48 protein-coding genes and 3 tRNA genes are annotated in these 54,880 nt (G+C 63.9%); 22 read left to right on the top strand and 29 right to left on the bottom strand.

Features of this window, described 5'->3' with window-relative positions; all coding sequences use genetic code 11:
• Positions 1-33: 33 nt before the first annotated feature.
• From SOX55_RS07430 to SOX55_RS07410, 5 genes are all read left to right on the top strand, one after another.
• The gene (locus tag SOX55_RS07430) at positions 34-1,614 is read left to right on the top strand and encodes a peptide chain release factor 3 (RefSeq protein WP_325286808.1); all 1,581 of its coding nucleotides are present in this window, start codon (positions 34-36) and stop codon (positions 1,612-1,614) included.
• A gap of 59 nt (positions 1,615-1,673) precedes the next feature.
• Positions 1,674-2,810: a DUF4317 domain-containing protein gene (locus tag SOX55_RS07425; RefSeq protein WP_325286807.1), complete on the top strand. Its 1,137-nt coding sequence runs from the start codon at positions 1,674-1,676 to the stop codon at positions 2,808-2,810.
• Between the two features lie 265 nt (positions 2,811-3,075).
• Positions 3,076-4,560, top strand: a complete 1,485-nt coding sequence (gene abc-f, locus SOX55_RS07420) for a ribosomal protection-like ABC-F family protein (RefSeq protein ID WP_325286806.1) — start codon at positions 3,076-3,078, stop codon at positions 4,558-4,560.
• 125 nt (positions 4,561-4,685) lie between these two features.
• Positions 4,686-4,773, top strand: a tRNA-Ser gene (locus tag SOX55_RS07415).
• A 16-nt stretch (positions 4,774-4,789) separates the two neighbouring features.
• Positions 4,790-4,882: transfer RNA gene (locus SOX55_RS07410), tRNA-Ser, on the top strand.
• A gap of 323 nt (positions 4,883-5,205) precedes the next feature.
• On the opposite strand, the gene SOX55_RS07405 is transcribed toward SOX55_RS07410, so the two are convergent.
• The 6 genes from SOX55_RS07405 to SOX55_RS07380 all read right to left on the bottom strand — a co-directional run bounded on the left by SOX55_RS07405 (position 5,206) and on the right by SOX55_RS07380 (position 11,739).
• Entirely contained in the window at positions 5,206-5,859 is a 654-nt protein-coding gene (locus tag SOX55_RS07405; protein ID WP_325286805.1) for a chloramphenicol acetyltransferase, read from the bottom strand.
• Between the two features lie 160 nt (positions 5,860-6,019).
• Positions 6,020-7,420 carry a dihydrolipoyl dehydrogenase gene (gene lpdA / locus SOX55_RS07400; protein WP_325286804.1) on the bottom strand — a complete coding sequence of 467 codons (1,401 nt, stop codon included), beginning with the start codon at positions 7,418-7,420 and terminating at the stop codon, positions 6,020-6,022.
• Positions 7,421-7,436: 16 nt separating this feature from the next.
• The gene (locus SOX55_RS07395; RefSeq protein ID WP_325286803.1) at positions 7,437-8,651 is read right to left on the bottom strand and encodes a dihydrolipoamide acetyltransferase family protein; all 1,215 of its coding nucleotides are present in this window, start codon (positions 8,649-8,651) and stop codon (positions 7,437-7,439) included.
• A 53-nt stretch (positions 8,652-8,704) separates the two neighbouring features.
• Positions 8,705-9,685, bottom strand: coding sequence for an alpha-ketoacid dehydrogenase subunit beta (locus tag SOX55_RS07390; RefSeq protein WP_325286802.1), 981 nt, complete (start codon positions 9,683-9,685; stop codon positions 8,705-8,707).
• A 17-nt stretch (positions 9,686-9,702) separates the two neighbouring features.
• On the bottom strand, positions 9,703-10,668 hold the full coding sequence (locus SOX55_RS07385; RefSeq protein ID WP_325286801.1) for a thiamine pyrophosphate-dependent dehydrogenase E1 component subunit alpha: 966 nt from the start codon (positions 10,666-10,668) through the stop codon (positions 9,703-9,705).
• A 24-nt stretch (positions 10,669-10,692) separates the two neighbouring features.
• Entirely contained in the window at positions 10,693-11,739 is a 1,047-nt protein-coding gene (locus tag SOX55_RS07380; protein ID WP_325286800.1) for a zinc-binding dehydrogenase, read from the bottom strand.
• A gap of 230 nt (positions 11,740-11,969) precedes the next feature.
• On the opposite strand from SOX55_RS07380, the gene SOX55_RS07375 reads away from it, so the two are divergent.
• Positions 11,970-12,620, top strand: coding sequence for a Crp/Fnr family transcriptional regulator (locus tag SOX55_RS07375; RefSeq protein WP_325286799.1), 651 nt, complete (start codon positions 11,970-11,972; stop codon positions 12,618-12,620).
• Positions 12,621-12,710: 90 nt separating this feature from the next.
• Here SOX55_RS07375 and SOX55_RS07370 read toward each other — a convergent pair whose 3' ends face one another.
• From SOX55_RS07370 to SOX55_RS07350, 5 genes are all read right to left on the bottom strand, one after another.
• Positions 12,711-13,742, bottom strand: a complete 1,032-nt coding sequence (locus tag SOX55_RS07370; RefSeq protein ID WP_325286798.1) for a Gfo/Idh/MocA family protein — start codon at positions 13,740-13,742, stop codon at positions 12,711-12,713.
• A 56-nt stretch (positions 13,743-13,798) separates the two neighbouring features.
• Entirely contained in the window at positions 13,799-14,626 is an 828-nt protein-coding gene (locus SOX55_RS07365; RefSeq protein ID WP_325286797.1) for a carbohydrate ABC transporter permease, read from the bottom strand.
• A 2-nt stretch (positions 14,627-14,628) separates the two neighbouring features.
• Positions 14,629-15,543, bottom strand: coding sequence for a carbohydrate ABC transporter permease (locus SOX55_RS07360; RefSeq protein WP_325286796.1), 915 nt, complete (start codon positions 15,541-15,543; stop codon positions 14,629-14,631).
• Between the two features lie 160 nt (positions 15,544-15,703).
• The gene (locus SOX55_RS07355) at positions 15,704-17,113 is read right to left on the bottom strand and encodes an ABC transporter substrate-binding protein (RefSeq protein WP_325286795.1); all 1,410 of its coding nucleotides are present in this window, start codon (positions 17,111-17,113) and stop codon (positions 15,704-15,706) included.
• 367 nt (positions 17,114-17,480) lie between these two features.
• Positions 17,481-18,440 (bottom strand): helix-turn-helix transcriptional regulator, encoded by a 960-nt coding sequence (locus SOX55_RS07350; RefSeq protein WP_325286794.1) that lies wholly within the window; start codon positions 18,438-18,440, stop codon positions 17,481-17,483.
• Between the two features lie 117 nt (positions 18,441-18,557).
• Between SOX55_RS07350 and SOX55_RS07345 the strand changes: the two genes are divergently transcribed.
• The gene (locus SOX55_RS07345; protein WP_325286793.1) at positions 18,558-20,681 is read left to right on the top strand and encodes a molybdopterin-containing oxidoreductase family protein; all 2,124 of its coding nucleotides are present in this window, start codon (positions 18,558-18,560) and stop codon (positions 20,679-20,681) included.
• A gap of 4 nt (positions 20,682-20,685) precedes the next feature.
• A complete protein-coding gene (locus tag SOX55_RS07340) occupies positions 20,686-21,174 on the top strand; it encodes a 4Fe-4S dicluster domain-containing protein (protein ID WP_325286792.1) in 489 nt (162 codons plus the stop codon).
• Positions 21,175-21,225: 51 nt separating this feature from the next.
• Here SOX55_RS07340 and SOX55_RS07335 read toward each other — a convergent pair whose 3' ends face one another.
• Positions 21,226-21,768, bottom strand: coding sequence for a flavodoxin domain-containing protein (locus SOX55_RS07335; RefSeq protein ID WP_325286791.1), 543 nt, complete (start codon positions 21,766-21,768; stop codon positions 21,226-21,228).
• Between the two features lie 12 nt (positions 21,769-21,780).
• Complete coding sequence (locus SOX55_RS07330) at positions 21,781-22,575, bottom strand: HAD-IIA family hydrolase (protein WP_325286790.1); 795 nt, start codon at positions 22,573-22,575, stop codon at positions 21,781-21,783.
• A 238-nt stretch (positions 22,576-22,813) separates the two neighbouring features.
• Here SOX55_RS07330 and SOX55_RS07325 point away from each other — a divergent pair, with 238 nt between their 5' ends.
• Entirely contained in the window at positions 22,814-24,043 is a 1,230-nt protein-coding gene (locus tag SOX55_RS07325; protein ID WP_325286789.1) for a M20 metallopeptidase family protein, read from the top strand.
• Positions 24,044-24,091: 48 nt separating this feature from the next.
• Here SOX55_RS07325 and SOX55_RS07320 read toward each other — a convergent pair whose 3' ends face one another.
• Entirely contained in the window at positions 24,092-24,826 is a 735-nt protein-coding gene (locus SOX55_RS07320) for a phosphatase PAP2 family protein (protein WP_325286788.1), read from the bottom strand.
• Positions 24,827-25,033: 207 nt separating this feature from the next.
• Between SOX55_RS07320 and SOX55_RS07315 the strand changes: the two genes are divergently transcribed.
• Positions 25,034-25,570, top strand: coding sequence for a TetR/AcrR family transcriptional regulator C-terminal domain-containing protein (locus SOX55_RS07315; protein ID WP_325286787.1), 537 nt, complete (start codon positions 25,034-25,036; stop codon positions 25,568-25,570).
• A gap of 278 nt (positions 25,571-25,848) precedes the next feature.
• Here the strand turns inward: SOX55_RS07315 and SOX55_RS07310 are convergent, their stop codons facing one another.
• Complete coding sequence (locus SOX55_RS07310; protein ID WP_325286786.1) at positions 25,849-26,877, bottom strand: putative ABC transporter permease; 1,029 nt, start codon at positions 26,875-26,877, stop codon at positions 25,849-25,851.
• A gap of 240 nt (positions 26,878-27,117) precedes the next feature.
• Here SOX55_RS07310 and SOX55_RS07305 point away from each other — a divergent pair, with 240 nt between their 5' ends.
• The 6 genes from SOX55_RS07305 to mobB all read left to right on the top strand — a co-directional run bounded on the left by SOX55_RS07305 (position 27,118) and on the right by mobB (position 33,920).
• Positions 27,118-27,564 carry a hypothetical protein gene (locus SOX55_RS07305; protein WP_325286785.1) on the top strand — a complete coding sequence of 149 codons (447 nt, stop codon included), beginning with the start codon at positions 27,118-27,120 and terminating at the stop codon, positions 27,562-27,564.
• Between the two features lie 103 nt (positions 27,565-27,667).
• Positions 27,668-29,485: an ATP-dependent zinc metalloprotease FtsH gene (gene ftsH / locus SOX55_RS07300; RefSeq protein WP_325286784.1), complete on the top strand. Its 1,818-nt coding sequence runs from the start codon at positions 27,668-27,670 to the stop codon at positions 29,483-29,485.
• Positions 29,486-29,560: 75 nt separating this feature from the next.
• Positions 29,561-30,364: a glycosyltransferase family 8 protein gene (locus SOX55_RS07295; RefSeq protein WP_325286783.1), complete on the top strand. Its 804-nt coding sequence runs from the start codon at positions 29,561-29,563 to the stop codon at positions 30,362-30,364.
• 49 nt (positions 30,365-30,413) lie between these two features.
• On the top strand, positions 30,414-31,532 hold the full coding sequence (locus SOX55_RS07290; RefSeq protein WP_325286782.1) for a M20/M25/M40 family metallo-hydrolase: 1,119 nt from the start codon (positions 30,414-30,416) through the stop codon (positions 31,530-31,532).
• 109 nt (positions 31,533-31,641) lie between these two features.
• Complete coding sequence (locus SOX55_RS07285) at positions 31,642-32,850, top strand: molybdopterin molybdotransferase MoeA (RefSeq protein WP_325286781.1); 1,209 nt, start codon at positions 31,642-31,644, stop codon at positions 32,848-32,850.
• A complete protein-coding gene (gene mobB / locus SOX55_RS07280) occupies positions 32,847-33,920 on the top strand; it encodes a molybdopterin-guanine dinucleotide biosynthesis protein B (RefSeq protein ID WP_325286780.1) in 1,074 nt (357 codons plus the stop codon). The genes SOX55_RS07285 and mobB overlap by 4 nt, the downstream gene beginning before the upstream one ends.
• A 49-nt stretch (positions 33,921-33,969) precedes the next feature.
• Here mobB and hutH read toward each other — a convergent pair whose 3' ends face one another.
• The 3 genes from hutH to nhaC form a co-directional block, all read right to left on the bottom strand.
• Positions 33,970-35,538 carry a histidine ammonia-lyase gene (hutH, locus tag SOX55_RS07275; RefSeq protein ID WP_325286779.1) on the bottom strand — a complete coding sequence of 523 codons (1,569 nt, stop codon included), beginning with the start codon at positions 35,536-35,538 and terminating at the stop codon, positions 33,970-33,972.
• Between the two features lie 183 nt (positions 35,539-35,721).
• Positions 35,722-36,222: a hypothetical protein gene (locus SOX55_RS07270; protein ID WP_325286778.1), complete on the bottom strand. Its 501-nt coding sequence runs from the start codon at positions 36,220-36,222 to the stop codon at positions 35,722-35,724.
• A 23-nt stretch (positions 36,223-36,245) separates the two neighbouring features.
• Positions 36,246-37,781 carry a Na+/H+ antiporter NhaC gene (gene nhaC / locus SOX55_RS07265; RefSeq protein ID WP_325286777.1) on the bottom strand — a complete coding sequence of 512 codons (1,536 nt, stop codon included), beginning with the start codon at positions 37,779-37,781 and terminating at the stop codon, positions 36,246-36,248.
• 1,042 nt (positions 37,782-38,823) lie between these two features.
• Here nhaC and SOX55_RS07260 point away from each other — a divergent pair.
• On the top strand, positions 38,824-39,126 hold the full coding sequence (locus tag SOX55_RS07260; protein WP_325286776.1) for a YerC/YecD family TrpR-related protein: 303 nt from the start codon (positions 38,824-38,826) through the stop codon (positions 39,124-39,126).
• A 123-nt stretch (positions 39,127-39,249) separates the two neighbouring features.
• Here SOX55_RS07260 and SOX55_RS07255 read toward each other — a convergent pair.
• Positions 39,250-39,325, bottom strand: a tRNA-His gene (locus SOX55_RS07255).
• A gap of 153 nt (positions 39,326-39,478) precedes the next feature.
• Between SOX55_RS07255 and hisS the strand changes: the two genes are divergently transcribed.
• Complete coding sequence (gene hisS / locus SOX55_RS07250) at positions 39,479-40,843, top strand: histidine--tRNA ligase (RefSeq protein ID WP_325286775.1); 1,365 nt, start codon at positions 39,479-39,481, stop codon at positions 40,841-40,843.
• Positions 40,844-40,888: 45 nt separating this feature from the next.
• Here hisS and SOX55_RS07245 read toward each other — a convergent pair whose 3' ends face one another.
• The 10 genes from SOX55_RS07245 to SOX55_RS07200 are packed head-to-tail and all read right to left on the bottom strand — an operon-like array spanning position 40,889 to position 50,020.
• Complete coding sequence (locus SOX55_RS07245; protein ID WP_325286774.1) at positions 40,889-42,835, bottom strand: complex I subunit 5 family protein; 1,947 nt, start codon at positions 42,833-42,835, stop codon at positions 40,889-40,891.
• Positions 42,836-42,846: 11 nt separating this feature from the next.
• Positions 42,847-44,334: a complex I subunit 5 family protein gene (locus tag SOX55_RS07240; protein ID WP_325286773.1), complete on the bottom strand. Its 1,488-nt coding sequence runs from the start codon at positions 44,332-44,334 to the stop codon at positions 42,847-42,849.
• An 18-nt stretch (positions 44,335-44,352) separates the two neighbouring features.
• Positions 44,353-45,807 carry a complex I subunit 5 family protein gene (locus SOX55_RS07235; RefSeq protein ID WP_325286772.1) on the bottom strand — a complete coding sequence of 485 codons (1,455 nt, stop codon included), beginning with the start codon at positions 45,805-45,807 and terminating at the stop codon, positions 44,353-44,355.
• A gap of 17 nt (positions 45,808-45,824) precedes the next feature.
• Entirely contained in the window at positions 45,825-47,342 is a 1,518-nt protein-coding gene (locus tag SOX55_RS07230; protein WP_325286771.1) for a complex I subunit 5 family protein, read from the bottom strand.
• Entirely contained in the window at positions 47,342-47,713 is a 372-nt protein-coding gene (locus SOX55_RS07225; protein ID WP_325286770.1) for a sodium:proton antiporter, read from the bottom strand. Before SOX55_RS07225 ends, SOX55_RS07230 begins: the two co-directional genes overlap by 1 nt.
• Before the next feature lie 46 nt (positions 47,714-47,759).
• Positions 47,760-48,653 (bottom strand): hydrogen gas-evolving membrane-bound hydrogenase subunit E, encoded by an 894-nt coding sequence (mbhE, locus tag SOX55_RS07220; RefSeq protein WP_325286769.1) that lies wholly within the window; start codon positions 48,651-48,653, stop codon positions 47,760-47,762.
• On the bottom strand, positions 48,646-48,897 hold the full coding sequence (locus tag SOX55_RS07215; RefSeq protein WP_325286768.1) for a hydrogenase subunit MbhD domain-containing protein: 252 nt from the start codon (positions 48,895-48,897) through the stop codon (positions 48,646-48,648). The genes mbhE and SOX55_RS07215 overlap by 8 nt, the downstream gene beginning before the upstream one ends.
• Positions 48,894-49,217 carry a cation:proton antiporter gene (locus tag SOX55_RS07210; RefSeq protein ID WP_325286767.1) on the bottom strand — a complete coding sequence of 108 codons (324 nt, stop codon included), beginning with the start codon at positions 49,215-49,217 and terminating at the stop codon, positions 48,894-48,896. The genes SOX55_RS07215 and SOX55_RS07210 overlap by 4 nt, the downstream gene beginning before the upstream one ends.
• On the bottom strand, positions 49,207-49,527 hold the full coding sequence (locus SOX55_RS07205) for a monovalent cation/H+ antiporter complex subunit F (RefSeq protein WP_325286766.1): 321 nt from the start codon (positions 49,525-49,527) through the stop codon (positions 49,207-49,209). Before SOX55_RS07205 ends, SOX55_RS07210 begins: the two co-directional genes overlap by 11 nt.
• A 25-nt stretch (positions 49,528-49,552) precedes the next feature.
• Positions 49,553-50,020, bottom strand: a complete 468-nt coding sequence (locus tag SOX55_RS07200; protein WP_325286765.1) for a Na+/H+ antiporter subunit E — start codon at positions 50,018-50,020, stop codon at positions 49,553-49,555.
• A 368-nt stretch (positions 50,021-50,388) separates the two neighbouring features.
• Between SOX55_RS07200 and SOX55_RS07195 the strand changes: the two genes are divergently transcribed.
• The 4 genes from SOX55_RS07195 to cdd all read left to right on the top strand — a co-directional run bounded on the left by SOX55_RS07195 (position 50,389) and on the right by cdd (position 54,668).
• Entirely contained in the window at positions 50,389-51,663 is a 1,275-nt protein-coding gene (locus SOX55_RS07195) for a LysM peptidoglycan-binding domain-containing protein (protein ID WP_325286764.1), read from the top strand.
• Between the two features lie 70 nt (positions 51,664-51,733).
• The gene (locus SOX55_RS07190; RefSeq protein ID WP_325286763.1) at positions 51,734-52,468 is read left to right on the top strand and encodes a hypothetical protein; all 735 of its coding nucleotides are present in this window, start codon (positions 51,734-51,736) and stop codon (positions 52,466-52,468) included.
• A 496-nt stretch (positions 52,469-52,964) separates the two neighbouring features.
• Positions 52,965-54,254, top strand: a complete 1,290-nt coding sequence (locus SOX55_RS07185; RefSeq protein ID WP_325286762.1) for a polysaccharide deacetylase family protein — start codon at positions 52,965-52,967, stop codon at positions 54,252-54,254.
• Between the two features lie 18 nt (positions 54,255-54,272).
• On the top strand, positions 54,273-54,668 hold the full coding sequence (gene cdd / locus SOX55_RS07180) for a cytidine deaminase (protein ID WP_325286761.1): 396 nt from the start codon (positions 54,273-54,275) through the stop codon (positions 54,666-54,668).
• Positions 54,669-54,880 lie beyond the last annotated feature (212 nt).

Raw genomic sequence — 54,880 nt, 5'->3', positions numbered from 1 at the left:
AGAACCAAACATGAAATACTGGAGGAAGCAAGCATGGCAGCTCTGAATGAAGAAATCCGCCGCCGCCGGACCTTTGCGATCATCTCGCACCCCGACGCCGGCAAAACCACCTTAACCGAAAAATTCCTGCTCTACGGCGGCGCCATCGCCCAGGCCGGTGAGGTCAAGGGCAAGCGGGCCAAGGCCGCCACCAGCGACTGGATGGAAATTGAAAAGCAGCGCGGCATTTCCGTCACGTCCTCCGTCATGCAGTTCCAGCACAGCGGCTTCTGCATCAACATTCTGGACACCCCGGGCCACCAGGACTTCTCCGAGGACACCTACCGCACGCTGATGGCGGCGGACTCCGCCGTCATGGTCATTGACGGCGCCAAGGGCGTGGAGCCCCAGACCCGGAAGCTGTTCAAGGTCTGCGCCCTGCGGCACATCCCCATTTTCACCTTCATCAACAAGATGGACCGGGAGACCCGGGACCCGCTGGAGCTGTGCGAGGAAGTGGAGCGGGAGCTGGGCATCGACACCTACGCCATGAACTGGCCCATCGGCTGCGGCAAGGAATTCCAGGGCGTTTATGACCGGGAAAAGAGCCGCATCCTGTTCTTCTCCGGCGAGGGCCACGGCCGGAAGGCCACCTCCACCGAGGTGGAGCTGGACGATCCCGCCCTGAACGACATTCTGGGCGAAATCAAGGCCGCCGCCCTGCGGGACGAGGTGGAGCTGCTGGGGGCCGGCCGGGAGTTCGATCTGGAGGCCGTCCGGGCCGGAACGCTGTCCCCCGTGTTCTTCGGCTCCGCCCTCATCAACTTCGGCGTGGAGCCGTTCCTGGAGGAATTCCTGCGGATGACCACGCCGCCCCTGCCCCGGGTGTCCGACGCCGGGGAGGTGGATGTGTTCTCCCCCGACTTCTCCGCCTTCGTGTTCAAGATTCAGGCCAACATGAACAAGGCCCACCGGGACCGGCTGGCCTTCATGCGCATCTGCTCCGGCAAGTTTGACCGGGACACCGAGTACTACCACATGCAGTCCGGCAAGAAAATGCGCCTGAGCCAGCCTCAGCAGATGATGGCCGCCGAGCGGGAGATCATCGACGAGGCCTTCGCCGGCGACATCATCGGCGTGTTCGACCCCGGCATCTTCTCCATCGGCGACACCATCACAGTGCCGGGCAAAAAGTTCCGCTACTCCGGCATCCCCACCTTTGAGCCGGAGCACTTCATGCGGGTCTCCCCCAAGGACACCATGAAGCGCAAGCAGTTCATGAAGGGCGCCGAGCAGATCGCCCAGGAGGGCGCCATCCAGATCTTCAAAATTCCCGACGCCGGCATGGAGGAGGTCATTGTGGGCGTGGTGGGCACGCTGCAGTTCGACGTGTTCGAGTACCGGATGAAAAACGAGTACGGCGTGGAGATGTTCATGTCCGGCCTGCCCTACGAGCACCTGCGGCGGATTCTCTCCTGCCCCGGTGACCCCCGGGACCTGACCCTCTGCACCGACGCCAAGCTGCTGGAGGACTTCCGGGGCAACTATCTGGTGGCCTTCGGCGGCGAGTGGTCCGTGGGCTTCCTGACGAAGCACAACCCCGGTCTGGAGCTGTCCGACACCCTGTCCGTCTGATGAATCCCGGGACACGCCGTCTGCCGACGGCGTGTCCCTTTTCCAGAAAGGAGAACCTTATGAACGAACGTGAAGTTTCCGAGCTGCGCCGCCGGCTGCGGCCGGAAAAAAACAACATCACCCACATCTGCGGCTGCTTTGTCAACGAGAAGCGGGAGGTGGTGTCCCTGTTCAGCCAGTCCCTGACCATGATGCCCCAGGAGGAGGCGGAGGCCTACCTGTCCCTGCTGAAGCGCACCCTCTCCGGCGGCCTGGGCAAGAACCTCATCGACATCTCCTTCACCACCCGGCAGGTGGCGGACAGCGACGAGCACCGGCTGCTGATGGCCCTGCGGGATTCGGAACTGCGGGACCGGGAGGTGGTGCAGACTTTCTGCCGCAAAATCATGGACTCTCTCACCACAGAGGGGGGCTACCTCATCCTCCTGGCCCGGGATGTGTATGACGTGCCCCACCGCTCCGACGACGGGGAGCGGCAGGACGACCAGTCCGACGAGGTATTCACCTACCTGGTGTGCGCCATCTGCCCCGTGAAGGCCGCAAAGCCCACCCTCAGCTACTCCATGGACGAGAACGTGTTCCACACCCGGGAGGGCGGCTGGGTGGCGGCGGCGCCGGAGGCGGGCTTCCTGTTCCCCGCCTTCGACCAGCGGGCCACCAACCTGTACAACGCCCTCTACTACTCCAGAGACACCGCCGACAGCCATCCGGAGCTGGTGGACGCCCTGTTCCGCACCCAGCCCCCCATGCCCGCCGCCGTGCAGAAGGAGACGTTCCAGACCATTCTGGGGGACACGCTGGCGGAGGAGTGCAGCTACGAGGCGGTGCAGTCCGTCCACGATAACCTCCGCGGCCGCATTGAGGCCCACAAGGAGAGCCGCTCCCCGGACCCCCTCACCGTCTCCCGGGAGGACCTGCGGGACGTGCTCCGGGACAGCGGCGTGTCGGAGGACCACGTGTCCTTCTTTGAGCAGCGCTACGAGGCGGCCTTCGGCGCCGACACGGACCTGAGCCCCAAAAACCTGGTGGATGACCGGCAGTTTGAGATCAAAACCCCGGACGTCACCATCAAGGTAAACCCGGACCGCAGCGACCTCATCGAGACCCGGGTCATCAACGGCACCCGGTACATCCTCATCTGCGCCGACGAGGGCGTGGAGGTCAACGGCGTCCCCATCCGGATCGACAGGGCTTGACGGCGGTTTGGAACCATGGTACAGTAAATACATCCATTCAGACGAAAGAGGCGAAACCATGTTTTTTTCCTGCAAGTAAAACCGGACAGCGGCGCTTATCCGCGCCGCCGGAGCTTTGCAGGGGAAATCTGTCTCATTTCATACGCGCGCAGGCGCCGCTTCGGGAAGCGGCGGACCTTTTGCGACAGTGAGCTGCAGGGAAGGAATCCTTGCAGCTCTTTTTTCTCCGGCAGGTGCTCCGTACTTTCATCAAGGAGGACGTACCATGTCACTGATTCAGGTGCAGAACCTGACCTTTTCCTACCCCGGCAGCTTTGTGAACGTGTTTGAAAATGTGAGCTTCCAGCTGGACACCGACTGGAAGCTGGGGCTGGTGGGCCGCAACGGCCGGGGAAAAACCACTCTGCTGCGGCTGCTGCTGGGTGAGTACGAGTACAGCGGCAGCATCCGCGCCGGCGTGCCCTTCCGGTATTTCCCCTATCCCGCGGCGGACCCCTCCCGGCTCACCATGGAGGTGCTGCAGGAGGTCTGCCCCGCCGCGGAGGTCTGGGAGCTGACCCGGGAATCGTCTTTGCTGGAGGTGGAGGAGGATGCCCTCTGGCGGCCCTTTGCCACCCTCTCCCCCGGCGAGCAGACCAAAGCGATGCTGGCGGCCCTGTTCTGCGGCGGGGACCGCTTTCTCCTCATCGACGAGCCCACCAACCATCTGGACAGCCGGGGCCGGGAGCTGCTGGCGGATTACCTCCGGCGGAAGAAGGGCTTTCTGCTGGTGTCCCATGACCGGCGGTTCCTGGACGGCTGCGTGGACCACATTCTGTCCCTGAACCGCAGCGGTATAGAGGTTCAGAGCGGCACTTTCTCCTCCTGGTGGGAGAACAAAGAGCGGCGGGACGCCTTTGAGCAGGCGGAAAATGAGAAGCTGCGGGGAGAGATCCGGCGGCTGGAGCAGTCGGCGGAGCAGCGCCGGCAGAAGGCCGACGCCGTGGAGCGGGCCAAAACCGGCATCTCCTCCCAGGGCATTGTGAAGCACGGCCTGCGGCCCTATCTGGGAGAAAAGTCCCGGAAGGGACAGCAGCAGCGGAAAAACATGGACCGCCGGGCGGAGCGGGCGGTGGCGGAGAAATCCGCCCTGCTGAAGGACCTGGAAAAGGCGGAGGCGCTGAAGCTCCGGCCCCTGTCGGCCCGTGGCCGGCTGCTGGACCTGCGGGAGGTGTGCCTCTTTTACGGGGAGAAGCAGGTCTGCGGCCCGCTGACCTTCTCCCTGGAGCCGGGAGAGCGGCTGGTCATCTGCGGCGGCAACGGCAGCGGCAAATCCACCCTGCTGAAGCTGCTCCGGGGGCAGGCGGAGATGACCCACACCGGCACGCTGACCCGGCTGCCGGGCCTGACCGTCTCCTGGCTGCCCCAGGACACCTCCCATCTGCGGGGCAGGCTGCGCGGCAGCGCCCGGGAGTGGGGCGTGGACGAAACACGGCTGCTGACCATCCTGCGGAAGCTGGATTTCCCCCGGGAGCAGTTTGAAACGGACATGGCGGACTGGTCCCAGGGGCAGAAGAAAAAGGTGCTCATCGCCCGGAGCCTGTGCGAAAGCGCCCAGCTGTACCTCTGGGACGAGCCGCTGAACTACATTGACGTGTGGTCCCGGATGCAGCTCAAGGAGCTGCTGGTGCAGTTCCGGCCCACGCTGGTTTTTGTGGAGCATGACCGGGCCTTTCAGGAGGCGGTGGCCACCAGGGCGGTGCGGCTTTGAAAACAGGGGGGCGGGGGAAGGCCCCCGCCCCGCAAAAAATTGTCTGTATTTCCGGGAAATACGGTTGACAAAGCAGCCATGCGTATGGTATGATTCCATAAGTGTTCGGACAAAGGACATATTCTGGAGAGATGTCCGAGCGGTTTAAGGAACCGGTCTTGAAAACCGGCGACGTGAAAGCGTCCGTGGGTTCGAATCCCACTCTCTCCGCCACATCTTAATATTGTCTGCAGAAGTACCCAAGAGGCCGAAGGGGCTCCCCTGCTAAGGGAGTAGGCTGGATAAAACCGGCGCGAGGGTTCAAATCCCTCCTTCTGCGCCACGTCGTCGCGGACTGCATATCGTTCGCGACGACGTTTTCTTTTTTCAAAGCAAACGTCATCTCTCACTCATTCCGTCGCTCCTCCTTTCCAAATCACAACCGCTTCGCTGGGTTGTGATTTGGGTCAGAAAACGAAAGCATCCGGATTGAAGCCGCCTGACACGTGGTTGCAAAGTTCGCTTTGCAGCCACGTTCTTTTTTCCCGCGAAATTAAAAGACATCATCCGCTCCCTTGCAGCGGGTTTTTATGCTTCGCATCAAAAGCGCCTGCCGCAAAACTGTGCGGCAGGCGCTTTTGATTATTATAGCAACCAAAAAGGATACTATTTTGTATTGAAATCCCGCAGGTTCTCCTCCAGCCGGCGGAAGAACTGGCTGGCGTGATAGCCGTCCGCCGACGCGTGGGAGATGGTCAGGGTCACCGGCAGGGTGTATTTCCCGTTCTCCTCCGTATATTTGCCGAAGGTGATGATGGGAAACAGGGACGGCGTTCCGGCGACATAGCTGGCGTAGCCGGTGTAGTCCATCCAGGGCACGCAGCTGACGCAGAAGAAGTTGGCCGGCTGTCCGGGACGGCCCTTGATGCCGTGGACCTCCCCGAACTGCTCCACCGTCCGCAGGTAGCCGTTGTAAAAGGCGTCAAAGTCCGGCCGGTACTCGGTCCAGATGTCGGTGAAGGTGTGATCGTCCTCATGGAACACGGTAAAGCTGGGGTGGACCTCCTCCCAGATGCCCGGCGCCCCCTCCGGCGTCACCATCATCCGCATTTCCTCCATGCCGTTGACGGTCCGGGCGGCGGCGTATAGAAAGCAGCCGAAAAAGCGGCGCCCCGTCTCCCGGGCAAAGCCCACCGCCTCCGTCACCTCCACCCGTGCGGTGAGGGAGTAGCCGCATTTCAGGAACTCCCGGTAATAGGGGAAGTGCTCCCGGCGGGGCCAGGTCTCCATGTCAATTTTCCGATAGCGGGGCTGTTCCATCCCGGTCGTCTCCTTTCCTCCGGCGCTGCTTCAAACCGCCGGTGCATTGTATTGTACCACAGGTTTCCCCGTCCGGACAATCCGTTGGGCAAAAAAGTCACGGTCCGTGGCCTTTGCCAACGGAAAACCGGCGCCCCCGGAGGGGACGCCGGTGAACGCGTTACCGGTTGGCGGTGTGGATGGCCCGCTTTTCCGCGTGGAGGGCCGCCTCCCGCATGGTCTCGGTGACGGTGGGATGGGAGTGGATGGTGGTAATCAGTTCGTCCAGGGTGGCCTCCAGCCGGATGGCCAGAGCGCCCTCGGCAATCAGGTCCGTGGCACGGGGCCCGATGATGTGCATGCCCAGTACCTCACCGTACTTGGCCCCGGCGATGATCTTCACCAGGCCCTCGCCGCCGTTGAGAATCAGAGCCTTGCCGTTGGCGGACATGGGGAATTTGCCCACCTTGTAGGCGATGCCCTTTTCCTTGCACTGCTCCTCCGTCAGGCCCACAGAGGCCGCTTCCGGCTCGATGTACACGCAGGTGGGGTTGGTGGACTCATCGTAGACGGAGTCCTGTCCCATGATGTTCTCCGCGGCCACCTCGCCCATGGCGGAGGCGGTGTGGGCCAGCTGGGCGTGGCCCGCCACGCAGTCGCCGATGGCGTAGACGCCGGAGACGTTGGTCTGCATCCGCTCGTTGACCAGGATGCGGCCACGGTCGTGCTTGATGCCGCCCCGGTCCAGGGCCAGGGCCTCCGTGTTGGCCTTCCGGCCGATGGCCACCAGCACCTTCTCCGCCTCAAAGCTGACGGTCTCGCCGGCCTTGTTCTTGCAGACTACCTTCGCGCCCACAGGGGACGGCTCCACGGACTGGACGGGGCACTCCAGATGGAACTCCATGCCCATCTTCTTCATGTGGTCCACGCCCACCTTGGTGAGATCGCCGTCCAGCATGGGCAGCATGTGGTCCATGGCCTCCACCACGGTGATTTTCGTGCCGAAGGCAGCGTAGGCGCAGGCCAGCTCCAGGCCGATGACGCCGCCGCCGATGACCACCATGCTCCTGGGCAGCCGCTCCAGGCTCAGGGCGCCGGTGGAATCGATGCAGTTGGGGTTCTCCCGCAGCCCCGGAATGGGGGGCCGGGCGTTGACGGAGCCGGTGGCCACGATGATGGCGTCGGCGGTCATGGGCTCTTTGGTGCCGTCGGCCTTCTTTACCTCCAGCTTCCGGGGGCCGGTGAAGGCGGCCTCGCCGTCCACAACCTTCACCTTGTTCATGCGCAGCAGGCCCGCCACGCCGCCGGTGAGCTTTTTGGAGATATCGTTCTTGTGGCGGATCACCTGGGGGAAGTCCACCTCCGCGCCGGTGACCTTCACGCCGATTTCGGCGCCCTGGCGGCGGATGTCCTCCAGCAGCTCCGCGCTGTGGAGCAGGCACTTGGTGGGGATGCAGCCCACGTTCAGGCAGGTGCCGCCCAAATGCTGCTTTTCCACAAGGGTAACGGCGGCGCCCAGCTGGGCGGCACGGATGGCGGCCACATAGCCGCCGGGGCCGCCGCCGATGACAATGATATTCATGCGCGTCTCCTCCCTGTCACGCCAGAATCACGTCCGGGTGTTCAATGCAGAACTGGATGTCCGTGAAGATGCGGCCCACCTCCAGGCCGTCAATGACCCGGTGGTCGAAGGTGAGGAACACATTCATCATGGACCGGGGGGCCAGGGTGCCGTCAGGCTGGTACACCGGCTTCACCACCGTCCGGCCGAAGCCGCAGATGGCCGTCTGGGGCGGGTTGATGACGGGGGTGCTGGTGTCGATGGGGAACATGCCCACGTTGGTGATGGTGAAGGTGCCGCCGGTCTGCTCGTCGGGCGTCAGGCTCTTGGTCTTGGCCCGGGCCGCCAGGTCCTTCACCCGGGCGTTGATCTCCGTCAGGGTCAGGGTGTCCACATTCCGCACCACCGGGACCATGAGACCGTCCTCGGTGGCCACCGCCACCGACAGGTGGACGTGCTTGTGGGAGAAGAGGGTGCTGCCGTCGAAGGTGGCGTTGGCCAGGGGGTGCTTCGCCAGCACCTTCCCCAACATCTTGCACAGCAGGTCGTTGACGGTGATCTTGCAGCCCAGGTACTCCTGGGAGGCCACCAGACGCTCCCGCAGGGCCAGCAGCTCCGTGGCGTCCACCTCGCAGGTGCAGGTGCACTGGGCCATGTCCCGCAGGCTGTTGTACATATTCCGGGCGATGGTCTTGCGGACGCCCACCCAGGGGGTCTCGGTGATCTCGTCCTCCAGCGCGGCGGCAGAGGCGGCAGGGGCCTTGGGCTGGTTCAGATAGGCCTCCACGTCTCTGGCCACAATCCGCAGGCCGTCAGGGCCGCCGGAGGGCCGGACGGCCGCCAGGTCAATGCCCGCCTCCCGGGCCAGCTTTTGGGCCAGGCCCGTGGCCCGGACGCGGCCGCCGGGGGCGGGAGCCGCAGCTGCCGGGGCAGCGGGGGCCGCCGGAGCGGCAGACGGGGCAGCGGCCGGAGCCGCCGTCGGGGCGGCGCCGCTGAGGAGGGCGTCATACTCCTCCTGAGACTCCGCCAGCAGGCCGATGGGGGCGCCCACGGCAATGGTCTCCCCCTCCTTGGCAAGGATGTGGAGGATGCCGGACTCCAGGGCCTCGCAGTCGATGACGTTTTTCTCGTTCTCGAACTCCATGATGGCGTCGCCCTTGGTGACCCGGGATCCCTCCGCCGCCTTCCAGCCGGTGATGGTGCCCTCCACCATGGTCAGTCCGGCTCTGGGCATTACGATCTCAAAGCTCATATCTGATGCTGTCCCCCTGCGGGGGACAGGCTCCTCCTTCTTTCAAAATACGCTCAGAACGCGGCCCGGACGGCCTTGCAGATAGACTCCACGTCGGGGATGGCGTAGTGCTCCATGGTGATGTTGTAGGGCAGGGGCACGTCCAGCGCCGCCACCCGGATCACGGGGCCGTCCAGCTCGTCATACAGCTCCTCCTGGAAGGAGGCGGCCAGCTCGGCGCCGATGCCGCCGGTCCGGTTGCCCTCCTCCACCACAACGGCTCGGTGGGTCTTGCGGATGGAGGTGTAGATGGTGTCCTTGTCCAGGGGCGCGATGGTGCGGGGGTCCACCACCTCTGCCTCGATGCCCTCGGCAGCCAGCTTTTCGGCGGCCTCCAGAGCCCGGGGCACCATCAGGCCCACGGCCACAATGGTCACGTCCCGGCCCTCCCGCTTCACGTCCGCCAGGCCCAGGGGGATGGTGTAATCGCTGTTGTACACCTCGTCGGGGATCTCCTGCTTGCTCTGGTACAGCAGCTTCGGCTCGCAGAACATCACCGGGTTGTCGGAGCGGATGGCGGATTTCAGCAGGCCCTTGGCATCATAGGCGCAGGAGGGGGTGACGATGGTGAGGCCGGGGGCGTGCATGAACAGGCTCTCCACCGTGTTGGAGTGCTCGCAGCCGGCGCCGTTGGAGGAGCCGGAGGCATTGCGGATCACCAGGGGCAGCTTGAACTCGGGGCCGTTCATGTAGCGCCACTTGGCCACGCAGTGGAAAATCTCGCTGAAGGCCACCATGGTAAAGTCGGAGTACATCAGCTCGATCACCGGCCGCAGGCCCGTCTCCGCCGCGCCGATGGCGCTGCCGACGATGGCCGTCTCCGTGATGGGGGTGTTGCGGACGCGCTTGGGACCGAACTCCTCCAGCATGCCCCGGGTCAGGCCGAAAATGTTGCCGAACTGGGCCACGTCCTCGCCGTAGATCACCATTTTGCTGTCCCGGCGCATTTCCTCCTTCAGCGCGTCGCTGATGGCTTTTCCGTATGTTACTTTCATCGTTTCATCCCTCCTGATCAGACGTACAGGTAGTCAAAGAGCGTCTCGGGGGTCATCTCGCCGGTGACCTCCGCCTCGGCGATGGCCTGGTCCATGGCGGCGTTATAGGCCGTCTTGCGCTCCGCCATCTCCGCCTCCGACAGCACGCCCCGCTCCAGCAGCTTTGCCTCGAAGTTTTTCAGGCAGTCCTTTTCAGCGATGCGCCGCGCCGCCACGGAGTTGTCCCGGTAGGCGCACTGGTCACCCTCGAAGTGACCCCGCCAGCGGTAGCTCTTGCACTCCAGCACCGCCGGGCCGTTGCCCGCCAGAATGTACTCCCGCAGCCGCATGGCGGCGGCGTACACCGCCTCCACGTCGGTGCCGTCCACCACCTCGGAGGGCATGCCGAAGCCGGCAGCCTTGTCCGCCAGCACGTTGGGCACAGCGGAGGAGTACTCCGTGGGCGTGGAGATGGCGAAGCCGTTGTTCTCACAGACAAACAGCACCGGCAGCTTCCAGTCGGAGGCCAGCACCATGGCCTCGTACACCGGGCCGCGGTTGGAGGTGCCGTCGCCGAAGAAGGTATAAACCATGTTGTTCCGGCCCTCCAGGTCGATGGTCATGGCCGCGCCCACCGGCACGGCGGCGTCGCAGCCCAGGGTGGCGGAAAAGCCCAGCATGCCGTCCTGCAGGCGTCCGGTGTGGTTGATGCCGCCCCGGCCGCCGGAGTTGCCGCAGTTTTTGGCCATGATCTCGCCGAAGAACTCCTTCAGCGGCATGCCCATCACCACGGAGGCGCTGACCGGCCGGTGAGCGATCTTCACATAGTCACCGGGCTGGCGGGTGGACAGCACGCCCACATAGGTGCCCTCCTGGCCCATACCGCTGTGGATATGGCCGGGGACCTTGCCGGCGGCGTAAATCTCAATGAGCTTTTCCTCCGTCATCCGCATTTCCACCAGACCCTGATGGAGCTTTTTCTGAACTTCCTTTTCCAGTTGCATAACCGTTCCTCCTTTATTCATTCCTTACGGATACAGAATCATTTTCCCGGGGACGCCGGAGCGGATCTGCCGGACGGCCTCGTCGATTTCCTCCAGCCGGAAGCGGCCGCCCAGGACGTGCTCCAGCTTGTACCAGGGGCTTTTCATCACCTTTGCGAAGCTCTCCCAGGTGCCCCAGATGCGCCGGCCGGACACGCCGGTCATGGACACCTCCCGGTAGATCAGGTCCTCCGTCAGGTCCATGGTGACCTTTTCGCTGGGCAGGCCCACGCACACCAGGCGGCCCGCCGCCCGGACGCTTTTCAGGCTGTTGTTGATGGCCTTCTCCGCGCCGGTGATGTCGATGGCCGCGTCGGCGCCCACGCCGCCGGTGAGCTTCCGCACCTCCTCCGGCAGGTCGCACTTTCCGCTGTTGAAGGTCACGTCGGCCCCCATCTCCCGGGCGATGGCCAGCTTTTCGTCAAACAGGTCGCAGGCGATGACCGTTTTCGCCCCGAACACCCTGCAGGCGCTGACCGCAGTCAGGCCGATGGGGCCGCAGCCGCTGACCAGCACCGTTTTGCCTGCCACGTCGGCGGCCTCCACCCCGTGGACGCCGGCGCCCATGGGCTCGAACATGCAGGCCGCCTCGTCGCTGATGTCATCGTCGATGGGGAAGGTGCAGTCCGCCCGGATTTTCGCGTACTCGGCGAAGGCGCCGTCCTGGGTGACGCCGAACAGCTTCACATTCTTACAGATATGGGGCATTCCGTTTTTGCAGAACCAGCACTCCCCGCAGGGAATGTGGGTCTCGCAGGACACCCGCTGGCCCACGCGCCGGTCCGTCACCTTCTCCCCCGCCGCCACAATGACGCCCACCGTCTCATGGCCGGGAATGAAGGGGGCCTTCACCCGCCGCCGGGACCACTCGTCCCACTCCCAGATGTGCAGATCGGTGCCGCAGAAGGCGGTGCAGCGGACCTGCAGCAGCACCTCGTCCTCCCCGATCTCCGGAATGGGCAGATCGGTGTGCAGCACAAAGCCGCCGGGGCCGGCGCTCTCCTTCACAAGTCCCCGCATGGTGGTTTTCATGAATCGTCTCCTCCTGTTTCTTTCGGGCACAACCCATTCTATATTACCAGTTTAAAGGGGATGAGAAAAGAGGATTGTAACATTTTATACGTTTTTTGTGCCACTGAGGAGAGAAATCCGGCGGGGATTTTTGTGGAAAACGGCCAATTTTTCCGGCAAAAACGCTTCCGTTTGTTTTGTTTCCGGGGCTGTGATACAATATTGCCAAGTGAGAGCTGGAGGTGGCGGCCATGGCCAGACCGGAGTTTTCCAACCAACACATCAAGGAGATTTTTCTGCGCCGCGGGCGGAAGCAGGAATACGCCGCCGGGCAGCTGCTGGTGGAGAAGGGCACCCCGGTGACCAAGGTGGGCTTTCTGGCCGGCGGCCACGCCCGCACCTTTGTCACCAACCAGGACGGGGATGACGTCACCCTCTTCTACATCGGGCCGGACAACCTGATCTGCAGCGAGGGCCTCACCTCCTACGCCACGGTGATGGTCAGTGTGGAGTCCATCACCCCCGTGACGCTGTACGCCATGGCGCCGGAGGAGTTTCTCCGGGCCTGGCAGGGGGAGGGGCTGCCCATTCAGGGCATCATCGACCAGCTGGTGTCCCGGATCATGCTGCTGTCGGACTACATCTGCTGCGCCCATTTCCGGGAGAATGACAAGAAGATCGCCTACTTCCTCTACTCGGAGTACAGCCGCTCCGGCGACTCCATCCCCTACACCCACCAGCAGATTGCCGCCGTCACCGGTATCAACCGGGTGTCCGTCAGCCGCATTCTCAGCCAGCTGGCCAGGGACGGCTCCATTGCCCTGGAATACCGCCGCATCCGGGTGCTGGACCCCCAGGGGCTGCTGCGCTGCTTCAACACCCTGGGCTATTTTCTGGACTGAATTCCCTACCTTTATAATAAGTAAGTCACAGGCCCCCTGCCGGAACCCGGCAGAGGGCCTGTGACTGTATGAGGAACGTAAAAATCAGGTTCAGTAGGGCAGCTCCACGTCCACGGGCATCCGCTTTTCCGCGGACTCCATAATGGCCAGAATGGCCAGGGACGTGTTGGCCGCGTCCTCCAGCGACACGTGGAACGGCTCGCCGGTCAGCAGGCAGTCCACAAAGGAGCGGATGCTCTCAAAGGCAAAGCCCTTGGGATTGCCGAAGATGTGGTTCTGCACCAGCACGTCGGGCACCGTCACCTTGTCATCGGTGTACATCTGGATCAGGTTGTGGTTGGACACATCCAGGGCGATCATGCCCTTGGTGCCCAGCACGTTGAACTTGATGTCATTGACGCAGGGGTTGGCGTTGGGGGTGATCCAGCCGTTTTCCATCTGGGCGATGCCGCCGTTGCGGAACTCGATGGTGGTGAGATACTCGTCCACCGTGTCCACGCCCTGGCTCTTCAGCAGGCCGGAGCGGCTGACGCTGTACACCCGCTTCACCTCGTCATTGAACATCCAGCGGAGGGTATCCAGGCTGTGGCTGCCCAGGAACCAGAGGATGGAGGACTTGGAGGCCCAGCGCAGCATGTCGGTGGCCACCCACTTGATGTCGTTCAGGCGGATGTAGGCGCTGTACACCTCGCCCAGGTCGCCCCGCTGGATGGCCTCATGGGCGGCGTTGAAGGGGGGAGACCAGCGGTTGTGCAGGTCCACCATGGCCCGGACGTTGTTCTCCCGGATGGCCTTCACCATGCGGTGCACGTCCTCGGCGGTGGTGGCCAGAGGCTTTTCGATGAGGATGTGCTTCTTGTGCTCCGCGGCGGCCACCGCCACGTCGGCGTGGAGGAAGTCGGGGGTTACCACGGCCACGGCGTCGCAGCCGCTCTTTTCAAACATCTCGTTATAGTCGCTGTAGACCTGGGGGATGTTCAGCCGGTCCGCCACTTCCCTGGCCCGTTCCAGGTTCATGTCGCACAGGGCGACCGTTTCCGCGAAGGGATGGGCGTTGTAGATCCTGGCATGGTTTTCGCCCCAGATACCGGCGCCCACGATGGCCATTTTTACTTTGTTCATGGAATCATCACTCCTTGTGAGATTTTGGATCTGTCTGATTGTTCATCAAAGGGCTGTCAGCCCTTCACTGAGCCGAAGGTCAGGCCCCGGACCATGTGCTTCTGCACGCTGATGGCGAAGATCATCACCGGCAGCACAGCCAGCACGCCGGTGGCGGCCATCTCTCCCCATTTGACGCCGGATACCGACAGGTACATCATCACGGAGGTGGGGACGGTCTTGGCGTTGATGGTGGTGAGGAAGTTGGCGAACACGAATTCGTTCCAGGAATTGATGATGCAGAAGATGGCGGTGGCCACCAGGCCCGGCGCCACCAGGGGCAGCACAATGCGCCGCAGGGACTCCAGCCGGGTGCAGCCGTCCACGAAGGCGGCCTCCTCTAGCTCCTTGGGCAGGTCCTCAATGAAGCCCCGCATCATCCAGATGGTAAAAGGAATGTTGAAGGTGGTGTAGCAGATCACCAGCAGGGAGCGGGTGTCCAGCAGCTTGAAGAAGGAAGCCATGGTGAAGTAGGGAATCACCACCGCCATGGCAGGCAGGAACTTCTGACTCAGCACCCAGAAGGCCCGGTCCTCCCGCTTCTTCCAGTTGTACCGGGCAAAGCCGTAGGCAGCAAAGGTGCCCAGCAGCAGGGAGATCAGCGTGGAGACCACCGCCACCACGAAGCTGTTGGCAAAGTACAGGCTGATGCCGCTGGCAATGATGCTGCGGTAGTTGTCCAGCGTCATGGCGGCGCCGAAGTTGCCCGGCTCGAAGATGTCCACCTTGTTCAGGAAGCTGACCCGCACCATCCACAGGAAGGGGAACAGGATCACGACGCACACCGCCAGAATCACCAGGCCCTTCAGGAAATTGACAATCTGCCGTTTTGTTCTGCGTGTCATGGTCAGTCATCCTCCTTCCGCTGCTGTTTGATGAGGATCCGGCTTACCACCGTGGTGATGGCCAGCAGTACCAGGGCGATGGCCGCCGCGCGGCCGATGAGGCCGTTCTGGGCGTTGGCCATCCGGTAGACGTGGAGGCTCAGGAACTCCGTGGCGTTGCCGGGGCCGCCCTGGGTCAGGACGAAGGCGGTGTCGAACAGCTTCAGGGAGTCCACCGCCCGCAGCAGAATCGCCAGGAACAGCAGCTTGCGCATCATGGGCAGCGTCACCTGGGTCAGCACCTGCCAGCGGTTGGCGCCGTCAATGGCGGCGGACTCAATGGGCTCCGAGGGCACGGAGCGCAGTCCGGCGTAGCAGATCAGGGTGACAAAGGGCGTAAACTGCCAGATGTCCACAATGAGGATGGACCAGAAGGCCATCTCCGCCGACAGCCAGACCACCTTGGCGCCGAACAGCGTTCCCAGGATGGCGTTGATGATGCCGTATTCGGCGTTGAACATCAGCTTCCACATCTGGGCCGCGATGGTGGGTGTCATGGCCATGGGAATGATCAGGATGCCGATGACCACGGCCTTCAGTTTGAATTCCGAGGAGTTCAGCAGCGAGGCCAGCGCGAAGCCCAGAACCATCTCAATGGCGGTGGCCAGCACCATAAAGGCAAGACTGATGAATACAGAATGCCAGAAATCCGGATCGGCGCCGGAGAACAGACGAATGAAGTTTTTCAGGCCCACGAATTTCGCCCGGCTGAATTTCCAGCCCAGCTGATAGTTGGTCAGGCTGATGACCACCAGAAAGAACGTGGGCACCACGGACAGCGCCATCATGGCCGTCATGGCCGGCGCGATGAATTTGATATGGGGATTGCGGTGCAGATAGGACCGGATGGCCCCGGGCTTGTCGTTTGCTTTTCTCATGGCGCGGTGTCTCCTCTGTTTTGGTTTCCGCCCAAAAAGACGCTGCCTCGCCGGCAGGGACGGACGGCGCGTGCCGCCGGAAGAAGAAAGGCCGCCCCCCAAGGTTTTACGCCGAGGGGGGCGGCTCCGTACAGTTCACTCAGGAATGGGACAGCAAGGCTCAGCCGATCAGGTCCACAATGTCCTTCTGGGCGGACTCGCAGGCCGCGTCCACAGTGATGTCACCGGCCAGAGCGGAGCTGCCGTAGGCGCCGGCGATCTCCAGGATCTGGTTGATCTGATCGTGCTGGGGGATCCAGGACAGGCCCTTCTCCACCAGGCCGTTGGCGGCCACCAGGGCCTCCTGCTGGGCAGGATAGCTGGGGTTGGCAGCCTGCAGCCTCTCGTTCTCGAAGGCGGAGTTGCGGGTGGAAACGCCGCCGGCCAGGACGTAGTCCTCGCACTTCTCACGGCTGGCCATGAAGCAGATGAAGGCCCAGGCCTGATCCGGGTTCTTGGAGGCGGCGGAGATGCCCAGGTTCCAGCCGGCCAGAGCGGCGCCGTCGCCGGCAGGGCCGGTGGGAGTGGGAACGAAGGCTACCTTGTCAGCCACGGAAGAGGTGGCAGGGTCGGTGATCTGGTTGGCCAGGGCGGTGGCGTCCAGCCACATGGCGGTCTTGCCGGAGATGAAGGCGCCCAGGGCCTCCTCGTGGGTGTAAGTACCCACGTCAGGCGGCGCGCACTTCAGCAGGTCCACGAAGTACTGCAGGGACTCCTTGGTCTCGGTGCTGTTGGTGGTAACCACAACGTCGCCGCCGTCCAGGGTGGTCTGATCCAGGAAGCCGGCGCCGAAGTTGTACATCAGGCTCATCCAGCCGGAGGCGAAGTGGATGCCGCGCTGGGCGCGCATGGACACGCCGTACAGGCCGTCTTCCTTGCCGTTGAAGAACTGAGCCAGCTCCAGGAACTCATCCATGGTCTTGGGGGCTTCCTTGCCGTACTTGTCGAACAGGTCGGTGCGGTAGGCGATGAAGCGGGTCTCGCCCGCGGTGGGGATGCCGTAGTTGACGCCGTTGGCGCCGGCGATACCGTTGCGGTAGGCGGGCATGATGTCCTCATAGTCGAACCAGGCGGGAGCCTTCTCGGGGTCCGCGGCATACTCGCCGATGGGGATCAGCACGTCCTTGGAGGCGTACTCGCTCATCCAGAAGGCGTCCACCATCATGACGTCATAGTTGCCGGCGCCCTGAACGTCCAGCAGCTGCTTGTTCTTCAGGTTGGTCTCCTCCACAATGTCCCAGGTGACATTGATGCCGGTGAGAGCGGTGAACTCGTCCGACATGGTCTGGAAGGCCTCGGTAGAGGGGTGGGATGCCATGGCCACGGTGATGGAGCTGCCGTCATACTGGGCCTTCATGGCCTTGCCCCAGCCCTCCAGGGTGGAGATGTCATAGCTCTCAGCGGGTGCAGAGGCGGAAGCGCTGGCAGCGGGGGCAGGCGCGGGAGCGGAACTGCCGCTGTTGCCGCCGCAGGCGGTCAGGCCCAGGAGCATGGTACCCGCCAGCAAGATACTCAAAAGCTTCTTTTTCATGGTAATTCCTCCTTTTTTCGCCCGGGCAGGGAACCCCTGCCACTCTGGTCTTGCCTTCATGTTAGTCCGCGATTTTTGTTTTGTATTTATCCGCCTTTCATCTGTATTTGCACAAATTTCCACTGATATTTTCGTTAAATTTATAACAACTTGAGAATTTCGTTGAAAAAATAGTCAAAAGGGAGAAATCATCCCGTCAAACAAGTGAAATCTTTAACGATTTTTCCCAAGATTCCCTGGAGGAATTTTTTAGAAAATCGTTTTCGTCAGAGGAAACATGTGCAAATCTGTTTTCAGGTAAAACAACGCTGCGGACAGCCTTCCGGGTGTTCCCGGTGCCGTCCGCGGCGCTTCCCCTTCCCGTCCCTCACAGCAGCCGCCGCATCAGCACGGAGCGCTGGTATTGGGTTGGGGTCATATCCGTGTATTTTTTGAACGTGCGGGAGAAGTAGTGGATGGAGTTGAAGCCCAGCATGGAGGCGATCTCCGTGAAGCTGTAATGCCGCTCGCTGATCAGCTCCTTGGCCCGCTCCACCTTCATCTGCATGAAATACTGCTTGATGCCGCAGTTCATCTCCTCGTAGAACAGCCGCTCCAGGTAGCTGCGGGAGAAGGCCATCTGCTGGCACAGCGTATCCAGCGACAGCTCCTGGCCGATGTTCTCCGCCAGAATCGCCAGCATGGCGTCGATGATGCGGGTGCGGTTCTGCCGGGGCACGATATTCCGCACCAGGGGCCGCTCCGCCTCCTCCGGCCGCTCCGTCTCCGGGCAGCTGCGCACCAGGCTGATCATCAGCTGCTCCAGATAGGTTCTGACCATCTGCTCGGCGCCGTAGGCGGGGTTTTTCAGCCGGGTGAGCATGGGCCGGCCCATGACGTCGAAGGGCCCCTGATAGGCCTGCATCCCCTCCCGGAGAATGCTGGCGATGATGTCCTGCTGGGGTTTGTCCAGCTTCAGCACCCGCTGGCCCAGCCGGTCCAGGCTGCTGCTGAAGCACTCGAAGCTGACGATGAAGGCGCTGGCGAAGGTGCCCCGGGCAATGACGTTGTGCATCTCCAGGGGGCGGTGGAAAATGGCCTCCCCCTGGGACAGGATGAAATGCCGGTCGTCGGCGATGGCCTCGATCTCCCCGGCGTCCACATACACCAGCTCCCAGAAGTCATGGGCCTCGCTGTTGCCCCAGAAGTCCTTGACGTACTTGAAATAGTGCAGCGACACGATGCGCTCGATCTCCAGCACGCAGTTCAGATGGATTTTCACATAATCCGGCCCCATGGGCCGCCGTTCCTCCGCCAACGCCCGCACCTCCCCGTTCCGATCTGCCAATGATTATACCACACCGGCCCCGCCCGCCGCAAGGCGTGCCCGTTTTTGACGCTGTTTTGACGGGTCTCTGCCATAATGGGACACAGCAAGGAAACCAGCCGGCAAAGGAGGATTGCTATGACGGAAACCACTCGCGCCCCGGAGCCGGGCGTCACCATCCGCAAAACCTGCTGCGGCATCTGCAACGCCTACTCCCACTGCGGCATTGACGCCCACGTCAAGGACGGCCGCATCATCCGGGTGGAGGGCTCCTCCGACAACCCCCACTCCAACGGGCGGCTGTGTCCCCGGGGGGCGGCCATCCGGCAGTACGTGTACAGCAAGGACCGGGTGCTCCACCCCATGAAGCGGGTGGGGGAAAAGGGATCGGGGCAATTCCGGCCCATCAGCTGGGAGGAGGCCTACAGGGAGATCGCGGAGAAATTCAACGGCTGCAAGGCGGAATTCGGCCCCCAGTCGGTGTGCTTCCACGCCGGCTTTTCCAAGTGGTACCGCCCGGTGCTCCAGCGGCTCAGCGGCAGCTTCGGCAGCCCCAACTACATGACCGAGGGCAGCACCTGCCAGGAGGCCCACAAGCTGGCCTGGTGGCTGGTGTTCGGTGGCATCGCCGGCGCCGACGTCGCCAACGCGGAGCTGGTGCTGGTGTGGACCCGGAACCCCTTCTACTCCAACATGGACAACAACCGCCACTTCTATGACCTGATGGAACAGGGCAAGTCCTTCATTGTGGTGGACTCCCGCAAAACCTCCTTCGCCCAGAAGGCGGCGCTGCACCTGCAGCCCAGGCCCGGCACCGACGGCGCCCTGGCCCTGGGCATGGCCAACGTCATCATTCAGGAGGGGCTGTACGACCGGGACTTTGTGGACAACTACGTCACCGGCTTCGCGGAGTTCGCGGCGCTGGCGGCCCGGTACACCCCGGAGCGGGTGGAGGCGCTGACCACCGTCCCCGCTCCGCTGATGGTGAAAGCCGCCCGGATGTACGCCAAGGCCAAACCCGCCGCCCTGCTGACCTCCGCCTCCCCCCTGGTCCACCACGTCAACGGCGTGCAGAACCAGCGGGCGGTGGTGTCCCTGGCGGCTCTGACGGGAAATTATGACATCACCGGCGGCAACCGGGTGGTCCCCAGCGGCTACCTCCACGTGACGGGCTTCACCCCCAGCAACGAGGCGGCGTACGTGGGCGAATTCCATTTCGACGCCCCCGCCATGGGCCACCGGGAGTTCCCCGTCTGGGCGGAGTTCATGCCGGACCAGGCCCAGGGGATGCTGCTGCCCCGGTACATCCACGAGGGGAAGCCCTACCCCGTCAAGGCCGTTCTGGGGGTTGGCATGAACCACATGATGTGGCCCGACAGCACCTACATGCTCTCCGCCCTCAAAAAGCTGGACTACTTTGTGGCGGTGGATCTCTTCATGACCGAGACCGCCCGGTACGCCGACATTGTGCTGCCGGCCTGCTCCGGTCTGGAGCGCAGCGACGTGAAGATCTTTGCCGACGGCTATGTCCAGTGCTTCCCGTCGGCCATTGAGCCGCTGGGAGAGTCCCGCCACGACATTCAGATTCTCTCCGATCTGGCCAAGGCCCTGGGGCTGCAGGACCCCCACCTGCAGATGACCTATGAGGAGTACATGGACTTTATTCTGGAGCCTACCGGCCTGACGGTGCGGGAGATTCAGGCCGCCGGCGGAATTGTGAAAGCGAAGCGCACCCTGCCGCCCTACCGGGAGAAGAAGTACCGGGACGCCGGCTTCCCCACCGCCAGCGGCAAGGCGGAGCTGTACAGCAGCGTGATTGCCCGGTACGCCGCGGACTACGGTCTGGACCCCCTGCCGGAGTACCGCAGCTGTGCCCAGCTATTCCCGCAGTACTGCGGTCCGGAGTATCCCCTACTGATGAACACCGGCGCCCGCCGGCCCCAGTACATGCACACCCGCACCTACCGGATGCGTTGGCTGGCGGAGCTGGAGCCCAACGACCTGCTGGACATCCACCCGGAGGACGCGGCCCGGTACGGCCTCACCGACGGCGGCCGAGCCCGCATCACCACCCCCGCCGGCAGCATCTGCGCCACCGTCCACTGCACTGCCACCGTCCACCCCGGCGCGGTGCACATGTACCACGGCAATGAGCGGGCCAACACCAGCTATCTCATGGCCCATGACTATCTGGACCCCTACTCCGGCTACCCCGGCTACAAGAGCTTCCCCTGCCGGGTGGAAGCCGTCACGGAGGAGTGAGCCTATGGCAAAGACCATTGTGGAACTGAATCCGGACCGCTGCGTCTGCTGCTACGCCTGCGTGGCCGCCTGTCAGGACCTGCACTATGACATTGACGAGACCGGCCCGGCCCTCCGCCGCGCCGTCCGGCAGGAGGACGGGGACGGCACCATCCGCTGCGGCTCCATAGGCTGCCTCCACTGCCCCGACGCCCCCTGTCTGGCCGCCTGTCCCGCCGGGGCCATCCGCCGGGAAGCGGAGACGGGTCTGGTGACGGTGGAGGACGCCCGGTGCGTGGGCTGCCGCCGGTGCCGGCAGGCCTGCCCCTACGGCGTGCCGCAGTTCACGGCAGACCGGCGCATGGTGAAGTGCGACGGCTGCGGGGAGCGCCTGCGCCGGGGTCTGGAGCCGGTGTGCGTCAAAACCTGCCCCTCCGGGGCGCTGTTTTTGCGGGAGCCGGGGGAGCCCAGCCCCTCCGCGCCCCTGCTGCGGCAGCTGTTCGGAAAGAAATGAATCAGAAACGCAGAAGAGACAGCCGAAAGGCTGTCTCTTTTTCTCCAAGCCTCACAGGCTCCGGATGTACGCCAGCAGCGGAGCGATGGAGGCTTCGTCGGTGAAATCCACCCGCCGGCCGTAGGTGTCTACCATCAGTCTGTCCTCGTCCCGCAGGTTTTCGTAGCCCTTTTTCAGGGCGCTTTTGCGCAGCATGGCCATCATGGCCCGGTGGAGGGGGTTCAGCCGCTGATAGTCGATGGCGCCCCGGAGGTGAAACTGCCGCACCCGGGCCGAAAGCTCCGGCCCCAGCGCCCGGGACACCCCCGCTTCAATCCGCTCCGCGTTTACCGGATCCGCCGGGTCCGCCAGGCCGCAGGAAAACACCACCACCGGCTTCCCCGCCAGCGCCGCGGCATGGTCCGTCACCACCCGGATGCCGCTGAGGCCTCCGGCGTACAGCCCGCCGCCGTGGATCAGGACGCCGCACCGGGCAAGGTCCTCCTCCCGCACTTCCCGAACCTCTTTGCAGGGGCAGTCCAGGGCGGCGGCGATCCAGCGGGCGTACCGCTCCGTGCTGCCGTATTTGGAGGCGTAGGTCACCAGATACTCCATGGCCCTTCCCCCTTATCCCCGGGCTTCCCGGGCCAGACGCACAATGTCCCCCACGCCGTTCAGCACCGCCGTGGGCCGGTAGGCGTAGGTTTTCAGCGTCTCCGGGGTGGACACGCCGGAGAGTACCAGCACCGTGGCCATGCCGCTCTCCATGCCGGACACCACGTCCGTGTCCATCCGGTCCCCCACCATCACGGCGTCGCCGGAGTGGCAGTTCAGCAGCCGCAGCCCCGTGCGCATCATCAGGGGGTTGGGCTTGCCGCAGAAGTAGGCCTGGGTGCCGGTGGCCATCTCGATGGGCGCCACCAGCGCCCGGCAGGCGGGGGCGATGCCGTTTTCAATGGGGCCGGACACGTCGGAGTTGGCGCCGATGAGCCTGGCGCCCCCCAGCACCAGATTGGTAGCTTTGGTCAGGGTGTCCAGGGAGTAGGACCGGCCCTCCCCCACCACCACGTAGTCCGGGTTCACGTCGTTCATGGTGATGCCCGCGTCATACAGGGCGTTCAGCAGCCCCGCCTCGCCGATGGCGAACACGGAGCAGCCGGGGGCCTGCTCCTTCAGAAAGGCGGCGGTGGCCAGGGCGCTGGTGTAAAAGTGCTCCTCCGGCACCTCCAGCCCCATCCGCGCCAGCTTCTGGCGCAGCTCCCGGGGGGTGTAGCCGCTGTTGTTGGTGAGGAACAGGTACTCCTTCCCCTCCTCCTGCAGCCACTGGATGAACTCCGCCACTCCCGGCAGAATCTGATTTCCGTGGTAGATCACGCCGTCCATATCACAGATGAACCCGCGCTTGTCATTAAAATCCAGCATTATTCTCTTCCTTTCTTCATACCGACACTTCGTACCCTTTCAGTATACACTGCCGGCACCGGAAATACAGGGGCTTCCCCGTAAATTCCGGGTAAAATTTTCAAAAAACCGACTGATTCCCGTTTGTTTACATTTCAGCGGTAGAAAACCGGCGGAAAACGGGGTATCCTATGGGCAATACAACAGGCGCGGCGCCGTTCCCAGGCGGCGTCCACTCCACGTTCAGGAGGTTTTGACCATGGAAACCAGCACACTGCTCCGGGAGGCGGAGGCCCTCCGGCAAACGATTCTGACGGACCGCCGGGAACTGCACCGGCACGCGGAAACCGGCTTTGACCTGAAACACACGCTGCCCTATGTGAAACAGCAACTGACGGACATGGGCCTCGCGCCGGCGGAGTGCGGCCGGGCGGGGCTGACGGCCCTGGTGGGCGGCAAAAAGCCCGGCAAGGTCTTTCTGCTGCGGGCGGACATGGACGCTCTGCCCATCCGTGAGGAGGCGGACGTGCCCTTCGCCTGCCAGGACGGCACCATGCACGCCTGCGGCCATGACCTGCACACCGCCATGCTGCTGGGCGCCGCCCGGCTGCTGAAGGCCCACGAGGACGAAATCCAGGGCACCGTGAAGCTGATGTTCCAGCCGGCGGAGGAGATTTTCGAGGGCTCCCACGATATGATTGAGGCGGGGCTGCTGGAAAACCCCAGAGTGGACGCTGCGCTGATGATTCACGTTATGGCGGGCATGCCCTTCCCGGCCGGCACGGTGGTGGTCAGCGCCCCCGGCGTCAGCGCCCCCGCCGCGGACTATTTTGAGATCAGAGTCCAGGGCAAAGGCTGCCACGGCTCCATGCCCAACACCGGCATTGACCCCCTCACCGCCGCCGCCCACATTCTCATCGCCCTTCAGGAGATTCACGCCCGGGAGCTGGCCATGGATGACCGGGCGGTGCTGACCGTCGGCACCATGCACGCCGGCGTGGCGGCCAACGTGATTCCCGACACCGTCACCATGGGCGGCAGCATCCGCACCTTCGACGAGGAGACCCGGGCCGGCCTGAAGCAGCGGATGACGGACATCGCCCAGGGCGTGGCCAAAGCCTTCCGGGCGGAGGCCTCCGTCACCTTCGGCAGCGGCTGCCCCACTCTGGTGAATGACCGGGATCTGTCGGAGTGCTGCGGCCGGTACACCAAGGAGCTGCTGGGCCGGGAGCGGGCCTTCACCGTGGCGGAACTGAACGCCGTCAGCGGCGGCGGTTCCTCCTCCAAATCCGCCGGGTCCGAGGACTTCGCCTACGTCAGCCAGGAGGTGCCCTCCGTCATGCTGGCTCTGGCCGCCGGACAGCCGGAGAAGGGCTATTGCTACCCCCAGCACCATCCCATGGTGAAATTCGACGAGGATGCCCTGGCCGCCGGCAGCGCCGTGTACGCCTGCATGGCCCTGCGGTGGCTGGAGGAACATCAGAATTGACAGACAAGGCCGCGGTCCGTTGGACCGCGGCCTTGTGTCATGCGCTCATCATTTGACGGTCTGGGTTCCCGCCCGGCGCTTCCGGGGCGACCACAGCGGCTCCGGCGCCTCGCTGCCCCGTGCCTCCTCCCGGCGGTAGCACCAGTCATAGGCCACGGCGCAGATGGCCAGCGCCGCCGCCACGTCCCACAGGGAGTGCTGCTTCAGAAACACGGTGGACACGGAGATCAGCCCGCCTGCCACGGCAAAGGCCGTCCTCCAGCCCCTTGTCCGGAACCGGGGCGAGTGCCACGCGGCAAACACCACCGCCAGAGACCCTACCACATGGAGGGAGGGACAGACGTTGGTATTGGTGTCGAATTGGTAGAACCCCGCCATGAAGCGGGTCAGGGCATTGTCCCGGGGGAACACCGCCGGCCGCAGGTGCTGGCAGGTAGGGAACAGGAAAAACAGCACCAGTGCCGCCGAGTAGGTCAGAATGATGAAGTGCATCATCTTCCGGAAGGTCTCCGCGTCATAGCGCAGGGTGTACAGGTGCATTCCCAGCAGGAATGCGAACCAGAAGAGGTAGGGGATCAGGAACAGCTCATTGAAGGGGATCAGATCGTCCAGGGCGCAGTGGACCACGTGATAGTCCCGCATGGGCTGCAGCCGCTCGGCGTAGAAAAACAGGAGGCCGAACACCGGCCAGTACGCCAGCAGCTTCAGGTGGGAATACTCCGGCCGGTTCAGATCCTTCAGCCGCAGATGGCGGTAGCTGATTGGGGTGGGTTTTGTCTCCATCTCGATTCCTCGGTTCTTTTCCGGGCGGGTGGTTCCCGTCCGTTGGTGTGCTCCCCGCCAGGCGCGGAGAATTGTCTCATTATAGCGCTCTGTCCGCGGAATTCTTGAATGATTTATGAATTTTCAGGAAAAAGCGGCGGGAAAATTTCTGGACAAGATTTCTTTCCTATGGTAAACTGAATCATTATGCGAAAGGGGGCGAGACCGGTGCCGGTGAACACAAAGCAGGTGATTTTTGACGCGTTTATGGCATTGTCCCGGGAGAAAAGCGTGGACAAGATCACCGTCAAGGACCTGGTGGAGACCTGCCACATCTCCCGGCAGACGTTTTACTACCACTTTCAGGACATTGTGGAGGTCATCGAATGGGCCTTCCAGCAGGCGCTGGAGGAGGCCCTCTCCCGCTCCCTGGCGGCGGACAGCGCGGAGGAAGCCCTCCGCAGCCTCATCGCCTGCGCCATGGAGGAGCAGGAACTGATCCGGAAGCTGCTGGCCTCCCAGCGGCGCCAGCAGGTGGAGCAGCTGGTGGTCCGCTACGTGCGCACCTACCTGCAGACCATGATCGAGGAAAAGCCTCCCGAGACCTCCCTCAACTACAGCGACGCCCGGGTGGTGCTGGACTTCTGCACCTACGGCATCGTGGGACTGCTGATGGAGCACTGCGCCAGCCGGCCCGTGGACCAGGAAAAGCTGGCCCGGCAGATGGCCCGCCTGCTGACGGGAAAAATGGCGGCAGGCCAGTAATTCCGCTTTTCTCCGCGCCCTTGCCGAAAGGCAAGGGCGCGTCACTTATCGAAAAAGCCTCGCAGAGTTCGCACCCGCAGGTGCGAAAAGAATGAAATTCGTTTTTTTCGGCGGCGTGTACGGCGGAAAAAACACTTCTCGGCCTGCAAGTGTGGGAGCTGTCTGCCATCGGCAGACGGCTCCTGCGCGCAGCGGGCCGCAGCCCTTCTCGAAAAAGTGGCTTCGCCACTTTTTCGACAGTCCCCGCGCTCTTGCCGAAAGGCAAGGGCGCTTTTTTGTCACTTCCGGGAGCGGCGCAGCACCTCCAGCAGCTCCTCCACCGCCGCGCCGTGCTGGCGGGACCGGGCGGAGGGGTTGCGCTCCAGCAGGGCGGCGATGCGGCGGAAATCCCGCTGGCGGCGGGCCGCCAGCTCCACCTCCGCCTTGCGGAGGGATGCCTGCACGCCGGTCAGGGCCGTCCGGGCCTCCAGCAGGCGCTCACGCTCCTCCTCCGGCAGCGACCGGGACAGCCGCTCCGACAGCTCGGCGGCAACGGCATCGCACCGCTCCGTCAGGGCGGACAGCAGCCCCGCCTTCCGGTCCCGGCGCTCCTCCAGGTGCTGCAGCAGCCGCTCGTTCCGGGACAGCCGCTTCTGTCGGCGCTGCTCCCGTTCCTCCGTCAGCTCCGCCTCCAGCTGCCGCAGCCTCTGGCGCAGAGGCTCGCTGTCCCGGTTCAGCCGCTCCGACAGCTCCTCCAGCTTCTCGGTAATGCCCTCCACCAGACGGTTGCTGGCGGTGAGGCTGTTCATCATATCCTTCAGGTCCAGGGCGGCGCGGGCGGAGTCGCTGACATCCATGACGAACAGCACCGTCAGCACCCAGCCGGCCACGCCGGACACCGCCGTGGGGATGGCCAGTACCAGCCGCCGGATCACCGGATGGACAAACCGCACCAGCAGCACAGAGAAGAAGCCCCAGCCCAGGGAGGCCCACAGGCAGATGTAGCCGTTGAGGTTGCAGGGCACGTCGCTGTAATCCCAGTAGCGGGTCTGGAACAGCCGCTCCATCACCGCGCCGGTGGCGTACTCCAGCGCCGTGGCGGACACCATGCCCAGCAGGAACACCAGGGGCCACCACTCCTCCACCCACAGGGTGGACAGCAGGATCACCCCCGCGCCGGCGCCGTAGATGGGCAGCCACGGCCCCCGCAGGAATCCCCGGTTCACCCAGCGCCGGTTTTTCACCGACACGTAGCAGGACTCCCACACCCAGCCGATAAAGCAGTAGACAAAAAACAGCAGCAGCACGCCGCTCAGCGTATGAATCATACCATTCACCTTTCCGTTTCTCTCACTGCCGCCCATCCTAGCAAAACCGGCGGCAGTCGAACACTATCAATTTTTGTCTCCTGTACTGACACTTTTCCCGGGGTGTCAAAAACTCTGACAGATTCCGAATGTTGTCCATACAAACGGCCAGAATTGAAGGTGGCGGGCGGCGGGAAGGACTGCTATAAACAAAGTAACTCCGGCAGGGTCTGCCGGGGTCCATTGGGAAAGGAGTTGCCTATGAGCGCCGGAAAGGAATTATTTTCAACCAAGCTCCGGGAACTGGAGCAGGAGCACGAACGCATCCGCAGCCGGCTGCGGCTGTGCCAGCTGGCGGACCGGCATCAGGTCCGGCAGGAGCTGGACTGTCTGACCCGGGAGATTGACGAGACGGACGCCGCGCTGCAGATGGCGGCGGACACCAGCCACTCCCCCGCCGTGGCGGCGCTGTCCGCCGTCCAGCTGGAGTACCAGCAGCGGATGGAGGCCATTCTGCGGGAAAAGCTGCCCCGCTACCTCCACTGCGCCGCCACCGACACCGCCTCCGACCGGGCGGAGGCCGCGGCGCTGTACGCCGAGTACGCCATGGACTTCGCCGCCCAAGCCATGCGCCGGGCGCTGCAGTCCGCCCTGGCGGCGGTGGAGCTGCAGCTGGATCTGGAGGAAACGGAGGCCGCCGCCACATGAAGCGCATTCCCAGACCGCTGGCCGCCGCGGCCAGCCTGCTGGCAGGACAGGTGCTGTGGCGCCTGCTGCGGAGAAATCAACGAAAGAACGGAGGAACCGCCCAATGAACGAAGTCAAAACCCCGAAGCGTCCCCTACTATATTATTACTGCATCGCCATGGCCATGATTGTGGTGTTCAACATGATCGCCATGCCCTGGCTGACGGAGCACAGCATCCGCCAGGTGGATTACAACACCTTTGTGGAGATGGTGGAAAGCGGCCAGGTGGGCCGGGCGGAGATTCAGGAGCAGGACAACCGAATTCTCTTCACCGGCGCCGACGAAAAGGCCGTCTACAAAACCGCCATGGTGCCTGACGACGACCTGCTGCCCCGGCTGCTGGCCGCCGGGGTCTCCACCAGCGGCGTGGAGATTGAGCAGACCTCCTTCCTGGTGTCCCTGCTGGGCTGGATACTGCCGCTGGTGATTTTCATCGGCATCGGGCAGTTCATGTCCCGGAAGATGATGGAGAAGATGGGCGGCCCCAACTCCATGATGTTCAACGCCGGGAAGTCCAACGCCAAGGTCTATGTCAAGTCCTCCGACGGCATCAAGTTCTCCGACGTGGAGGGCGTGGACGAGGCGGAGGAGAACCTCCAGGAGATTGTGGACTACCTCCACAACCCGGAGAAGTACCGGGAGATCGGCGCCTCCATGCCCAAGGGCGTGCTGCTGGTGGGCCCTCCGGGCACCGGCAAAACCATGCTGGCCAAGGCGGTGGCCGGCGAGGCGGACGTGCCCTTCTTCTCCATGAGCGGCTCCGAGTTTGTGGAGATGTTCGTGGGCATGGGCGCCAGCAAGGTGCGGGACCTCTTTAAGCAGGCCAAGGAGAAGGCCCCCTGCATCGTGTTCATCGACGAGATTGACGCCATCGGCCAGAAGCGCAGCGGCGGCCAGATGGGCGGCAACGACGAGCGGGAGCAGACCCTCAACCAGCTGCTCACCGAGATGGACGGCTTCGAGGGCAACAGCGGCGTCATCATTCTGGCGGCCACCAACCGGCCCGAGTCCCTGGACCCGGCCCTGACCCGCCCCGGCCGGTTTGACCGGCGGGTGCCGGTGGAGCTGCCGGACCTGAAGGGCCGGGAGGCCATTCTGCGGGTTCACGCCAAAAAGATCCGGGTGGCGGAGGACGTGGACTACGGCGCCGTGGCCCGGATGGCCTCCGGCGCCTCCGGCGCGGAGCTGGCAAACATCGTCAATGAGGCCGCCCTCCGGGCCGTCCGGGACGGCCGGAAGTTCGCCACCCAGGCGGACCTGGAGGAGAGCATTGAGGTGGTCATCGCCGGCTACCAGAAGAAAAACGCCATCCTCACCGACCGGGAGAAGTGGACCGTGGCCTACCACGAGATCGGCCACGCCCTGGTGGCGGCCAGGCAGACCCACTCCGCCCCGGTGCAGAAAATCACCATCATTCCCCGCACCTCCGGCGCCCTGGGCTACACCATGCAGGTTGAGGAGGGCAACCACTACCTGATGACCAAAGAGGAGATCGAAAACAAGATCGCTACTTACACCGGCGGCCGGGCGGCGGAGGAAGTGGCCTTCGGCTCCGTTTCCACCGGCGCGGCCAACGACATTGAGCAGGCCACCAGGCTGGCCCGGGCCATGATTGCCCGGTACGGCATGAGCGACGGCTTCGACATGGTGGCTTTGGAGACAGTAACCAACCAGTACCTGGGCGGCGACGCCTCCCTGGCCTGCTCCGCCGAAACCCAGGCGGAGATTGACCGGCAGGTGGTGGCCCTGGTGAAGGCCCAGCACGAAAAGGCCCTGTCCATCCTCCGGGAGAACCGGGAGAAGCTGGATGAGCTGGCCCGGTACCTCTACGAGAAGGAAACCATCACCGGTGAGGAGTTCATGTCCATTCTGGAGGCGTAATGTCTCCCATCCGCAGACGCCGCGGCACGCCCCGGCGTCTGCGCCCTTCCCATCCCACATTATCAAGGAGGCCCCATGAACCTGCTGTTTGCCATTGACCGCGGCTTTGTGTCCCGGTTCCTCGTCTGCGCCCGCTCCGTCCTCCGCAGCGGCGGCGCGGAGCACTATGACTTCTATATCCTCCACTCCGACCTGACGGAGGAGGACATGGAAACAGTGCGCCGGGCGCTGGCGCCGAAGGCGGCGTGCCATTTCGTGGCGGTGGACCCGGCCATTTTCGCCGGCTTCCCCACCTATGAGCGCTACCCCCTGCAGATTTACTACCGCATCGCCGCCCCCCGGCTGCTGCCCCCCACCCTGGACCGCATCCTCTATCTGGACGCGGACACCCTGGTGATCAACTCCCTGGTGCCGCTGTACGAATCGTCCTTTGAGGGCAGCTATTTCATGGCCTGCACCCACACCCGGCAGCTGCTGCGGAAGTTCAACCAGGCCCGGCTGGGCATTGAGCAGGAGGTGCCCTACATCAACAGCGGCGTGCTGCTGATGGACCTGGCGGCGCTGCGGGAAAATCTGAGTCTGGAGCAGATCCGGGACTACGCCAACAGCCGGAAGCTGTCGCTGTGGCTGCCGGATCAGGACATTCTCACCGCCCTGTTCGGCCACAGGGTGAAGCTGCTGGACACCCTGGTCTACAACCTCAGCGACCGGGTTCTCAGCTTCCACAACGCAGACCCGAAAAACGAGCCGGTGGACCTGGACTGGGTGCGGAAACACACGGTGGTCATCCACTACTTCGGCAAAAACAAGCCCTGGAAGCCCCACTACCGGGGCGTGCTGGACGTGTTTTACCGGGAGGCCCTGACGCCCTTGCCCTGACGCCCCGGCGGTGGTACAATGGGGAAAACTCAGGAGAGGACGTGGTGCCATGCCTTCCTTTGACCAAATGGACCTGACTGCCCACAAGGCCGACTATCTGCCCCTGCTGCGCGCCCTGACGGAGATTCCCGCCCCCACCGGGCAGGAGGAGCGCCGCGGTGCCTTCTGCCGCCGGTGGCTGGAGGAGGCGGGCTGCGCCGGCGTGTACACCGACAGCGCCGGAAACGTGATCTACCCTCACCGCTGCGGCGATAGTGATGCGGCCATCGTCATCATGGCCCATCTGGACACCGTGTTCCCCGACGGAACCATCGCCGTCCGGGAGGAGGGGGACCGGCTGTACGCCCCCGGCATCGGCGACGACACCGCCAATCTGGCGGCGCTGCTGCTGGCGGCCCGGTACGTCGCCCGCCACGACTGGAATGTCCCCGTCTGGTTCGTGGCCGACGTGGGCGAGGAGGGGGAGGGAAACCTGCGGGGCTGCCGCCAATTCTTCGCCGACCACCATAACATCCGGGAGTTCATCGGGCTGGACGGCCAGTTCGGCCACTACACCGTCTGCCCCATCGGCTCCCGCCGCTACCGGGTGACGGTCCGCACCCCCGGCGGCCACTCCTTCCATGACTTCGGCACCCCCAACGCCATTGAGCGGCTGTCGGGGCTGGTGCAGGAGCTGTACCGTCATCCCGTCCCTACCCGGGCCCGCACCACCTGCAACGTGGGGAAAATCAGCGGCGGCACCTCCGTCAACGCCATCGCCCAGAGAGCGGAGATGCTGTGGGAGTTCCGGTCCGAGGCCATGGACTGTCTGGATGAGATGGAGCAGGTCTTCCGGGCCGCGGTGGACCGCTGCCGCGCCGGCGGCGTCACCGTGGAGGTGGAGCCCATCGGCGTCCGCCCCTGCATGGGGTCCGTGGACCCGGAGCGGCAGGAGGCGCTGTGGCAGCGGTGCCGGGAGGCGCTGAGTCATCACTTCGACGGCCCCCTGACGCCGGAGAGCGGCTCCACCGACGCCAACATCCCCTGGTCCCTGGGCATTCCCTCCTGCACCGTGGGCTGCGTGGACACCGGCGGCGCCCACACCTATGAGGAGTGGATCAACGCCCGGCAGGCGCCGGAGGGCCTGGCGTTTCTGCTGCGGCTGGTGCTGTCCTATTGCGAAGCCTGACAAACCCCCGCCGCACCCATTTCGGGTGCGGCGGGGGTTTTGCGCGTTGCTTCCGCGGGAAAACCATAGTATAATCATTGCAGCATTTCACAGGAAAGGACGTGGCCCCATGCCCATGGATCATCTTTCGGTGGAGGAGGCCTCCGCCCTCCTCTGCCGCTGCGTGTCGCCCGTCCGCCGGGAGACGGTGCCCCTGTCCCGGGCGCTGGGCCGGACGGCGGCCCGGGAGCTGTTTGCCGTCATGGACCAGCCCCCCTTTGACCGCTCCCCTCTGGACGGCTACGCCCTGTATCACGGGGACCTGGCCGGGGCCTGCGCCGAAGCTCCCGCGGTTCTTCCCGTCTGCCGCCCCATCTTCGCCGGAGACCCGCCGGGGGAGCCTGTCCCCCGGGGCTGCGCCGTGCGCATTATGACCGGCGCTCCCATCCCTCCCAGCGCGGACTGCGTGGTGCGTCAGGAGGACACGGATCAGGGGGCAAATGCGGTGCGCGTCTTCGTCTCCCCGGCCCCCCATGACAACATCTGCGACCGGGGGGAGGACCTGCGCTCCGGTGCGCTTCTGTTCCCCGCTGGAACGGTGCTGACCCCCGCCCATCTGGGGGTACTGGCCGGCCAGGGCATGGAGACTGTAGATGTCCATGTTCGCCCTCGGATCGGCCTTCTGTCCGCCGGGGACGAGCTGGTGCTGCCGGGAACGCCCCTGGCCCCCGGCAAAATCTACAACAGCAACCGGTTCTACCTGGCCGCCCGGCTGGAGCAGCTGGGCATGGAGCCGGTGATTTCCCCTGTCCACAGCGACGATCCGGAGCTTCTCTCCGGCGCCGTCACCGGGCTGCTGGCGGAGTGCGACGCCGTCATCACCACCGGCGGCGTGTCCGTGGGTCAGAAAGACTACATGCCCGCCGTCTGCCGCCGTCTGGGAGCCGGGCTTCTGTTCCACGGCGTGGCGGTGAAGCCTGGCTCCCCCATGCTGGCCATGACCCTGTCCGGCAAGCCGGTGGTGTGCCTCTCCGGCAACCCCTTTGCCGCCGCGGCCACCCTGGAGGCGGTGGCGCGGCCCATGCTGCTGCGTCTGGCGGGGCGGCAGGACTGCTCCCTGCCCCGGGCGGCCGGCGTGCTGACGGCCCCCTTCCGGAAAGCCAGCCCCGGGCGGCGGCTGGTGCGGGCCGTTATCCGCGGTACCCGGGTGTCCCTCCCCGCCGGAGGGCAGGTGTCCGGCGTGCTGTCCTCCTGGATGGGCTGCAACTGCCTGATGGACATTCCCGCCGGGTCCCCCGCCCTGCCGGCCGGGACGGAGGTGGAGGTGATTCTGCTGTGACTTTCGAAACGCCGTCCGTGGGGGCGGTGATTCTGGCCGGCGGCGAAAGCCGCCGCATGGGCACCGACAAAGGGGCGCTGACGCTGGAGGGGCAGCGGTTTCTGGACCGCGTCGCCGGGGAACTGGCCCTCTGGCCGGAGCGGCTGGTGTCGGTGCGCGCCCCGGAGGACGCCCCCGCCTGCCCCGGCTTCACCCCGGTGGCGGACCGGTTTCCCGGCTGCGGCCCCCTGGGGGGCCTTCACGCCGCCCTTTCCGCCTGCCGGTCCGACTGGCTGCTGGCGGTGGCCTGCGACATGCCCCTGTTCCGGCGGGAGCTGGGGGAGTTTCTGGCCCTGTTCCCCTCCCCGGCGGCGGATGCCTGCGTCCCCGTGGACCGGGCCGGGCGGGTCCATCCCCTGTGCGCCCTATACGGCAAGTCCGCTCTGCCGGTGCTGGAGGCGCAGCTGCGCCGCGGCGACTACCGCCTGACATCGGCGCTGGACCGCCTGCGGGTCAGATACGTGCCCCTGGGCCACTCCGCCTTCGGCGATGAGACGGTGGCCAACATCAACACCCGGGCGGACTACCTGGCTCTGCTGGCCCGGCGGAGCAGGATTCCCATGGCAGCCGTCTGCGGCGTGAAAAACGCCGGCAAGACCGCCTTTCTCTGCGGCCTGCTGCCGGAGCTGCGGCGGCTGGGCATCCGGACGGCGGTGATCAAGCACGACGGCCACAACTTTGAGCCGGACGTGCCCGGCACCGACAGCTTCCGCCTGCGCCAGGCGGGAGCGGAGCCTGTGGCGGTGTACTCCGCCCGGCGCTATCTGCTGACGGCCCGGCAGGCCGTGACGCCGGAGCAGCTGGCAGCGGCCATGGACGGGGCGGATCTCATTTTGCTGGAGGGCGGCAAGCAGGCGGACCTGCCGAAAATCGAGATCGTCCGCTCCGCCGTGTCCGCGGCCCCGGTGTCGGACCCCGCCGGGCTGCTGGCGGTGTGCAGCGATCTGGACTGCGCCCCCGCCGGCGTTCCCCGGCTGGCCCTGGAGGATTACGCCGGAGCGGCCCGGCTGCTGGCGGCGCTGGTGAAATAAGACAAATCCCCGGCACCTGACGGTGCCGGGGATTTTGTTTGCTTTCGGATTACTGGAAGTCGGGGATGTACTGCTTCACCAGCTCCAGGATCTCGCCGCTGTACACCAGCTCCTTGACAGCGTCGATGTCGGGCCAGATCTCGCGGTCGATCTCGAAGAAGTCCACCTTGGATCGGACCAGATCGTAGATGGCCTGGTGCAGGGGGGTGATGCCCTGGCCGTGGGTGTTCAGGCGGCGGCGGATGTCGATGGCCTGGCAGGCAGTCATCAGTTCCAGGGACAGGACGTCCAGGGTGTTCTTGACGATCATGCCGGCCTTCCGTCCGGCGGTGGTGCCCATGGACACGATGTCCTCCTGGTTGGCGGAGGAGGGGATGGAGTCCACGGAAGCGGGATGGGCATAGATCTTGTTCTCGGACACCATGGAGGCGGCAGCGTACTGCACGATCATATAGCCGCTGTTGACGCCGCCCTCCACAGTCAGGAAGGGAGTCAGGCCGTTGGACAGCGCGGCGTTGACCATACGCTCGGTGCGGCGCTCGGAGGCGTCAGCCAGCTCGGAGCAGGCAATGCCCAGGGTGTCGAAGGGGATGGCCATGGGCTCGCCGTGGAAGTTGCCGCCGGAGATGACCGCCTCGTCCTCCAGGAACATGAGGGGGTTGTCGGTAACGGCGTTCAGTTCAATCTCCACCTTGTCCAGGACATAGTCCAGGGCGTCACGGACGGCGCCGTGGAGCTGAGGGATGCAGCGCAGGGCGTAGGCGTCCTGCACGCGGTCGTTCTGGCAGTTGTCGATGATCTCGGAGCCTTCCAGCAGCTTGGCCATGTTGGCGGCCACCAGCATCTGGCCCTTCTGGCCGCGGACGGCGTGGATGCGGGGATCGAAGGCGTTGCGCAGGCCGGTGAGGCCCTCGAAGGCCATGGAGCCGATAACGTCGCCCATCTGAGCGGCGCAGATGGTGTCATACAGGGCCAGGGAGCCCACGGAGGTCATGGCGCAGGTGCCGTTGGTCAGGCCCAGGCCCTCCTTGCTCACCAGGGTGTCCAGGGTCTGGATGCCGGCCTTGGCCATGGCCTCGGCGCCGGTCATCTCCACACCGTCATACCAGGCCTTGCCGCGGCCCAGCAGGGGCAGGGACATATGGGCCAGAGGCGCCAGGTCGCCGGAGGAGCCCAGGGAGCCCTTCTGGGGGATGATGGGGGTGACGCCCTTGTTCAGCATCTCCAGCATCATCTGCACCAGGATGGGACGGACGCCGGACACGCCCACGCACAGGGCGTTGGCACGCAGCAGCAGCATGCCGCGGGAAACCTCGGGGGCGTAGGGCTCGCCCATGGCGGTGCAGTGGCTGAGGATCAGGTTGGTGGACAGCTGGTTGCTCATCTCCTTGCTGACGGCCACACGCTGGAAGTCACCGAAGCCGGTGGTGATGCCGTAGGCCACGCGGCCCTCGCCGGCGATCTTCTCCGCCAGGGCGCGGGACTTGTTCATGGCCTCCAGAGCGGAGGGAGCCAGTTCCACCTTGGCACCGTAGCGGGCAACGGCCACAAAACTCTCCAGAGTCAGGCTATGGCCATCCACAACAACGTTCTTAATGGCAGAAGGATTCATGATCATGGTTGTTTACCTCATTTCGTAATTGATTTATTCTGAAACACTTCTCGCGGTGACAGGGATTCCCGGCCGCCGCTCCGAGACTGTGGGATTACCGATGTCAGGAAGGGGGGGGGTCGCCGGATTCGTCGCAGGGGAAATCTCGTTCTTTTTGGGACCCCGGAGGTTTCCCTCCGGGGTCGCCTGTCATGCTTTCTTTTTCTTCTTGTTCTTCGCGGAACCGTTCATCTTGCTCTCGTCCGCCTCCGCCACCAGGATTTTGTGGCTCTGCTTTCTCGCCAGATCCATGATGGCCTGAGCGTCCGCCTTGGTGAAGAACAGCCGTTTGCTCCGGTCTCCCTTGCCGATATGCAGGGCTACCAGCTCCGGATGCTTTTTATCCTCTCGGATAATGGTGTGAATATCATCCCAGCTCCAGAAATCATACTGAGTGGTGATGTGCATCTGGTAAAAGATCTCCAGACCCCGGGAGGTGACCACAATATCCTTCTGCATCAGCAGCGTCAGCATATACAGCACACCGAACAGGGCGGCGAACCAGTAGTGGGGATAGGCGATGCCGCCCACAATCAGGACGAAGGACATCACCCAGCCGCCCGCAGTAACCCATTTTTTCCGAGGCTTCAGCTCCCGGGCATGGTACTGGGGACCGGCTACCGATTCCCAGGGGAGATGTACAGTTCTCACAGCGAACAGTTCCTTTCCGTATATCAGGCCTTGGGGGTGGGAGCCTTGCCGGCGGCGCGGAGGGCCTCCAGGTTCTTCAGGGCGCGCTCATGGGCCTCAGCGGGAGCGGCAGCGGGCTTGCCCTTGGTGGTCTTGCCGAACACGTTGGTGTAGGAGCCGTCAGCCCAGAAGATGTTGCGGCCCATGAAGGCGGTGATGGCAGCGTAGATGGGGTTCAGCAGGTTGACGAAAGCGAAGGGGAAGTAAGCGAAGGGATGTACGCCCAGAACGCCCATCTGATAGGCGCCGCAGCCGGTCCAGGGGAACATGACGGCCCACAGGGTGCCGCAGTCCTCCAGGGTACGGGACATCATGTTGCGGGACAGGCCCAGCTCGTCATACTTGTCGACGTACAGGGGGGCGGGAACGCCGATGCCCAGGAACTGGTCGCACATGGTGGCGTCGCAGAACAGGGAGGTCAGCAGGGTGGCCAGGATCAGGCTGCCCACGGAGTTCAGCTTATCCTTCAGCTTGCCGAACAGGGCCTCGATGCAGCCGCAGCGCTCCAGAGCGCCGCCGTAAGCAACAGCCAGCAGGATCAGGTTGATGGTCCACATGGTGTGGTCCATGCCGCCGCGGTTGAGCAGCTGGGAAGCCAGCTCGTTCTCGCTCTCGAAGGAATAGCCATAGTGCAGCATGTCGAACAGGGCGCTCAGGCTGTCAACGCCCTGGAAGATCACGGCGAAGATAACGCCGCAGGCGACGGAGATGGCGATGCCGATCAGGCCGGGCAGCTTCAGGACGCAGGCGGCGATCACGACCACGATGGGCAGCAGCACCAGGGGATTCAGGTTGAAGCCCTCAGCCAGAGCGTTCTGCAGCTCCACAGCCACGGTGGGATCGTAGTTGCCGTTGCCGGTGACGATGCCCAGGATGGTGTAGAGGATCAGGGCGATGACGAAGGTGGGAGCGGTGGTGGACACCATGGCGGTCACGTGGTCGAACAGGCCGGTCTCAGACACGGCGGCGGCCAGGTTGGTGGTGTCGGACAGGGGGGAGAACTTGTCGCCCACGTAGGCGCCGGAGATAATCATGCCGGCGGTGATGGCGGGGTTGATGCCCAGGCCCGCGCCGATGCCCAGGAAGGCGATACCGATGGTGGCGGTAGCGGTCCAGGAGGAGCCGCAGGCCAGGCCCACCACGGCGCACATGATGCAGCCGACAGGCAGGAACAGCTTGGGAGTCAGCAGGTTCAGGCCGTAGTAGATCAGGGCGGGGATGGTGCCGGACATGATGAAGGAGGCAACCAGCAGGCCAACGGTCATCAGGATCAGGATGGCCTCCATGGTGGCGTTCAGACGGTCCAGCATGCCGGCCAGCATATCGGAGAAGCTGTGACCGCAGGCGCAGCCCACGGCGCAGGCCACCACGATGGAGACTACCAGCGGCATATGGGCGTCCACATAGTAGTCACCGTTCAGGCCGTAGAGCATCAGTGCCATCATAACCACGATGGGCAGCAGAGCCTCTACGAAGTTGGGAAGGCGGACAGTGCGCTGTTTCTTAGTGCTTTCAGACATAAATTACCCTCTCTTTCTTCTCTTCTCAATTTTCAGAGTACAGGAGCCCCCTTTATCCTTTTGCAGCTTTTCCGGAAAATCTCTCATTCCGTTTCCGGAATCACACCTCGGGAGATCCCCCATTCAGCCGCGCAGGATCCTCTTCTCCGGCCCCTGTCTGTTTGTAGCTTATCACAGGTTTTTGTAAAAATCAACAAAAAGATTGAATCTATAGAAAAATCGTTTGTGTATTATTACATTCCATCGGTGATTCGGTAGTGTCTTTTCAGGTCATCATATTAGCGCAAAAAAGTTTTTGGCGCTTCCGTTGATTTTTCGTCGAAATGCAAGTGTGTTTGTATTTCATGCATTTTTGGTGAAATTGCCGATTTCCAATCGGTTTTTTCGCCGGAAAACCGCCGCCGGAGCGGGAAAAATGGGTATTATGCCGAAAAGCCGGGTTCTTCGGGAAAAACCGTTGCGCCGCTCCCCCGCCGGGGGTATACTTTATCGTGGTCATTGGATAAATTCATAGTTTCCCCCTGTGCCGTTTTCCTTCTTTGGGAATCTTTCACAAAAAGCGGCGGCCGCTGCCGCCCTCCGGGGCGGAAAACCACCGTTGCTCTCCCGGCAGTTCAGTCGGCGGCCGGGGGCTCCGGCAGCCCCAGCCGGCATCTGGCAGCCCCCGGGGATTTGGGCAATCTGCTCCGCCGGCACCGGGCAGCTTCCGCTGCCCCTCCGGCGGAGAACGGCTCCGGCGGGCCGGCGGCTTTTTCACCGCCTTCGCCGTCCTGCCCGGGTGCCGGGCGGCGTTTTTCGCCTCTCCGGCCCGGAAAACAACGGAAAAATCCGAACATCGCCTTTGTAGAATTTGCACAAATTCAATTCCCTTTTTCCGTTCTTCCGCCCAGGGTGTTGTACCTCTCCGGCTTATCCCGGAAAACAGATTGACACTGATTTAAAAATTTGCTATGCTTTATAACAAGATACCTTAATACCGTAATGAAGCGGCGGAGCACGCCGCGTGCCGGACAACTGCAATTTAAGAAAGTGGGGCTGTATCATGTACGAAAGCAAAATGAAATCGGAGATGACTGACCATCTGTATGAGGCGATTTTGTCTTTGAAGGATAAAGAGGACTGTTACCGGTTCTTTGACGATCTTTGCACCGTGGGCGAGATCCAGGTGATGGCCCAGCGCTGGATGGTAGCCAAGATGCTCCACGACGGTGAGACCTTCAGCGCCATCAACGAAAAGACCGGTGTGTCCTCCGCCACCATTACCCGCGTCCGCCGCTGCCTGGTCTACGGCGCCGACGGCTACGCCCGGGTCATTGACCGCCTGGCCGACAAGAAGGACTCCTGAACCGCCGCGGTATCTGATACAATATAAAATGAGGAGAGGCGTGCCCGGCACGCCTCTCCTTTTTCACGGCAAATCCTGCTCTGCGCAGAAGAAAGCACCCCAAACGGGGTGCTTTCTTCTGTCTGGGGTGGATGACGGGACTCGAACCCGCAACGCCTGGAACCACAATCCAGTGCTCTACCAATTGAACTACATCCACCGTATCGCTTCGCTATCGTGCTATCATTCTACCTCGTGAATATATAAATGTCAAGAAGTTCTTGAAAAATTTTATTTATCCGATTTTTTGGCAAAAAGGCTTGAATATTCTTCCTGCATGTGATAGGATGGATCGGCAAAGGAGTGAGCATTCATGGAAAAACTGAAACCCCGCACCCTTTCCGGCTTCATGGAGCTGCTGCCCGGTCCCCAGATCCAGATGGAGCGCATGATGGAGAGCCTGCGGAAAAACTACTCTCTGTACGGATTTACCCCCCTGGACACCCCCATCATCGAGGCTGCCGAGGTCCTGCTGGCCAAGGGCGGCGGCGAGACGGAAAAGCAGATCTACCGCTTCCAGAAAGGCGATTCCGACCTGGCCCTGCGGTTTGACCTGACGGTGCCGCTGGCCAAGTACGTGGCCCTGCACTATAATGAGCTGAGCTTCCCCTTCCGCCGGTTCCAGATCGGCAAGGTCTACCGGGGTGAGCGGGCCCAGCGGGGCCGCTTCCGGGAGTTCTATCAGGCGGATATCGACATCATCGGCGACGGCAAGCTGGACATCATCAACGACGCCGAGATTCCCAGCATCATCTACCGCACCTTCACGGACTTCGGTCTGAAGCGGTTCCAGATCCGGGTGAACAACCGGAAGATTCTCAACGGCTTCTACGCCATGCTGGGCCTGACGGAGAAGTCCGGCGATATCATGCGCACCGTGGACAAACTGGACAAGGTGGGCGCCGAGATGGTGAAGGCCATTCTGGTGGATGACTACGGCATCTCCGCCGCCGACGCCGACGAGATTCTGAAGTTCATCGCCATCCAGGGCACCAGTGAGGAGGTCCTGCAGGCGCTGGAGGGCTACCGCGGCCGCGATCCCAAGTTTGACGAGGGCCTCACGGAGCTGGAGTCCGTGGTGAAGTACCTGTCCGCTTTCGGCGTCCCCGCCGAGAACTTCGCCGTGGACCTGACCATCGCCCGGGGCCTGGACTACTACACCGGCACCGTCTACGAGACCACGCTGCTGGACTATCCGGAGATCGGCTCCGTCTGCTCCGGCGGCCGGTACGACAACCTGGCGGAGTACTACACCGACAAGCAGCTGCCCGGCGTGGGCATCTCCATCGGCGTGACCCGTCTGTTCTACGTGCTGGGCGAGCAGGGCCTGCTGAACGACAGCCTGCCCACCTCCGCCGCCGACGTGCTGATTCTGCCCATGAGTGAGAACATGGCTCCCGCCGTGTCCCTGGCCACCGCCCTGCGGAACGAGGGCATCCGCACCCAGCTGTACACCGAGCAGAAGAAGTTCAAGCAGAAGATGTCCTATGCCGACAAGCTGGGCGTCCCCTACGTCATCTTCCTGGGCGACGACGAGATTCAGTCCAACACCGCCGCCTGCAAGGACATGGCCACCGGTGAGCAGAAGTCTCTGCCCGTGGCCGAGGTGGCCGCCTTCCTGAAGGCCGGCGTGGCGGAGAAAACCGCCGGCAGCGTCATTCTGGAAAAGCAGAAATAAAAACCGTAAAAAAGGACTCCCGGATTTTCATCCGGGAGTCCTTTTTCATTTAAACAGGATATAGATCAGCGCCGCCAGCAGGCCCACGCAGGCCAGCAGCAGGTCGAAGGAGAAGGTGTCCAGCACGATGCTGCGCCGGGGCTCTTTGGTGTAGGTGCCGAAATTCTCCGTCTTTCCGGGCACGAAGATGCCCGGCGCCCGGGTGAACAGCAGCTTCTCCCCCAGCAGCACCAGCCAGTCTCCCACCGACGCCGCCGTCCGGGCGCACACCGCCCCCAGGAAGGACAGCGCCCGCAGGGCGGGCCGGTACACCAGGTCCTCCAGGTCCAGCCACCTGGGCCACAGGTTCACATACACCGCCTGCTCTCCCCTGCCCCGCCGCAGCACGGTGCGGATGAACAGCAGATACACCGCCGCGCCCACGGACAGCGAGATGCACGCGCCCTTCAGGTTGGCCCACACGAAATAGTGGACGGCGTGGCCCTCCCCCGCCCGAAGGAAGGTTCCGGCGAAGACGGCCAGCGGCTCCATGGCCCCGTTGGGCGCCAGCCCCAGCAGGCCCATCAGCACCGCCGCGGCGCTGAGGCCCCAGAACGTGGGCCGGGACACGTACTCCTGCACGCCCAGGGTGTGCTCCGCCGGACGGGACTCCACGAAGATGCAGACAAACAGCTTGGTCATGTAGGCCGCCGTCAGGCCGCCGGAGAGGAGGAACAGCCACTCCACCGCCCGGAAGGCCCCCGCGGCCCGGCCCAGCTCCTCCAGATGGTGGATGTACTCCACAATGCCCTCGTGGAGCAGCGTTTTGCTGACATAGCCGGAGAAGCCGGGGATGCCGGCGATGGAGGCAGCTCCCAGGAAGAAAATCAGCTTCAGCCAGGGCTTGTTGCGGCCCCAGCCCCGGATCTCGTTCAGATCCAGGGAGTGGTGGTTGCCCAGATAGATGATGCCCGCCGCCACAAACAGCAGCAGCTTGATGAGGGCGTGGTTCACCATGTGCAGCACGGTGCCCCAGGCCGCCAGGGCGTTGTGCTCCCCCAGATAGCCCTGCATGGCCACGCCCACCAGGATGAACCCGATCTGGGACATGGAGGAACAGGCCAGCGTCCGCTTCAGGTCGATGGAGAACACCGCCAGCACCGCCCCCAGCACCATGGTGACGGTGCCCAGGGTCAGAATCAGCCCATGCCACGCCGGCTGCTCCCACAGCAGGCAGCGGCTCACCACCAGCACGCCGAACACGCCGCTTTTCGTCAGGATGCCGCTCAGCAGCGCCGACGCCGGGGCCGGCGCCACCGGATGGGCCTTGGGCAGCCAGATGTGGAGGGGGAACATGCCCGCCTTGGCGCCGAAGCCGGCCAGGCAGAAGGCCCCCGCCGCCAGCAGATACGGCCGCCGCTCCGCCGGCAGGGCGGCGGACGCTGCCGTCATGGCAGCAAAGTCCAGCGTCCCCAGCAGCTGCCAGAGCATCAGCAGCCCCACCAGCAGCGCCATGCCGCCTACCACCGCGATGGCCAGATACGTCTGGCTGGCCCGGAGGGCGCCGGGCGTCTCCGGCCACGCCACCCATACGTAGGAGGTGAAGCTCATGACCTCGAAGAACACAAACAGCGTCAGCAGGTCCCTCGCCAGGAACACCCCCATCAGGGCGCCCAGCGTCATCAGATAGAAGAAGTAAAACCGGTTCACCCGCTCCGCGTCGGCAAAATACACCTCGCAGGGCAGGGAGGTCTCCAGCCACAAAAAGGCGGCCAGCACCGCCAGCACCGTCCGGAGGCTGCCGGAGGCAAAGGACAGTCCCAGCCCGCAGACGCCGGGCAGGGCGATCTCCCCGGGGAACACCAGCAGCGCCAGCGCCGCCAGCAGCTCCGCCGCCGGCAGGATACGGACATAGTGGTTCCGCCACGTCCGGTCATAGTCCCGGAGTGGGTACACCAGAAAGCTGCCCAGCATGGGGGCCAGCACCAGAAACATCAGCAGAAACGAACCCATGGGCACCTCCCTTACAGCTGTCCCGCCGCCACCATCTGCAAAAAGCGGATGATGGGATCGGACCACAGCGCCGACGCCACGCCCAGCACGGTGAGGGCCAGCAGCGAAACCTGCATGGCCCGGCCCGGCTCATGGACGGCCTCCAGCGCGTCGGTGTCGATCTGGCCCACCGGGAAGTAGGCCCGGACGATCACCGTCATCAGATACAGCGTGGTCAGCAGCGTGGAGAGAATCAGCGCCGCGATGCCCCCAAAGGCCAGGGGCCGGCCCAGCTCCACGGCAGCCTCGGCGATCATCCACTTGCTGGCAAAGCACCCCAGGGGCGGCACACCGATGAGGGCGGCGGAGGCCACGGAGAACACAAAGAACACCAGCGGCAGCCGCCGGCCCATGCCCTCCAGCTGATAGACGTACTGCCGCCCGCTGCGCTGAATGATGGCACCGGCGCAGGCGAACAGGGCGATTTTGACGAAGGCGTGATACAGCATGTGGGTCAGGGCGCCTGTCAGCCCGGCGGGGGTCATCAGCGTCAGGGAAAACAGGATGTAGGACAGGTTGCTGACGGTGGAAAAGGCCAGGCGGCGCTTGAGATGGGGCGTCCGCAAAGCCCGGGCGGAGCCGTAGACAATGGTGACAATGGCGGCCGCCATGGCGATGGTCTGGGCGGAGGTGCCCCGGAGGAAGTCGGCGCCGAAGCCGAAATAGATCAGCCGCAGCACGGCGAAGGCGCCCGCCTTCACCACCGCCACCGCGTGGAGCAGGGCGGACACCGGCGTGGGGGCCACAGAGGCGTCCGGCAGCCAGCGGTGGAAGGGCACAATGGCCGCCTTCACGCCGAAGCCGAAAAAGGCGCACAGAAACGCCACCTGCAGGGTGTGCTCCCGGCCCGCCACGGCAGCGGGATTCAGCAGCCCGCCGTGGGTGAAGTCCACGGTGCCGCACTCGTTCATGAGAAACACGATGCCGATGAAGGCGCAGGCCGCCCCCGACAGGGAGTAGATCAGGTACTCCCGGCCGGCGTACTGGGCCTTGTCGTCCATCTCGTGCATCACCAGCGGCAGCGTCACTAGGGTCAGCAGCTCATAGAAGAAATACATGCTCAGGAAGTCCTGGGAAAAGGCGATGCCGTTGACCACGCCGAAGGAGATGAGCCAGAAGCCGAAAAAGCGGCTCTCATGGCCCTCGTGGGACATGTACTCCATGGCGTACAGGGTGATCAACGGCCACAGAACGGCCACAATGGCGTCGTAGACCATGGAGACGCCGTCAATCTTCAGGGACAGGGACAGCCACCTGGAAAAATGCACCATCACGCAGGTGGTGGCGTCGCCGCCCAGGCGGTACGTCACCAGGATGCACACGGCGCACAGCACGGAGGTGAGGCACACCGCCGTCATCAGAAACACATTCCGCACCCGGCGGCCCTCCGGGCGCAGGATCAGCAGGGCCATGCCGCACAGAATGGGGAACAGCACGGGAAGCAGCAGAAGCTGATGCACGTCGGCACCTCCTCTCAATCAGATTCCGTGGAAGATGGCGGCGGTAATGGCCTCCGCCGCGGCCCGGACCGGTCCGGGGAACAGGCCCAGCAGCAGCGCCAGGCCGGCAAAGAACGCCATGGGGACAATCATCTCCCAGCCCACTTCCCGGTGCTCCACCAGCACGTCCTGGCCGGGGAAGAAACCGTCGGCCACGATGGGCAGCAGGTAGCCTGCCGTCAGCAGCGCCGAGACGATCAGCACCGCCACGCCGGCGGCCCCCGCCCAGGGGACGGCGCTCTCCAGGGCGGCGGTGGACAGCGCCCACTTGCTGACAAAGCCGCCCATGGGGGGAATGCCGATGATGGACAGCGACGCCAGGGCAAAGCACCACATGGTGGCGGGCATCCGCTGGCCCATGCCCTTCAGCTGGTCCACCCGGCTGAAATTGGTGGTCATGATGATGGCGCCGGCGGCCAGGAACAGGGCGTCCTTGGCCAGGGCGTGGAACACCACCTGCAGCAGCGCGCCCTCCACCCCCGCCGGGGTCAGCAGCATCAGTCCGAACACCACGTAGGACACCTGGCTGACGGTGGAGTAGGCCAACCGCTTTTTGAACAGCTGCTCCCGCAGCGCCAGCATGGACCCGGTGAACACCGTGGCCAGAGACAGCGCCAGCAGCGCCTTCTGGGCCCAGGAGCCGGCCAGGAAATCTGGGCCGTACATGTAATAGGTCACCCGGATGATGGAGAGAATTCCCGCCTTGGTGATGACGCCGGACAGCACCGCCGAAGCGGGGGCCGGAGCCACCGGATGGGCGGCGGGCAGCCACGCCTGCATGGGCATCATGCCCGCCTTGGCGCCGAAGCCCACCACCATCAGCAGCCACACCCCCAGCAGCAGCTGCCGGTGGGAGTGGGCCAGGGACAGATCCAGGGTGCCGCCGTGCATGAAGGTGGGCAGCGCCTGATAGTAAGCCAGCACAAAGTAGCCCGCCAGGGCCATGCCGGCGCCGAACACGGAGTAGCCCAGGTACTGGAATCCGGCCCGCCGGGAGGCGGTGGTGCCGTTGTGCAGCACCAGGGGCATGGTGATCAGGGACATGATCTCAAAGAACATGTACAGCGTGATGAAGTTCCGGGCCATGGCCAGTCCCATCATGGCGCCCATGGTCATGGTATACACGCCCAGAAACCGCTGCTCGCCGCCGGCATGCTTCAGATAGGGGAAGGAAAACACCGCCACCGGCGCCCACACCACCGCCACCAGCACCATGAAAAACCGGGCCAGGCCGTCGTTCCGCAGGGCGATGCGCAGCGACCCCTGAATGGTCATCAGGTCCATGGTCTGCTCCGGCAGAAAGCAGAGCAGCACCACCCACAGTGCCGTGCCGAACACCGTCACCAGCACCGTGCGGCAGCGGAGGGATTCACTTGTCTGCCGGCGAACCAGCAAGCCCCCGATCAGGGGCAGCAACACAGGGACAAGCAGCATGGAAACACCTCAACGTCTTATTTCAGCAGCGCCAGGCCTACCCGCAGCACGTCGGTGATAGGGCCGTACAGGGTGCCCAGGGCCACCAGGAACACCATCAGCACCACCGCCGCCAGGGTGAAGCAGCGATCGAAGGCCCCGTCCTCCGGGCGGGTGTCCCGCCGGACTTCCTCTTTCAGCTCCTCCGGGGCAACGCCCCAGATGGACAGCACCGCCGGCACATAGTACAGGGAATTGAGCACCGTGGACAGGGCGATGCCCGCCAGCACCAGCGCCATCCGCCCGGTGTAGAGGGAGGCGCTGGCGAAATACAGCTTGGAGACGAAGCCGCCGAACAGGGGGATGCCGATCATGGACAGCGCTCCCACCGTGAAGCCCACCCCCGCCGTAACGTCCCGGTAGGCGCTGCCCCGCAGGGAGCGGAGGCTGTGGTGGTGGGCGCTGACGGTGCTGAGCCGTCCGGCGCAGCAGAACAGCAGCGGCTTGCAGCAGGCGTGGACCAGCACGTGGAAGCAGGAGGCCAGCAGGCCCGCCTCAGTGCCCAGGCCCAGGCCCATGAACACGTAGCCGATCTGGGCCACGGAGGAAAAGGCCAGCATCCGCTTGATGTGGTGCTCCCGCATGGCGGAGACGGAGCCCATCACCATGCCCAGCAGGCCCAGCACCAGCAGCACGTCCGCGACTCCCAGCTGCCGCACCAGTTCCAGGGAGAACACCCGCACCAGCAGCAGAATCTCCAGGGCGATGTAGCCCTTGAGCACCAGGCCGGACAAAATGGCGGAGGACGCCGTGGTGGCGCCGCCGTGGGCGTCCGGCAGCCACAGGTGGAAGGGGTACATGGCGCTTTTCACGCCCAGGCCTACCACAATCAGCGCCATGGCCGCCCGCAGGGGCATGTGGTAGGCGTCCGCCGCCCACAGCCGCTCCACCGCCGGCGCCAGCGGCTCCATCAGCAGGTAGCCGGTGATGCTGTTGAGCAGCGTCAGCCCCAGCAGAAACAGACTGGAGCCCAGCAGGCTCATGAAGAGATACCGCAGGGCGGCCACCAGGTTGGTGCCGGTGTCCTTGGCCATCACCAGGGCGCAGGCCGCCAGGGTGCTGATCTCAATGAACACATAGCCGGTGAACACGTCGGCGGTGTAGGTCAGCACCAGCAGCGACGCCAGCGTCAGGTCCACCATGGTGAAATACAGGGGCTGGCGGTCCGGGCGCACGTCCCGGAACAGGTCCCGGCTGCCCCCCAGCAGGGACAGGCCCATGACGCTGGAGAAGGTCATGGCCAGCAGCGCCTGCCAGGGGCCTCCCTGAATGGCGTTGCCGTAGGGGGCCTGGAACCGGCCCATGGTATAGACAAAGCTGATCTGCCCGCCGTAGGTATAGCTCAGCACGCCGGCGGACAGCAGGAAATCCGCGGCGCAGACCGTTAAGGTCAGCCGCCGGGCGGCCCGGCCGCCGGGCAGCACGGCGGAGACAATGCCCGCCCCCAGCGCCAGGAAAATACAGAAAAAGGGGAAATTCTCCGCAAAGGGCCGCATCAGTCCGCCTCCTTTTTCACCCGCTCCAGCAGCTCATCCAGCTCCACGGTGCCGTAGCGCCGGTAGATCCGCTGGATCAGTGCCAGGGAAAAGGCGGTGACGCTGACACTCACCACAATGCCGGTGAGCACCAGGCCGCTGGGCAGCGGGTTGATGTACAGGGGATGGTGACCCACATCGCCCACGATGGGGGCCACGCCGCCCTCCACATAGCCCAGGGACGCCAGCAGCAGAAACACGGCGGAATCCATAATATTGAAGCCAACCACCTTTTTCACCAGGTTCTTCTGCACCATCACGTTGGCAAAGCCGATGGTGAACAGGATGACGGCGGTAAAGGCGAAGCGATAGGTGACAATCAGGTCCAGCACACCGGCGGCCTCCTCTCTGTGAATGGAAACGGCGGATGTCCGCCGCTCAGATCTCCCCTCTGGAGAACAGGGCAAAAAAACCGTAGACGGTACAGGCCACCACCAGGCCCACCGCCAGGTCGATGGCCATGACGAAGGACACGCTGTAGGTAAGGCCGTTGGCGCCCATGAAGATATAGAACCCGTACAGGCACAGGTACAGCACCAGTCCAAAGGTCCGCACGGCGCTGAAAATCCGGCTGTTGAAAAACCGCCGGACAAACTCCGGCCCGTAGGCCACGGAGCAGAGAATCAGTCCGCAGCCCAGCACGGTGCCGCCGGAAAAGCCGCCGCCGGGGGATTCCTCCCCGTGGACCAGCACGTAAAAGGCGAACAGGAAAATGCAGGGAATCAGCAGTTTGCCCGCCTCCCGCAGGATCACGTCCGGCTGGCTGCGGCGCAGCTCCTCCTCCTGACGGCGGCGGCGCAGATCGCCGGCGTCGTCCTCTTCCTCCTCGTCTCCGCGGCGCAGCAGCAGCGTCACGCAGGACACCGCCAGAAACAGCACGCAGCTCTCACCCAGGGTGTCAAAGCCCCGGTAACTGAGGATAATGCCCGTCACCACGTTCTCCGAGCCGGTATCCTCCAGGGAGTGCTCCAGATAATACTCCGCCACTTCGTTGTTGACGGGGCTGGCCGCCGCGCCGAAGTCCGGAATGCCCGCCACCACCGTCAGCAGCAGCACCAGCAGCACCGCGCACAGGGCGGATGCCGCCGTGGGATACGCCCGCAGAAAGCGGCGCAGGCGGTGGGCGTCCCGCCGGGCGTGTTCCCGGTCGGAGGGCCGGGGGCGCATCACGTCCCGCCGCTCCATGACGAACAGCGTCCGGTCCTTCGGCTCCCGCTCGCCGTTGACCCAGGAGACAAACTGCTCCCACCAGTCTCTGTTACCGTTACTCATCCCGCGTCCCCTTGATTTCGTGAATCTTCTTCAGTGTCAGGAAAAACAGAATGCCGCTGATACCCGCGCCCACAGCGGCCTCCGTAATGGCCAGGTCCGGGCTCTGCAGCAGGCTCCACAGCACCGCCATGATCAGGGAAAAGGCCATGTAGACGATCACCGTGTTCAGCAGCCGGCGGCACAGCGCCGCCGACACGGCGGTGACAATCAGCCCCGCCAGCAGAATCACTTCCAGAACGATCATCGCTGTTCCTCCCTGCACTCGGCATGGATGTCCGGAATGGTCCAGACCTCCATCTCCGCAATGAGATGGCCCGCCACCGGGCTGGTCAGCCACAGAAAGGCCAGCAGCAGCACCGCCTTGGCGGCGGACAGGGACCAGCCGTGGAGCAGAATCAGGCCGATAAGGATGCAGAACACCCCCAGGGTGTCCCCCACGGCGGCGGCGTGCATCCGGTTGAGCACGTAGTCAAACCGGAACAGCCCCAGCACCGCCGTGAAAAACACGAACAGGCCGAACAGAAACACCGCCAGCCCCACAACGGTGGCAAGATTATGTACCATGGGAACTCCCCCTCTCCTTTTGGTTCCGCTTCCGGCGCTTGCTGCGGATGGTTACCATCTGGGCCAGCACCGCCACCATCAGAAAGCTCAGCAGGGCGTACACCAGCGCCACGTCCACCAGAAAATCCTCCCGCAGGTACACGGACAGCAGCGTGATGATTGCCACCACCATGGTGTTCACCATGTTGATGGCAATGATACGGTCCGTAAACCGGGGACCCAGCACGGCGCGGATCAGCGCCGCGAAGCCCATTAGGGCCAGCGCCGCCGCGCCGGCGATCAGGATGAAATTTTTCGCCTGCTCCAGCATGGCCGGTCCCCTCTCTCCGTGATGTTCAGTCGTCTGTCCGCTCCAGCTCCAGCAGCAGCCGCTGGAACTCGCTGTTTTCAATGCCCTCCGCCAGCGGCCGGTCCAGGGTGTGGACGCACAGGTGTCCGTCCTGGTCCTCCACGGTGATGGTGCCGGCGGTGAGGGTGATGGAATTGCCCAGCACCGCCCGGGCGGCGGGACTCTGCAGCCCCGTGTCGAACCGCACCAGCAGCGGCTCCATCCGGTGGTCCCGGGTGTAGATCAGCTTCATCACCCCGAAGCTGGCCTTCAGGATCTCCACTACCAGATAGCCCATGTAGGACAGCACCTTCCGCAGCTTCTTCGCGCCCAGCAGGTCATACCGGGGGGCGTAGCCCAGCTGCCGGACGCAGAAGGCGTACAGCGCCAGGGAGACCGCGGCGCCCAGCAGGCAGTTCCCCGCCGTCACTTCCCCGGACAGCGTCAGCCAGATCAGAAAAAACAGCAGGAACAAACCGGTCTCCCTCCTTCTCCGCCGCGGCGGAACACATATCATCCGGGCAAAAAGAAAAGGCGCGCGGGAGACCCCGCGTCCCATGCCCGACCGTAACCCTGTTAAAATATTGTAAAGAATCCCGGAAAAGTTGTCAACAGTTTAACGTGTAAAAACAGCGGCGCGAAAAAGGCAAAAGGCACAAAATTTCCACCGGAGATTTGTGCAATCTGCCACTCAGATTGAAAACTTGCAGAATTCTCCCTTTTTACCGGAAAAACGCGGATTTTTCCGGTTCTGAATGACGGATTTCCATCATAAGTGTTCCCTGTACAAGGGGACAGGCTGCCGCCTCCGCGGCGCCGTCCGGAAGAAAAGGGGGACATACCATGACCATCCATGTAGTGCAGCGGGGGGAGACCCTTTCCAACATTGCGGCCCGATACGGCGTGGACCCGGTGCGTCTGGCGTCGGACAACGCAGTGCCGCCGGACGGCGCCATCGCCGTGGGGCAGACCCTGGTGGTGCGTTTTCCCCGGCAGGTCCACGCCGTGGCCGCCGGGGAGACGCTGTATTCCATTGCCCGGGATTACGGCGTCACCGTCCGCCGGCTGTGGCGGAACAACTGGTTTCTGGGCGGCGGGACAGCCATTGCGCCGGGGCAGGTGCTGGTGATCTCCTATTACGGCGAGACCCTGGGCGGCGGCGTGTTCAACGGCTACGCCTACCCCTTCATCGACCCGGCGCTGCTCAGCGCCGTGCTGCCCTTCCAGAGCGCCCTGACGCCCTTCACCTACGGCATCAACGCCGATGGCGGGCTGCTGCCCCTGTCGGATGACGTCCTGCTGTCCGCCGCCCGGAGCCACGGCGTCCGGCCGGTGATGCACCTGTCCACCTACACGGAGAATGACCAGTTCGACGCGGAGCGGGCGGCCATGGTGCTGACGGACGAGGCGGTGCAGGACGGTCTGGTGCGGGAGATTCTGGCCGTCATGCGCCGCAAGGGCTATGTGGGGCTGGACGTGGACTTTGAGTACCTGCCGGCGGAGCTGGCATCGGCCTACGCCGCGTTTCTCACCCGGCTGGGGCGGCTGCTGCGGCCCCAGGGAGCCTTTTTGTGGGCGGCGCTGGCCCCCAAGACCCGGGCGGACCAGCCGGGGCGGCTGTACGAAGGCCATGACTATGCCGCCATTGCCGCCGCGGTGGACGCGGTGCTGCTGATGACCTATGAGTGGGGCTACACCTACGGCCCGCCCATGGCGGTGTCGCCGGTGCCCGGGATCCGGGCGGTGCTGGACTACGCGGTGACGGAGATGCCCACGGAGAAGATTCTGCTGGGCATGTCCAACTACGGCTATGACTGGCCTCTGCCCTTTGTCCAGGGCACCACGAAGGCCCGGTCCATCTCCAACGAGGAAGCGGTCCGATTGGCTCTGCAGTACAACGTGGCCATCCAGTTTGACGAGACGGCCCAGGCCCCCTTCTTCCACTACACGGACCGGGACGGCACCGTCCACGAGGTCTGGTTTGAGGACGCCCGCAGTGTCCAGGCCCGGCTGGCCCTCATCGCGGAGTACGGCCTCCACGGGGCCGGGTTCTGGAATCTGATGCGTCCCTCCTCCCAGACCTGGCTGACCCTGGCGGGGATGTATGACATTCTGTGAATTTTCGTGGGTTTTTCCGCCTTCTGTTGTAGAATAAAGCAAAGAACAATTCCCCACAGGAGGACTGCCCATGAAGCTCCCCGCTTGCCGCATTGCTGCCGTCATCACTGCCGCCGCGTTCCTGCTGAGCGCCTGTTGCCTGTACCGGGGGGACTTTGTCTCCCTGGCCACACCGGAACAGCAGACGGAGGCCATCCGGCGCTACTGCTCCGCCGACGAGACCGTCGTCTCCCTCCAGGCGGTGCTGCACCCGGCGGTGGTGCATGACCGGACCATCGGCTCCACCCGGGTGCTGGTGTTCACCGACAGGGAGATTCCCCGCCTGCTGGGGTCCGTCCAGTTCCGCCGGGGCATTTTCGGCGGCTGGCAGCCTATTCGGGCCAGCTACGCCGCCGGGCCGGTGATGGGGACGGAGACGCTGAAAAATCAGGAGGGCATCCGCATCGTCTACGCCGCCGATTGCCCGCCGGAGGTGGCGTCTTACCGGGTGCAGGCCAATCCCGACCAGCCGGACACCCTGATGGTGGAGGGCACGGTGGACGGCCCCGCCTTCTTCCACGTGTATGAGACGGACCGGAACTACTTCCCCAGTCTCCATCTCTACGGCGCCGACGGCACGGAGCTGGACCGCAGGGACTATCTGGCGGCGGACCCGGACGTTCCCTCCCCCGGCATCGGCTCGGCGGAGACGAATCTGGTGTACTGGGTGTGCGGCGGATGGCTGGTGATCGGCTGGTTGATCGTCCGGTATCTGTGGGACGGCGGCCGGTCCCGGCCGGTTACAAATCCCGCCGCCGGAGACTGAACATCCGCTTTACGCAGAATTTACTTATGTCAACGCTTTTGTGGAAAACTTGGTGAAAAACGTGGAAAACCCGGAAAAACAGCGGATACCTCCGAAAAATCTCCCGTCCTGTCAGGGGCGCGGACTTGTCCGGAACCCGGGAGATGCAGTTTTTCTGTAACCGGCGCGAAAAAATCCGCCGCCGGGGCGGCGGAGCTGCGGGAGATTCTTTCCCGCACACGGAAAACGGGCGGCTGTACCAGCCGCCCGTTTTCCATGTATGAGTCAGAGAAAGGAGAGGGAAAGGTTTGCGTTGGAACCAAGACTTGTTTCTGCTATGATACTACCGAAGTACCGCAGGAAAGTCAACCGCCTTCCGGATTCCTTCACAGAATCTTTACAGTCTCTCCGGATTTTCAAATTTTTTCCCGCTTTGTCACTGTTTTGTTGTTCTTTTTTGCCGCGGGGCCACTATAATAATAAAAACCGACAACATCAGACAGAAAGGACCTATCTCATGAAGCACCTGACCGCAGCGCTCCTGGCAGTGCTGATGCTCTCCGCCCTGCCGGGATGCGGCGCCTCCGCTCCCGCCGCTGGGAGCACCTCCGCCCCCGCCGGCTCCTCCCCCATCTCCTCCGCCGCCGTCTCTGCCCCGGAGCAGCAGCCGGAGCCGGAACCGGAGCCCATTCCCGAGCCGGAGCCATATGACATTCTGGACCCCACCGTCCTGCCGGAGGGCGGCGTCCGGGACGGGGTGACCTACGCCGCCTATGACGGCGTGGTGGAGCACCTGTTCTTCCACCCGGTGGTGGCCTACCCGGAGCTGGCCTTCGACGGGGACTACAAATCCGACGGCATCGACGACTGGATGGTCACCGCCGGGGAGTACCTGAAGATTCTTCAGAGCGTCTATGACAAGGGCTACGTGCTGGTGGACATTGCCGACTGCTGGAGCGAGCAGACTGACGAGGCCGGCCAGGTCCGCATGGTGAAAAACACCCTGTACCTGCCGGAGGGCAAAAAGCCCCTGATCCTGTCCTATGACGATGTGAACTACTACGAGTACATGCTGAGCAACGGCTTCACCTACAAGCTGATTCTGGGAGAGGACGGAAAGATCTGGTCCTACGGTCTGGACCCCGCCGGAAACGAGGTGGTGAGCCGGGACCTGGACGCCGTCACCATTCTGGACAAGTTTGTGGAGGAGCACCCGGACTTCTCCCCCTTCGGTGCCAAGGGCTGCCTGAGCCTGACGGGCTACGAGGGAATTCTGGGCTACCGCACCCAGACGGACCGGGAGAACTGGACGCCGGAGCGGGAGGAAAACCGCCAGCGGGAGATTGAGGCGGTAAAGCCCATTGTGGCGGAGCTGAAGCGCACCGGCTGGACCTTCGGCAGCCACACCTGGGGCCACATCAGCCTCAACAGCCGCACCACGGAGGTGGTGCAGGCAGACATGCGGAAGTGGTTTGACGAGGTGGGCAGCCTGGTGGGGGACACCACCGTGCTGTTCTACCCCTTCGGCGGCCGTCTGGACGGCGATGACGTCCGCCAGACCGGCCCCGCCTTCACCTGGATGCAGCAGCAGGGCTTCCGCATCTTCTGCTCCGTGGGCATTGACTCCTGGTCCAGGTGCAAGGACGACATCTCCGCCGTCATCTGCGACCGGCTCCATCCCGACGGCACCACCCTCCGCAGCGGCAAGTCGCTGGAGCGGTACATGAAATTCTATGATGCCCGGGACATCATCGACCTGTCGGTCCGTCCCGACCGGGGCGTCACGTGGCAGCCCAAGGCGGGCTGACCGGAAAGGAGCGCCATCATGACTCTGGAGAAACTGAAAGCCCTGGCCGTGTCCATGCTGGACCGGGCCTACTGCCCCTACTCCCACTTCCCTGTCGGGGCCGCGCTGGAGTGTGACGACGGCGCGGTGTACACCGGCTGCAACGTGGAAAACGCGGTGTACCCCGCCGGCATCTGCGCCGAGCGGAACGCCATCTTCCACGCCGTGGCGGAGGGGCACACCCGTTTCCGCCGCATCGTCATCGCCGGACGCAGCGAGGACTACTGTGTGCCCTGCGGCATCTGCCGCCAGGTGATGCAGGAGTTCTCCCCGGAGATGGAGGTTGTCTGCCTCAACGGGGCGGGAGACGCCAAAGCCTTCCCCCTGAAGGAGCTGCTGCCCTACGGCTTCGACCACAACTGGCTGGACCGGTGACCCGCTCCGGCCCTCAAAGTTAATTCAGTAAATCATAGTCCACGGCCGCCGGCTTACGCCGGCGGCCTTCTGTTTGTCGAAAAAGCTGCGTTACAGGAACTGATTTCAAAAAGCAGGGGGAGCTCGAGGGGGCAGAGCCCGCCTCGAATCAGATCGAATGCCTGCAAAAAGCTTGCGCAGCAAGCGTTTGCGCCGCATAGCGGCAGCTTTTT

Origin of the sequence: Dysosmobacter sp. (assembly GCF_034093755.1) — a bacterium.
GTDB lineage: Bacteria > Bacillota > Clostridia > Oscillospirales > Oscillospiraceae > Oscillibacter.
The sequence above is the reverse complement of the archived record's forward strand: the minus strand, read 5'-3'. Positions and strand labels throughout refer to the sequence as shown.

Excerpts from the sequence above, each read along its gene's own strand:
- lpdA (WP_325286804.1), bottom strand. The coding sequence starts at position 7,420 with ATGAATATCATTGTCATCGGCGGCGGCCCCGGCGGCTATGTGGCCGCC.
- hisS (WP_325286775.1), top strand. The coding sequence starts at position 39,479 with ATGGAAAAACTGAAACCCCGCACCCTTTCCGGCTTCATGGAGCTGCTG.
- SOX55_RS07260 (WP_325286776.1), top strand. The coding sequence starts at position 38,824 with ATGTACGAAAGCAAAATGAAATCGGAGATGACTGACCATCTGTATGAG.
- SOX55_RS07335 (WP_325286791.1), bottom strand. The coding sequence starts at position 21,768 with ATGGAGTATCTGGTGACCTACGCCTCCAAATACGGCAGCACGGAGCGG.
- cdd (WP_325286761.1), top strand. The coding sequence starts at position 54,273 with ATGACTCTGGAGAAACTGAAAGCCCTGGCCGTGTCCATGCTGGACCGG.
- SOX55_RS07295 (WP_325286783.1), top strand. The coding sequence starts at position 29,561 with ATGAACCTGCTGTTTGCCATTGACCGCGGCTTTGTGTCCCGGTTCCTC.
- SOX55_RS07390 (WP_325286802.1), bottom strand. The coding sequence starts at position 9,685 with ATGAAAGTAACATACGGAAAAGCCATCAGCGACGCGCTGAAGGAGGAA.
- SOX55_RS07210 (WP_325286767.1), bottom strand. The coding sequence starts at position 49,217 with ATGGTACATAATCTTGCCACCGTTGTGGGGCTGGCGGTGTTTCTGTTC.
- hutH (WP_325286779.1), bottom strand. The coding sequence starts at position 35,538 with ATGATCATGAATCCTTCTGCCATTAAGAACGTTGTTGTGGATGGCCAT.
- SOX55_RS07365 (WP_325286797.1), bottom strand. The coding sequence starts at position 14,626 with ATGACACGCAGAACAAAACGGCAGATTGTCAATTTCCTGAAGGGCCTG.
- nhaC (WP_325286777.1), bottom strand. The coding sequence starts at position 37,781 with ATGTCTGAAAGCACTAAGAAACAGCGCACTGTCCGCCTTCCCAACTTC.
- abc-f (WP_325286806.1), top strand. The coding sequence starts at position 3,076 with ATGTCACTGATTCAGGTGCAGAACCTGACCTTTTCCTACCCCGGCAGC.
- SOX55_RS07190 (WP_325286763.1), top strand. The coding sequence starts at position 51,734 with ATGAAGCTCCCCGCTTGCCGCATTGCTGCCGTCATCACTGCCGCCGCG.
- SOX55_RS07230 (WP_325286771.1), bottom strand. The coding sequence starts at position 47,342 with ATGCGGCCCTTTGCGGAGAATTTCCCCTTTTTCTGTATTTTCCTGGCG.
- SOX55_RS07195 (WP_325286764.1), top strand. The coding sequence starts at position 50,389 with ATGACCATCCATGTAGTGCAGCGGGGGGAGACCCTTTCCAACATTGCG.
- SOX55_RS07430 (WP_325286808.1), top strand. The coding sequence starts at position 34 with ATGGCAGCTCTGAATGAAGAAATCCGCCGCCGCCGGACCTTTGCGATC.
- SOX55_RS07330 (WP_325286790.1), bottom strand. The coding sequence starts at position 22,575 with ATGCTGGATTTTAATGACAAGCGCGGGTTCATCTGTGATATGGACGGC.
- SOX55_RS07395 (WP_325286803.1), bottom strand. The coding sequence starts at position 8,651 with ATGAGCTTTGAGATCGTAATGCCCAGAGCCGGACTGACCATGGTGGAG.
- SOX55_RS07325 (WP_325286789.1), top strand. The coding sequence starts at position 22,814 with ATGGAAACCAGCACACTGCTCCGGGAGGCGGAGGCCCTCCGGCAAACG.
- SOX55_RS07245 (WP_325286774.1), bottom strand. The coding sequence starts at position 42,835 with ATGGGTTCGTTTCTGCTGATGTTTCTGGTGCTGGCCCCCATGCTGGGC.
- SOX55_RS07375 (WP_325286799.1), top strand. The coding sequence starts at position 11,970 with ATGGCCAGACCGGAGTTTTCCAACCAACACATCAAGGAGATTTTTCTG.
- SOX55_RS07370 (WP_325286798.1), bottom strand. The coding sequence starts at position 13,742 with ATGAACAAAGTAAAAATGGCCATCGTGGGCGCCGGTATCTGGGGCGAA.
- SOX55_RS07215 (WP_325286768.1), bottom strand. The coding sequence starts at position 48,897 with ATGATCGTTCTGGAAGTGATTCTGCTGGCGGGGCTGATTGTCACCGCC.
- SOX55_RS07380 (WP_325286800.1), bottom strand. The coding sequence starts at position 11,739 with ATGAAAACCACCATGCGGGGACTTGTGAAGGAGAGCGCCGGCCCCGGC.
- mbhE (WP_325286769.1), bottom strand. The coding sequence starts at position 48,653 with ATGAGTAACGGTAACAGAGACTGGTGGGAGCAGTTTGTCTCCTGGGTC.
- SOX55_RS07425 (WP_325286807.1), top strand. The coding sequence starts at position 1,674 with ATGAACGAACGTGAAGTTTCCGAGCTGCGCCGCCGGCTGCGGCCGGAA.
- SOX55_RS07285 (WP_325286781.1), top strand. The coding sequence starts at position 31,642 with ATGCCCATGGATCATCTTTCGGTGGAGGAGGCCTCCGCCCTCCTCTGC.
- SOX55_RS07205 (WP_325286766.1), bottom strand. The coding sequence starts at position 49,527 with ATGCTGGAGCAGGCGAAAAATTTCATCCTGATCGCCGGCGCGGCGGCG.
- ftsH (WP_325286784.1), top strand. The coding sequence starts at position 27,668 with ATGAACGAAGTCAAAACCCCGAAGCGTCCCCTACTATATTATTACTGC.
- SOX55_RS07290 (WP_325286782.1), top strand. The coding sequence starts at position 30,414 with ATGCCTTCCTTTGACCAAATGGACCTGACTGCCCACAAGGCCGACTAT.
- SOX55_RS07310 (WP_325286786.1), bottom strand. The coding sequence starts at position 26,877 with ATGATTCATACGCTGAGCGGCGTGCTGCTGCTGTTTTTTGTCTACTGC.
- SOX55_RS07340 (WP_325286792.1), top strand. The coding sequence starts at position 20,686 with ATGGCAAAGACCATTGTGGAACTGAATCCGGACCGCTGCGTCTGCTGC.
- SOX55_RS07320 (WP_325286788.1), bottom strand. The coding sequence starts at position 24,826 with ATGGAGACAAAACCCACCCCAATCAGCTACCGCCATCTGCGGCTGAAG.
- SOX55_RS07355 (WP_325286795.1), bottom strand. The coding sequence starts at position 17,113 with ATGAAAAAGAAGCTTTTGAGTATCTTGCTGGCGGGTACCATGCTCCTG.
- SOX55_RS07235 (WP_325286772.1), bottom strand. The coding sequence starts at position 45,807 with ATGCTGCTTGTCCCTGTGTTGCTGCCCCTGATCGGGGGCTTGCTGGTT.
- SOX55_RS07345 (WP_325286793.1), top strand. The coding sequence starts at position 18,558 with ATGACGGAAACCACTCGCGCCCCGGAGCCGGGCGTCACCATCCGCAAA.
- SOX55_RS07305 (WP_325286785.1), top strand. The coding sequence starts at position 27,118 with ATGAGCGCCGGAAAGGAATTATTTTCAACCAAGCTCCGGGAACTGGAG.
- SOX55_RS07405 (WP_325286805.1), bottom strand. The coding sequence starts at position 5,859 with ATGGAACAGCCCCGCTATCGGAAAATTGACATGGAGACCTGGCCCCGC.
- SOX55_RS07185 (WP_325286762.1), top strand. The coding sequence starts at position 52,965 with ATGAAGCACCTGACCGCAGCGCTCCTGGCAGTGCTGATGCTCTCCGCC.
- SOX55_RS07385 (WP_325286801.1), bottom strand. The coding sequence starts at position 10,668 with ATGCAACTGGAAAAGGAAGTTCAGAAAAAGCTCCATCAGGGTCTGGTG.
- SOX55_RS07360 (WP_325286796.1), bottom strand. The coding sequence starts at position 15,543 with ATGAGAAAAGCAAACGACAAGCCCGGGGCCATCCGGTCCTATCTGCAC.